General features: G+C 71.6%; 34 protein-coding genes (1 of these 34 cut by a window edge). 17 read left to right on the top strand and 17 right to left on the bottom strand.

What is annotated here, in order from left to right:
• Positions 1 to 278: ATP-binding cassette domain-containing protein (locus ACFWV8_RS22415; RefSeq protein WP_384205006.1), on the bottom strand; the 278-nt coding region annotated here is incomplete at its 3' end.
• A gap of 292 nt (positions 279 to 570) precedes the next feature.
• On the opposite strand from ACFWV8_RS22415, the gene ACFWV8_RS22410 reads away from it, so the two are divergent.
• The 3 genes from ACFWV8_RS22410 to ACFWV8_RS22400 all read left to right on the top strand — a co-directional run bounded on the left by ACFWV8_RS22410 (position 571) and on the right by ACFWV8_RS22400 (position 8,590).
• Positions 571 to 5,931 carry a DUF6531 domain-containing protein gene (locus ACFWV8_RS22410; RefSeq protein ID WP_384205001.1) on the top strand — a complete coding sequence of 1,787 codons (5,361 nt, stop codon included), beginning with the start codon at positions 571 to 573 and terminating at the stop codon, positions 5,929 to 5,931.
• 54 nt (positions 5,932 to 5,985) lie between these two features.
• On the top strand, positions 5,986 to 6,954 hold the full coding sequence (locus ACFWV8_RS22405) for a hypothetical protein (protein WP_384204996.1): 969 nt from the start codon (positions 5,986 to 5,988) through the stop codon (positions 6,952 to 6,954).
• 118 nt (positions 6,955 to 7,072) lie between these two features.
• Positions 7,073 to 8,590 (top strand): CehA/McbA family metallohydrolase, encoded by a 1,518-nt coding sequence (locus ACFWV8_RS22400; protein ID WP_384204992.1) that lies wholly within the window; start codon positions 7,073 to 7,075, stop codon positions 8,588 to 8,590.
• 57 nt (positions 8,591 to 8,647) lie between these two features.
• Here the strand turns inward: ACFWV8_RS22400 and ACFWV8_RS22395 are convergent, their stop codons facing one another.
• Complete coding sequence (locus ACFWV8_RS22395; protein WP_384204989.1) at positions 8,648 to 9,154, bottom strand: carboxymuconolactone decarboxylase family protein; 507 nt, start codon at positions 9,152 to 9,154, stop codon at positions 8,648 to 8,650.
• A gap of 266 nt (positions 9,155 to 9,420) precedes the next feature.
• Between ACFWV8_RS22395 and ACFWV8_RS22390 the strand changes: the two genes are divergently transcribed.
• Positions 9,421 to 12,375, top strand: coding sequence for a BTAD domain-containing putative transcriptional regulator (locus ACFWV8_RS22390; protein WP_384204986.1), 2,955 nt, complete (start codon positions 9,421 to 9,423; stop codon positions 12,373 to 12,375).
• Between the two features lie 312 nt (positions 12,376 to 12,687).
• A complete protein-coding gene (locus tag ACFWV8_RS22385; protein ID WP_329386332.1) occupies positions 12,688 to 12,858 on the top strand; it encodes a sigma-like protein in 171 nt (56 codons plus the stop codon).
• 259 nt (positions 12,859 to 13,117) lie between these two features.
• Here the strand turns inward: ACFWV8_RS22385 and ACFWV8_RS22380 are convergent, their stop codons facing one another.
• The 3 genes from ACFWV8_RS22380 to ACFWV8_RS22370 all read right to left on the bottom strand — a co-directional run bounded on the left by ACFWV8_RS22380 (position 13,118) and on the right by ACFWV8_RS22370 (position 17,329).
• Complete coding sequence (locus ACFWV8_RS22380; RefSeq protein ID WP_384204983.1) at positions 13,118 to 13,633, bottom strand: hypothetical protein; 516 nt, start codon at positions 13,631 to 13,633, stop codon at positions 13,118 to 13,120.
• Between the two features lie 149 nt (positions 13,634 to 13,782).
• Complete coding sequence (locus tag ACFWV8_RS22375) at positions 13,783 to 16,299, bottom strand: PQQ-binding-like beta-propeller repeat protein (protein WP_384204978.1); 2,517 nt, start codon at positions 16,297 to 16,299, stop codon at positions 13,783 to 13,785.
• Between the two features lie 244 nt (positions 16,300 to 16,543).
• Complete coding sequence (locus ACFWV8_RS22370; protein ID WP_384204974.1) at positions 16,544 to 17,329, bottom strand: VOC family protein; 786 nt, start codon at positions 17,327 to 17,329, stop codon at positions 16,544 to 16,546.
• A 338-nt stretch (positions 17,330 to 17,667) separates the two neighbouring features.
• Between ACFWV8_RS22370 and ACFWV8_RS22365 the strand changes: the two genes are divergently transcribed.
• On the top strand, positions 17,668 to 18,315 hold the full coding sequence (locus ACFWV8_RS22365) for a TetR family transcriptional regulator (protein ID WP_329386323.1): 648 nt from the start codon (positions 17,668 to 17,670) through the stop codon (positions 18,313 to 18,315).
• 137 nt (positions 18,316 to 18,452) lie between these two features.
• Here ACFWV8_RS22365 and ACFWV8_RS22360 read toward each other — a convergent pair whose 3' ends face one another.
• On the bottom strand, positions 18,453 to 19,031 hold the full coding sequence (locus ACFWV8_RS22360; RefSeq protein WP_329386321.1) for a TetR family transcriptional regulator: 579 nt from the start codon (positions 19,029 to 19,031) through the stop codon (positions 18,453 to 18,455).
• 125 nt (positions 19,032 to 19,156) lie between these two features.
• Here ACFWV8_RS22360 and ACFWV8_RS22355 point away from each other — a divergent pair, with 125 nt between their 5' ends.
• Entirely contained in the window at positions 19,157 to 19,879 is a 723-nt protein-coding gene (locus ACFWV8_RS22355; protein ID WP_384204964.1) for a pyridoxal 5'-phosphate synthase, read from the top strand.
• A 43-nt stretch (positions 19,880 to 19,922) separates the two neighbouring features.
• Here ACFWV8_RS22355 and ACFWV8_RS22350 read toward each other — a convergent pair whose 3' ends face one another.
• A complete protein-coding gene (locus ACFWV8_RS22350) occupies positions 19,923 to 20,306 on the bottom strand; it encodes a winged helix-turn-helix transcriptional regulator (RefSeq protein WP_384204959.1) in 384 nt (127 codons plus the stop codon).
• Between the two features lie 111 nt (positions 20,307 to 20,417).
• Between ACFWV8_RS22350 and ACFWV8_RS22345 the strand changes: the two genes are divergently transcribed.
• Both ACFWV8_RS22345 and ACFWV8_RS22340 read left to right on the top strand, forming a co-directional pair.
• Positions 20,418 to 20,828 carry a RidA family protein gene (locus ACFWV8_RS22345; RefSeq protein WP_384205044.1) on the top strand — a complete coding sequence of 137 codons (411 nt, stop codon included), beginning with the start codon at positions 20,418 to 20,420 and terminating at the stop codon, positions 20,826 to 20,828.
• Between the two features lie 156 nt (positions 20,829 to 20,984).
• Entirely contained in the window at positions 20,985 to 22,136 is a 1,152-nt protein-coding gene (locus ACFWV8_RS22340; protein WP_384204954.1) for a flavin-containing monooxygenase, read from the top strand.
• On the opposite strand, the gene ACFWV8_RS22335 is transcribed toward ACFWV8_RS22340, so the two are convergent.
• Together ACFWV8_RS22335 and ACFWV8_RS22330 are read right to left on the bottom strand one after the other, a co-directional pair.
• Positions 22,123 to 23,463 carry an MFS transporter gene (locus tag ACFWV8_RS22335; RefSeq protein ID WP_384204950.1) on the bottom strand — a complete coding sequence of 447 codons (1,341 nt, stop codon included), beginning with the start codon at positions 23,461 to 23,463 and terminating at the stop codon, positions 22,123 to 22,125. The two genes, ACFWV8_RS22340 and ACFWV8_RS22335, sit on opposite strands and share 14 nt — an antisense overlap.
• 564 nt (positions 23,464 to 24,027) lie before the next feature.
• The gene (locus ACFWV8_RS22330) at positions 24,028 to 25,332 is read right to left on the bottom strand and encodes an MFS transporter (protein ID WP_384204945.1); all 1,305 of its coding nucleotides are present in this window, start codon (positions 25,330 to 25,332) and stop codon (positions 24,028 to 24,030) included.
• Positions 25,333 to 25,439: 107 nt separating this feature from the next.
• Between ACFWV8_RS22330 and ACFWV8_RS22325 the strand changes: the two genes are divergently transcribed.
• The gene (locus ACFWV8_RS22325; protein ID WP_384205041.1) at positions 25,440 to 26,570 is read left to right on the top strand and encodes a GlxA family transcriptional regulator; all 1,131 of its coding nucleotides are present in this window, start codon (positions 25,440 to 25,442) and stop codon (positions 26,568 to 26,570) included.
• On the opposite strand, the gene ACFWV8_RS22320 is transcribed toward ACFWV8_RS22325, so the two are convergent.
• The 3 genes from ACFWV8_RS22320 to ACFWV8_RS22310 all read right to left on the bottom strand — a co-directional run bounded on the left by ACFWV8_RS22320 (position 26,557) and on the right by ACFWV8_RS22310 (position 28,616).
• Positions 26,557 to 27,120, bottom strand: a complete 564-nt coding sequence (locus ACFWV8_RS22320; protein ID WP_384204941.1) for an ATP-binding protein — start codon at positions 27,118 to 27,120, stop codon at positions 26,557 to 26,559. The genes ACFWV8_RS22325 and ACFWV8_RS22320 overlap by 14 nt on opposite strands.
• Before the next feature lie 474 nt (positions 27,121 to 27,594).
• The gene (locus ACFWV8_RS22315) at positions 27,595 to 28,107 is read right to left on the bottom strand and encodes an EF-hand domain-containing protein (RefSeq protein ID WP_384204934.1); all 513 of its coding nucleotides are present in this window, start codon (positions 28,105 to 28,107) and stop codon (positions 27,595 to 27,597) included.
• A 134-nt stretch (positions 28,108 to 28,241) separates the two neighbouring features.
• Entirely contained in the window at positions 28,242 to 28,616 is a 375-nt protein-coding gene (locus tag ACFWV8_RS22310; protein ID WP_384204930.1) for an STAS domain-containing protein, read from the bottom strand.
• Between the two features lie 278 nt (positions 28,617 to 28,894).
• On the opposite strand from ACFWV8_RS22310, the gene ACFWV8_RS22305 reads away from it, so the two are divergent.
• Positions 28,895 to 29,476: a sigma-70 family RNA polymerase sigma factor gene (locus ACFWV8_RS22305; RefSeq protein ID WP_329386301.1), complete on the top strand. Its 582-nt coding sequence runs from the start codon at positions 28,895 to 28,897 to the stop codon at positions 29,474 to 29,476.
• Entirely contained in the window at positions 29,473 to 31,029 is a 1,557-nt protein-coding gene (locus ACFWV8_RS22300; protein WP_384204922.1) for a maleylpyruvate isomerase N-terminal domain-containing protein, read from the top strand. The genes ACFWV8_RS22305 and ACFWV8_RS22300 overlap by 4 nt, the downstream gene beginning before the upstream one ends.
• Before the next feature lie 49 nt (positions 31,030 to 31,078).
• Here ACFWV8_RS22300 and purU read toward each other — a convergent pair whose 3' ends face one another.
• Positions 31,079 to 31,978, bottom strand: a complete 900-nt coding sequence (purU, locus tag ACFWV8_RS22295) for a formyltetrahydrofolate deformylase (protein ID WP_329386297.1) — start codon at positions 31,976 to 31,978, stop codon at positions 31,079 to 31,081.
• Positions 31,979 to 32,073: 95 nt separating this feature from the next.
• Positions 32,074 to 32,511, bottom strand: a complete 438-nt coding sequence (locus ACFWV8_RS22290; protein ID WP_329386295.1) for a hypothetical protein — start codon at positions 32,509 to 32,511, stop codon at positions 32,074 to 32,076.
• 184 nt (positions 32,512 to 32,695) lie between these two features.
• Between ACFWV8_RS22290 and ACFWV8_RS22285 the strand changes: the two genes are divergently transcribed.
• Complete coding sequence (locus ACFWV8_RS22285; RefSeq protein WP_384204910.1) at positions 32,696 to 33,997, top strand: ABC transporter substrate-binding protein; 1,302 nt, start codon at positions 32,696 to 32,698, stop codon at positions 33,995 to 33,997.
• A gap of 77 nt (positions 33,998 to 34,074) precedes the next feature.
• Here the strand turns inward: ACFWV8_RS22285 and ACFWV8_RS22280 are convergent, their stop codons facing one another.
• Positions 34,075 to 35,781 (bottom strand): hypothetical protein, encoded by a 1,707-nt coding sequence (locus ACFWV8_RS22280; protein WP_384204904.1) that lies wholly within the window; start codon positions 35,779 to 35,781, stop codon positions 34,075 to 34,077.
• A 310-nt stretch (positions 35,782 to 36,091) separates the two neighbouring features.
• Positions 36,092 to 37,474 carry a transcriptional regulator gene (locus tag ACFWV8_RS22275; protein ID WP_384204900.1) on the bottom strand — a complete coding sequence of 461 codons (1,383 nt, stop codon included), beginning with the start codon at positions 37,472 to 37,474 and terminating at the stop codon, positions 36,092 to 36,094.
• 312 nt (positions 37,475 to 37,786) lie between these two features.
• Between ACFWV8_RS22275 and ACFWV8_RS22270 the strand changes: the two genes are divergently transcribed.
• The 4 genes from ACFWV8_RS22270 to ACFWV8_RS22255 all read left to right on the top strand — a co-directional run bounded on the left by ACFWV8_RS22270 (position 37,787) and on the right by ACFWV8_RS22255 (position 42,187).
• Complete coding sequence (locus tag ACFWV8_RS22270; protein WP_384204898.1) at positions 37,787 to 38,485, top strand: bifunctional DNA primase/polymerase; 699 nt, start codon at positions 37,787 to 37,789, stop codon at positions 38,483 to 38,485.
• A gap of 126 nt (positions 38,486 to 38,611) precedes the next feature.
• A complete protein-coding gene (locus ACFWV8_RS22265) occupies positions 38,612 to 39,499 on the top strand; it encodes an ABC transporter ATP-binding protein (RefSeq protein ID WP_384204895.1) in 888 nt (295 codons plus the stop codon).
• 140 nt (positions 39,500 to 39,639) lie between these two features.
• A complete protein-coding gene (locus ACFWV8_RS22260) occupies positions 39,640 to 41,238 on the top strand; it encodes a transporter (RefSeq protein WP_384205035.1) in 1,599 nt (532 codons plus the stop codon).
• Positions 41,239 to 41,776: 538 nt separating this feature from the next.
• Entirely contained in the window at positions 41,777 to 42,187 is a 411-nt protein-coding gene (locus ACFWV8_RS22255) for a PPOX class F420-dependent oxidoreductase (protein ID WP_384204892.1), read from the top strand.
• 36 nt (positions 42,188 to 42,223) lie between these two features.
• On the opposite strand, the gene ACFWV8_RS22250 is transcribed toward ACFWV8_RS22255, so the two are convergent.
• Positions 42,224 to 42,641, bottom strand: the end of a protein-coding gene (locus ACFWV8_RS22250; protein ID WP_384204889.1) for an alpha/beta fold hydrolase. The gene runs 446 nt beyond the window's last position; 418 of the gene's 864 nt are visible here — the last part of the coding sequence; its start codon lies off the right edge, out of view; its stop codon occupies positions 42,224 to 42,226.

Raw genomic sequence — 42,641 nt, 5'->3', positions numbered from 1 at the left:
GTAAGCGCCGCCTCGCTGCCGCCCGTCATCTCCTCGCCGTCGACCATGACCCGCCCGCTGTCGGGACGGTCGAGACCCGCCGCGCACTGGAGGAGGGTCGACTTGCCGGAGCCGGAGGGCCCCATGACGGCGGTGAAAGAACCGGCGGGAAGACTCAGCGACACACCGTCGAGGGCGGTCACGGCGTTCTCGGCCGCCCCGTAGACCTTGGTCACGTTCGCCAGACGAAGAGCTTCGGCGCTCCGGGTCGGGCTGCTCTTGCTCTTGCGACGCATCATGATCGTTCCTTCCGTCGGGCACCCTCTGTGCCACGAGTAAGACGCTACGGACGACGGACTTCGATCACATTGGGCGTACAGCCCGAATCCCGGGTGTCGCTGAATACACCTGCCGCCTGAGGTCACCCCCCGGGGACGGGGTGGGCAGGTCTCGGCGTGCGATGGGACAGGTCCCGGCCAGCCGCGAGGCAGGTTCCGATGTGCGGCCGATGCCCTGTTGACATGCACCGACCTCCCCCTTAGGTTCAATTCACTAAAGCAAATATACGGGGTGGGGTTTGTGGCGTTCTGGATGGCTGCCGCGTCTTTGTGGTGTGTGCTGCAACTGCTGCTGATGTCATGGCCGGCCCGTACGGTCGGCTGGCCGACCGTCCTGCTGGCCTTCGGCGTCGGGGCGTACGGCTGCGGCGTCTTCTCGGTCCTGATCGAGACGGTCGTCACCCGCCAAGTGGCCGCCGCCGACGAGACGTCGATGCGGACGGTCATGGACACCGTCATGTGGACGACGGCCCCGACGGCCGAGGAACTGCTCAAGATCGCACCCCTCGCGCTCGCCGCCTGGGCGCTGCGCGGCCGGGTCCAGTGGGGCCTGACGGACTTCGTGGTGCTGGGCGCCGCGGTGGGCGCGGGGTTCGGCCTGCTTGAGACAGTCCTGCAATTCGCATTCGCACCGGATGTACAGGTTCGCCCCATCGAGTCGGCGGGCGGCTGGTCGGTCGGGACGCGGTTGTTCACGGTGCCCTTCGTCTCCGGCTTTCCCGAGCTGCTGGGGCACTGGCTGCCGGGGGCCATGGGCTCCCTGGAGCTGGGCACCGCCACCGTGACCGTGCCGGTGGACAACCACGTCGTCTGGTCGGCCCTGGGCGGTCTGTCCGTCGGTCTGGTCGTGTGCGGGCACCGCTGGTGGGTACGGGTGGCGGGGCTGCTGCCCCTCCTCGCGGCCATCGGCCTGCACACGGCGGTCAACTACATCGCCGCGATGCGCAACCCGAGCGGGGCGCCGCGCGAGTGGTACGACCGGATCGTCGCGAGCGGGCTCTGGCTGGTACTTGGCTGCCTGGTGGTGGCGGTGGTGTGGGACGTACGTACGCGCCGGGCCGGCCGGTCCCGGGAGCCGGGGGTGTGGCTGAGGACGGAGCGGGAGGGCGCGGCCTCGGGCGCCGGCGGGGGTGCGCCGCTGCTGAACTACGCGTTGCTGCGGGCCCCGTGGACCACGTTCATCGCCCTCCGGTATGCCCGCAGGCGCCGGACCCTCTTCCATGTCACCACCCACCCCCGCGCCCGCCCGGACCACGTCACGGCGCTGCGGGACGAACTCACCACCCTCACGGCCGAGTTGGACGCCACCTCGGACCCGTCGGCCTGGCAGGGCCTCTCCGTACGCGAGGCCTGGCGCCGGCTCCGTGCCCGCGGGGCCGGCCGGCTGCCCTGGTGGGAGAAGGTCCTCCTCGTCCTTGGCCTCCTGCTGCTGATCCCGTCCGCCCTCCTCGCGGCCACCTTCGCCTTCGAGGGCACGGAGGCCCTGGAGGAGTTCTTCACCGAGGGCCAGGGCTGGCGGCTGCTCGTGGGCTGCGGTCTGGCGGCCCTGCTGCTGGCCGCGTTCCGCCTCGTCATGACCTGGCGGTCCCTCCCCCGTATGCGCGCCCTCCCCCCGGCGGAGCCGTACGCCGCCGCGCTGCTGCGGGTGGCGGTGGTCGCGGGCGGCCTGTGCGCGGGCCTGCTCCTGCTGTCGCGCGCGGGCGCGATAGCCGAGTACGACAAGGTCCTGCCCGACCACCTGATCGTCTCGTTCGTCCTGGAGAAGTTCCTGGACGTGGCCCCGGCCCTGATCCTCACCCTCCTGATGTTCGCCCTCCCATTCGCCCTCCCCCTGGGCCTCGCCACGGGCGGCCTGAGCGCCCTGCTCCCAGAGCTCCTGGCAATGGCGGCGGGCCGGGTCCTGGCCCCGGTGGCGGCGCGGGTGGCGGCCCAGGTGGGGGCGCGGCTGGCCGGCCGGGGCGCGCTGGCGTGGGCGCGGAACGCGCTGCGGAGCGGCCGGGGCCGGTTCACCCGTCGTGCGGACGAGGTCAGGCACGGCCGGACGGACCCCGTCGATATGGCGACGGGCCGGATGTTCCTGCCGCTGACGGATGTGGAACTGCCAGGTGTGCTGCCGCTGGTGTTCTCGCGACGGGTGGACTCCGGTTACCGGGGCGGCCGTTGGTTCGGTCCGACGTGGGCGTCGACGGCGGACCAGCGGCTGGAGTTCGACGACGAGGGCGCGGTCTTCTTCACCGAGGACGGCTCGCTCCTCGCGTACCCGCACCCGGTGGCGGGCGGCGGCGCGGTGCTGCCGGAGGAGGTCGCCGGGCGCGCACGGTGGCCGCTCGCGCGGGCCGCCAACGGCTCGTACACCGTCACCGACCCGGAGGCCGGGCAGGTGCGCACCTTCACCGCGCACGGCGACAGCGGCACGGCCCTGCTGCGTACGGTCACCGACCGGCACGGCAACCGGATCGCGTTCACGTACGACGCGGCGGGCGCGCCGGTCGAGATCGCGCACAGCGGCGGTTATGTGCTGCGCCTGACGACGCACGGCGAACGGATCACCGCCCTGTGGCTGGGCGGGCCCGCCGGCGATGTGCGCGTCATGGCGTACGAGTACGGACCGGAGGGCCGGCTGGAGCGGACGTACAACTCCTCCGGCCTCCCCTTGCGTTTCACGTACGACGAGGCGGGCCGGGTGACGTCGTGGACGGACACCAACAACCGCTCGTACGCGTACGTGTACGGCGGCCCCGACGACGACCGGGTGGTGGCGGAAGGCGGCGAGGGCGGCCACTACAGCTTCCGCTTCACGTACGGCGAATCCGACCCAGCCTTCCCCGGCCTCACGCTCACCACCCTCACCGCGCCCGACGGCACCACCACCCGCTACCTGGTCGACGAACGCCGTCTCGTCGTCGGAGAGATCGACGCGAACGGCGCGGTGACGCGCACGTCCTACGACGCGGCCGGCCGGCCCACCGCCGGGACGGACGCGCTGGGCCGCACCACGGAGTTCACGTACGACGGGCACGGCCATCTCACCGGCGTACTGCGCCCGGACGGCAGCTCGATCGCGGCCGAACTCGACGCCGACGGCAGGCCGGTACGGATCACGGACCCGGCGGGGCAGGTGTGGCACCAGACGTTCGACGCGCACGGCAACCCCACCTCGGTCACCGACCCGACGGGCGCCACCACCCGCTGGCTGTACGACGGCCGGGGCGCCCCGCTCGCGATCACCGACCCGCTGGGCGCGACCACGCGCGTGCGGTGCGACGCGGCGGGCCTGCCGGTCGAGACGACGGATCCGCTGGGGGCGACGACGCGGCTGGTGCGTGACGCGTTCGGCCGGGTCGTGTCCGTCACCGACCCGCTGGGCGCGGTCTCGCGCTTCGAGTGGTCCACGGAGGGCCTGCTCCTGCGCCGTACGGCCCCGGACGGCGCGGCGGAGTCGTGGACGTACGACGGCGAGGGCAACCTCGTCACGTACACGGACGCCAACGGCGGCGTCACGCACCACGAGTACACCCACTTCGACCTGCTGACCTCCCGCACCGACCCGGACGGCGCGCGCCACACCTTCACGCACGACGACGCGACCCGACTGACGTCGGTGACCAACCCGCAGGGCCTGACGTGGAGTTACGCGTACGACGCGGCGGGCCACCTGGTGTCGGAGACGGACTTCGACGGCCGTGCGGTCATGTACTCGCTGGACGCGACGGGTCAACTCACCTCGCGCGTCGATCCGTTGGGCGTCCGCACCGACCACCGTTACGACCTGCTGGGCCGGCTCGTCGCGCAGGACGCGGGCGGCGAGGTGACCACGTTCGACTGGACGGCGGGCGGCGACCTGGCACGGGCGACGGGGCCGGACGCCGAACTGCTGCGTACGTACGACCCGGCCGGGCGCCTGCTGACGGAGTCGGTGGACGGGCGCGTGCTGCGTCTGTCGTACGACGCGGCGGGGCGGCTGTCCGAGCGGCGGACCCCGGCGGGCGCGGTCACCGCGTACGCGTACGACGCCGCCGGCAACCGCACCGAACTCACCGCGTCGGGGCGGCCGTTGACGGTGACGCGCGACGCTGCGGGCCGCGAGACCCGGCTCGACTGGGGCGGGGCGCTGTCGCTGACGCAGGCATGGGACCCGGCGGGCCGGCCGCGGTCCCGGTCGTACGCGGGCGCGGACGTCCCCGCGCGCACGTACACCTGGCGCCCGGACGGCCACCTTCTCGCCGCGGGCGACGCGCGCTTCACGCTGGACCCGGCGGGCCGGGTGACCGAGGTGCGGGCGGCGGCGGACTGGTCGGAGTCGTACGCCTACGACTCGGCGGGCAACCCAACGGACGCCGCCTGGCCGACGGACCTGGCGTACCCCGAGTCGACGGGCCCGCGCACCTACACGGGCACACGCGTGGGCACGGCGGGCACGGTCCGGTACGAGTACGACGCGGCGGGCCGCACCACCCTGCGCCAGAAGCCCCGCCTCTCCCGGAAGCCTGCCAACTGGCGCTACATCTGGAACGCGCGTGACGAGCTCGCTGCGGTGACCACGCCGGACGGCACGACGTGGCGCTACACGTACGACGCGCTGGGCCGCCGGGTGTCCAAGCGGCGCCTGGCGCTTGATGGTTCGACGGCGGAAGAGACGCGCTTCACGTACCTGGACGCCACCCTGATCGAGGAGACGTCGACGTCCACGGAGTGGCCGGGCGCCCAGACGCTCACCTGGGACCACGACGACTCGTCCCTGGTCCCGCTGGCCCAGACGACCCGCTACACCCCGGCGGCGGACGCCCCGCAGTCGGAGATCGACACGCGCTTCCACGCGATCGTCACGGACCTGATCGGCACCCCGACCCACCTGATCGACGAATCGGGCACCACGGCCTGGCAGTCCCGCCGAACACTCTGGGGCACCACGACCTGGCCCCCCGACACAACGGCGTACACCCCGCTCCGCTTCCCGGGCCAGTACCACGACCTGGAAACGGGCCACCACTACAACGTCCACCGCCACTACGACCCCGAAACCGCCCACTACCTGACCCCGGACCCTCTGGGCCTGGCCCCGTCCCCGAACCCGACGGCGTATGTTCACAACCCGCTGACGTGGTGCGACCCACTGGGGCTGGCGCCGCGCTACGCGAACCGGCCGGAGCAGTACGGCTGGGGCGGCAGTGTCAGATACGGGCGGCTCGACGCACTCGGACGCCCCACAGGTATCTCCGCGTCGATCCGGAGAGAGATGCTGGACACGGGGACGGAGCCCGGTTCGATGTGGCTGCGCGGTTGGCGAGGCCATGGCAGCCGCTTCAACGAAGCTCGGGGGCATCTGCTCGGACGGTCGCTCGGCGGTCCGGGAACGGGGCCGCTGGCACGCCACAATCTCGTCACACTCACACAACATCCAACCAATCATCCACATATGTACGAAATGATCGAGAAGGAGATCGCCAAGGCGGTGAAAGAAGGAGAGGTGGTTCAATACGATGTCACGCCGATCTATCAGGGACGCAACCCCATACCGATCAGCCTCGAATTCAAAGCATTCGGAAATAAAGGATTCTCTCTCAGTGGATTCTTGGACAATCCGGCCGCGGGTGTACGGACGCCCCGCTTCTGACCATTCTCGATGAGGAATCGAATGACTCGGCACACCCCCCCGCGTCCTCTCGACGTGGAGCAACTCCTTCCCGAAATGGCTGAATTTCGGAGCACCAGCACACGTCTGCATCCACGTCCCGGCGCGCCGACGGTTGAGGAGAGTTCGGTCGGCGGGCCGTTCCTGTGGCCTGCGGGCGAGCCGTGGCCCGTGTGCCGGGAACCTCACAAGCGGCGTACGGGGGAACGACCCGCCGATGTGCGTCGTCGCCGACGGATTCTGGCGGAGGCGTGGGGACGCCCACAGGGAAGCCAGGGGCCGACCGACGAGGAACGCGACATCCTCAAATCACTGCGCCGCGGCCGTCACGCGCCCTGGCTCGGCGATACGGACCCCATTCCCCTGATGGCTCTCGCCCAGCTGTACTCACGAGACGTTCCGGATCTCAAGCCGCCCGCGGGGTGTGATCTCCTCCAGATCCTGTGGTGCCCGTTCAACACCCACGGCGAGGAACGGAACCCGGGTGTTCGTCTCCACTGGCGCGACAGCAGGCGAACAGACGGACCGTGGCTGGACGCACCCGAACCCGAAGTGGTCGGCAGTGAGTCCTACGTTCCCGAACCGTGCGTGACGCACCCCGAGCGGGTGACTGAACATCAGTACGGCGAACTCCTCCCACCGCACCTGCAAGAGCGTCTCGCGGAACGGGAGGATTTCGACGACGACATCGCCGTCCGCTACCAGTACGACCTCTCCATCCCACCGGGCTGGAAAGTAGGTGGATTCGCGTCCTGGCATCTGTCCGGCCCGCCGGATCGCCCCCTTCAGTGCACGTGCGGAGAGCCTTTGGAACTACTCCTCACCATCGACAGCAGCGAGTGGGACGGCGGAACCCGGAGTTGGGTGCCGGTCGAGGACCAGGGAATTGTCGATGATCCCGAGGCGAACCGTCCCACACAGATCACCGTCGGCCGCTCAGGTATCTTGATGTTCTTTGTGTGCCCGGCCGACCATTCCCATCCCCACCGCCTCATTGTGCAGTAGGCGAACAATCCACCTCCCGACCCCTTTCCCTTGTACGGCCGTTCACGACTCAATACCAGGGTTCGAAAGCACCACTCCTGTCCCTCCCGAACCGAACCGACCCTGGGGAGCCGTCCGTATGTGTAACGACCACACGGAACACGCGATGGGCAGACGCGGTCTGCTCGTGACCGGGGCCGCCGCCGCCCTTAAGTTGGGCAGCGTGAGCTTCGCGAACGCCGCGCCCAGCGGAGGCGGCACCGAGACCAGGACCGTCCGCGGCACCCTGCCGACCGGCTCCCCCGACTTCGTCTATCTGCCCGTCGACGTCCCCCGCGGCGTCCGTGAGATCCGCGTCGCGTACACCTACCAGCGGCCGGCCGTCCCCGCCGGTACCCAGGGCAACGCCCTCGACATCGGCATCTTCGACGAGCGCGGCACCGACCTCGGTGGCGAGGGCTTCCGGGGCTGGTCCGGCGGCGCGCGTACGGAGTTCTTCATCCGCGCCGACGAGGCGACCCCCGGCTATCTGCCCGGCCCGGTGCGCTCCGGGAAGTGGCACATCGCGCTGGGCCCGTACACCGTCGCGCCCGAGGGTCTCGCGTACGAGGTCACGATCACCCTCACGTACGGCGAACCCGGCCGCACCGTAAGCCCCGTTCACCCGCCGGAGCGTGCCAAGGGGCGCGGGCGCGCCTGGTACCGGGGCGACTGTCACCTTCACTCCGTGCACTCGGACGGCCGGCGCACCCCCGCCGAGATCGCGGCCGGCGCGCGGGCCGCCGGGCTGGACTTCATCAACACCAGCGAGCACAACACCTCGTCCGCGCACGCCGCGTGGGACGGGCTGTGGGGCGACGACCTGCTCGTCCTCACCGGTGAGGAGATCACCACCCGCAACGGCCACGTCGTGGCCATCGGCATGGACGCGGGCACGTTCGTCGACTGGCGCTACCGCGCCCGCGACAACCGCTTCGGGCACTACGCCCGCGAGGTACGGCGGGCCGGCGGTCTGGTCGTGCCCGCGCACCCGCACGCCACGTGCATCGGGTGCAACTGGAAGTTCGGTTTCGGCGACGCCGACGCGGTCGAGGTGTGGAACGGCCCGTTCACCCCGGACGACGAGGTGGCCCTCGCCTCCTGGGACAACACCCTTGTGTCGTCGGCCCGTTCGGGACGGCCGTGGACCCCGGCGATGGGCAGCAGCGACGCGCACCGCGACCCCGACCCGATCGGCACCCCGCAGACGGTCGTCCTCGCCGACGAGCTGTCCCGCAAGGCGATCCTGGCCGGCATCCGCGCGGGCCGGAGCTACATCGCGGAGTCGTCGGCGGTGTCCCTGGCCTTCGGCGCCTCGGGCGGTCGCGGCCGGCACGCGGGCATCGGTGAGCGGCTGCGGGTGAACGACGACGACCCGGTGACGGTACGTCTGGAGGTCACCGGCGCCCCCGCGGGCAGTTCGGCGCGCATCGTCACCGATCAGGGGACGCTGCACACCGCGGAGTTGGGCGCGTCGGGCGCGGGCACGGTGGAGTGGCGTACGACGGCCGAGTACGCGACGTACGTACGCGCCGAGGTGCGCCGCCCGCCCACGGTCCCGGGCCTGCCCGGCAACTTCGTGGCGCTGACGAACCCGGTTTTCCTGGGCGGCAGTTGAGCCTGAGGTCCGGTCGGCCCCCCGTCCCCGGCGCGCGGGGGCGAGGGGCCGGCGGACTCACTGCCAGGGGGCCGTGAAGGACCGGCCGGCCACCGGCTTGGCGATCAGCGCGATGGGGATGAAGAAGCCGACCTGTCCGATGGCGTTCATCAGCGTCGTGAGCGCCCTGGGCTCGTACTGCTCGGCCGCCAGCGCGTAGAGCTCGTCGGAGACGCGCTCACCGTCCGCGGACGGCTGGAGCACCGCTTCCACGAGCGCCAGCGCGGCACGCTCGGCAGTGTCGAAGTACGGCGAGTCCCGCCAGGACGCCACCGAGGTGATCTGCTCCTCCGACGCCCCGGCCTTCCGCAGGAAACCCGTGTGCAGAACGGTGAGATAGGTGCTGGCCACGATCTGGCCCGCGCGCAGGTGGACCAGGCTGATCGTCCTGCGCGGTACGGAGCCGTTGGCGACGGCCTTGAACAACGCCGCCGACGCCTCCGCGAGTTCGGGGACCAGCTCCGACGGGTCCTCCGCCAGCCGCGGGCCCTTCGGTGCCACCTCGGTGATCGAACGTATCTCCATGACCGTCTCCTCAAGACGTCCCTGCCACCGTCACCGGCGCGTTCGCCGGCGCACTCAGTGGCGCGCACAGTGGCGCTTTCACGGTCCTGACGGACGCCGGTGCGCAGATGTGACCGATGGGCTGTCCGGATCTGGATTTACCCACGGGGGTCGCGTCCTCTACCGTGTCGAGGGCTTGTGCAGACCCCCGCCCAAGGCTGACGCCACCACTCCGGACAAGGCAGACTGTCGGGGGCGATACCGGCAGTCCGGGGGCAGGGGGAGCTATGGACCGTGACAACGGGCCGCGCGTACCGGAGCAGCGAGCTCCGGCCACACCCGCACCCACATCCGACACCGAGCTGCGCTTCGGCGTACTCGGCCCCGTACGCGCCTGGCGCGGCGGCGAACCGCTGCCCTCCGGTTCGCCCCAGCAGCGCGCGCTGCTCGCCGCCCTGCTCCTGCGCGAGGGCCGTACCGCCACCGCCGGTGAGCTGATCGACGCGATCTGGGGCGAGTCCGCCCCCTCGCAGGCGCTCGCCGCCGTCCGGACGTATGCCTCCCGCCTGCGCAAGATCCTCCCCGGTGTCCTGGTCAGCGAGTCCGGCGGCTACGCGCTGCGCACCAGACCGGACGCGCTGGATCTGTCGATGGCTCAGGAGCTGTCGGCCGCCGCCGAGAAGGAGCGGACGGCGGGGAACCGCCAGCAGGCGCGCGTGCTGATCAACAAGGCGCTGGGTCTCTGGGACGGTGAGCCGCTGGCGTCGGTCCCCGGTCCGTACGCCGAGACCGAGCGCGCCCGGCTCGACGAGTGGCGCCTCCAACTCGTCGAGGGCCGCCTGGACATCGACCTGGAACTGGGCAGGCACGCGGAGGCCGTCTCCGAACTCACCGCCCTGACCGCCGCACAGCCGCTGCGCGAGCGCCTGCGCGAACTGCTCATGCTCGCCCTCTACCGCAGCGGCAGGCAGGCCGAGGCACTCGCCGTGTACGCGGACACGCGCCGCCTCCTCGCCGACGAACTCGGTGTGGACCCGCGCCCCGAACTCGCCAGGCTCCAGCACCGCATCCTCCAGGCGGACGCCGAACTGGCCTGCCCGGTGGAGGATGCCGCACCGGTCGCCGCCTTCACCCGGCCCGCCCAACTTCCCGCCACGGTGCCGGACTTCACCGGCCGGGAGCTGTTCGTTCGGGAGCTGGGCAGGCGCCTCGCGAGCGCCGAGGGCTCGGTGATGGCGGTCTCCGCGCTCGCGGGTATCGGCGGCGTGGGCAAGACGACGCTCGCGGTGCATGTCGCGCACGCGGCCCGACCGCAGTTCCCCGACGGCCAGTTGTACGTCGACCTCCAGGGCGCGGGCGCGCGCTTCGCCGAACCGGAGGCGGTGCTCGGCTCGTTCCTGCGGGCGCTCGGCACGCCCGACTCGGCGATCCCCGACTCCCTGGACGAACGCTCCGCGCTGTACCGCTCGGCGCTGGACGGCCGCCGCGTCCTGATCCTGCTCGACAACGCGCGCGACGCCGCGCAGGTACGCCCCTTGCTGCCCGGTACGGAGGGCTGCGCCGCGCTCGTCACCAGCAGGGTCCGGATGGTCGACCTGGAAGGCGCCCATCTGGTCGACCTGGACGTGATGTCGCCGGAGGAGGCGCTTCAGCTCTTCACCCGCATAGTCGGTGAGGAGCGCGTCAACTCCGAGCGTAAGGCGGCGCTGGACGTGGTCGCCGCCTGCGGATTCCTGCCGCTCGCCATCCGGATCGCCGCATCCCGGCTGGCCTCGCGCCGCACCTGGACGGTCTCGGTGCTGGCGGCGAAGCTCGCCGACGAACGCCGGCGGCTGGACGAACTCCAGGCGGGCGACCTGGCGGTGAAGGCGACCTTCGAGCTCGGCTACGGGCAGTTGGAGCCCGCCCAGGCCCGCGCGTTCCGGCTGCTGGGGCTCGCCGACGGGCCGGACATCTCGCTGGCCGCCGCGGCCACCGTGCTTGATCTGCCGCTCCACAAGACCGAGGACCTGCTGGAGTCCCTCGTGGACACCTCGCTGGTCGAGTCGGCCGCGCCGGGACGCTACCGCTACCACGATCTGGTCCGGCTCTACGCGCGTGCCTGCGCGGACCGTGACGAGCAGCCGCCCACCGGGATCGACCTGGCGCTCTCCCGGCTGCTGGACTTCTATCTGGCGACCGTGGCACGGGTGTTCAGCATCGAGCGGCCCGGCGACCGGCTCAAGGACCATCTGGAGCCGACGGCGTACGAGGGTCTGGTCTTCACCGACCGGAACGAGGCACAGGACTGGCTGTACGCGGAGGCGGACTGCCTGCTGGCGTGCGCCCGGCAGGCGGCGGGCGGGGCCAGGCTGCGGGGCGCCGTGGACCTGCTGTGGGCGGCGCAGGACCTCGCCGAGTCGGGCGCCAACTCCAAGTCGTACGAGACGGCGGCCCGTTCGGCGCTCGCGGCGGCGCGCGAGGCGGGCGACGCCCGTACGGAGGGGCGGGCACGGACCTCGATGACCAACGTCCATCTGGTGGCGGGCCGTTACGAGGACGCGGACGAGGAGGCCCAGCAGGCGGCGGCGCTGGCGGAGTCCGTACAGGACCCGGCGCCGGTCTACTGGTCGGACAACGACCGCGGCATCATCGCCTTCAACCAGGGCCGGTTCAAGGACGCCGAGGCCCATCTGTTCAAGGCGATGGAGGGCTCCCGCGCCGACGGCAACCGCCCCGGCGAGGCGAGCGCCTTGTGCAACCTCTCGCGCATCCAGCTCGCCCTCGGCCGTACGTCACGGGCCATCGCGCTGGCCGAGCAGGGCGTCGAGGTCTACGACAGCATCGGGCACACGCTGCGGCTCGCCAACGCCCGCTACGCGCTGGGCGTCGCGCTCACCCACGCCGGGCGCAACCGGGAGGCGCTGGAGCAACTCGCCCAGGCGCTCGACCGGTTCGGGACGAACCGGCAGCGGCTCTGGGAGGGCACCACCCATTTTCGTATCGCCCAGGCCCATCTGGCGGCCCGTCGGACGGCCGCCGCCGCGCAGCACGCCGAACAGGCGCTCGCGATCGGCTGCATCGGCGGCGACAGGACCCGGGCCAACGTCCTGATCACGCTGGGCAAGGCGCTGGAGAATCTGGGGCAGGCGGACCGGGCGCGGGTGTGCTGGCGCGAGGCGCTGGCGCTGCACGAGGGGTCGGGCGCGGTGGAGGCGGAAGAGGTACGGGAGTTGCTCGACGCCCCGCTCAGCGCGGCGTAGGCCGTGTCTTCGACGTAGCGCCCGAACCCCGGCGCGGCCCGCGGCTTTTGGCGCGAGACGGGTTGTTCTGGTGGGGTGTCCGATGACATACGGGGTGCCCGGCCTGGGCGTTCATCGAATGTTTATGCTCGTTCGGCATGCTCCAGTGCATATTCGATCCGTCGCCTCGGGGGGCAGACGGGTCACTTGGGACCACCACTTCCCCAGGGATGTGGGAGGTCTCCCAGGCCTTCTGCCCGGCGACCTCGGGGGAGTATCCGGGCAGAAGGCCGCCTTCGGTTCAAACGCAGGGCAACCCCAAGGGGCGAAAGAATGAGCAGCAACGAGAAGAACGCGGACGAGCCGACGACACAGGGCGACCACCACACGCCCGCACCGCCGAAGGACACCACGACGACGCAGGGCGACCACCACACACCGGCGCCTCCGAAGGACAACGCCACGACGCTGGGTGACCACCACACGCCCGCACCGCCCAAGTAACGGCCGGGCAGGACCGGGTGACGGTCGCGGCGGCGGGGGAGGGGAGCCGCCGCGGCCGTGCTCAGCCGGCAGGGGGCGGCTGAGCCAGGGGCCACCCGGTCCAGGGGGCGCGAGAAGACAGAAGAACGACGGCAGTCGGGACCGTTCAGGGGGCCCCGCCGACCGTCGTTCTTCTGTCTTTTCCCGCTTCTCAGGTCCCGGTTCTCAGGTCCCGGTTCTCAGGTCCCGGTTCTCAAGTCCTGGTTCTCAAGTCCTGGTCTCAGGTGGCGAGGCGGACGACGTTGTCGACCTTGCACTCGCCGCCGGACGCGCCGTCGTCGTTGGACAGGTCCACCGCGGTGACCTCGATGGTCTTCGTGCCGCCCGCGAGGACGTCCGGGATGCTGCCGACGGTGTTGCCGACCGTCGCGCCGGCCGAGTCGGTGAAGTCGACCGTGAACGAGTACGAGTACTCCACGGAACCGCTGTTGTTGGCGGTGACCTCGGCGACGAAGCCGCGGGCGGTGTCGTACTTGCAGCTGTCGATGGTCAGATCGCGGCCGGCGTCGGCCGTGCTGCCGCCCGTCACGGAGCCCCCGGTGGTGGTGGAGCCCGACGAGCCGCTGTCGTAGTCGTCATCGTAATCGTCGTCGTAGTCACTGTCCGAGTGGCTGCCGCCGCTGCTGCCGCTTGAGCTGCTGCTGGAACAGCCGCCGCCGCTGGAGCCGCGTGCGCCGGTCAGCGCGACGATGGCGATACCGAAGACGGCTATCGCGCGGACATGGCGGATCTTCATTTCAACCCCCGTTGAAAATGGTGTGGTTCGTTATGATTGGTGCCCTTTTGTCGAGCACATGTCACCCTAGCAGGATGTGAGCGGGCTCCCTCCACGGGACAAAATCCGGCCGCCCCTGGTTCCCGGGCACAGCGTCGAAATCGGAAGGGTCAGCGATTGCCGCGGCCCGTGGCCGTCCCCTTGATCGCGTCCAGCGCGTACACACAGCGGTCCTTGCTGCACGCGTACACCACTCCCCCGCGTGCCACCGGCGAGCCCGTGATCTCGCCGCCCGTCGCCAGCTTCCAGCGGAGCTGTCCCCCGCCGGCGTCCAGCGTGTAGAGGACATGGTCGGCCGAGCCGAAGTGCAGTCTGCCGTCGGCCACGACGGGCGCACCGACGACCTCGCCGCCCGCCGCGAAGCGCCACTTGGGCGTACCGGCCACCGCGTCGAGCGTGTAGAGCGCGCTGCCGCTGCCCACGTGGACATTCCCGGCCGTGACCAGGACCGGTTCGAGCGACTGGCGGGCCTCGGTGGCGATGCGCCAGCGGTCCTTGCCGGTGGTGGCGTCCAGCGCGTACACCGTGCCGAGATAGTCCGCGAGATACACGCCGCCGCCGGTCACGGCGGGGCCCGGCGCGAAGGCGGGCGGCGAGAGGAAGACCGCGGGCGCCTCGAAGTGCCAGCGCACATGCCCGCTCGCGATGTCGATCGACAGCACCCGGGTGCCGGCGGAGACGTACACGCAGCCGTCCGGCGCGGGCACCAGGCGAATCGGTACGCCACCGCAGGACGCGCCGTCGCCGATGGGGTACGACCACCGCTCGCTGCCGGTACGCGCGTCGAGCGCCCTGAGACGGGCGTTCTGCCATACGTAGACCGTGCCGTCGAAGATCGCGGGCCCGGCCTCCGGTGTCTCGAAGTCGGTCTGGGCGCCGCTGACTTCCCACAGCTTCTCGCCGTTGGACGCCTCCCACGCCTGGACGCCGCCGCCGCGTGTACCGGTGACGACGGTGCCCCGGTCGGTCTTGAGCGAGTACACCCACGCGTCGGTCTGGAGCCGCCAGCGCTCGGTGCCGTCCGTGCCGTCGAGCGCGTACAGCGTGGGGCCGTCGGAGGCGTGGATACGGCCTCCGGCGACGGCCATCGCCCAGGCCACGTCGCGGGTCTTGAACTGCCGGCGACCGCTGCCGACGTCCAGCGCGTGCACCTCGAACGACGTGACGTAGAGCAGATCGCCGTCGACGACGGGGGTGCCCCAGACGTCGTTGGACATCCGGAAGCGCCAGGGCCGCCAGCGGCCGGGGGCGGCGCCGCCGTCGGGGACGGGCGCCGGTGCGGTCATCGGCGGCCCGGCGGGGGCCTGGAGGGCGCTGGTGGGAGGCAGCTCGCCGCCGGGCAGCCCGGCCGTCAGCCCGGCGGGCGGGCGGATCCAGCCGGTGGCCGGTCCCGCGTCGGCGGATGCGGCGCCGGCGCCACGGCGGTCGGCGGCGCGGGGGCCAGGGCCGATCGGGACCGGGGAGCCGGAGAGCCTGACGGGGCCACCGGGGCCAGGTACGGCAGCCGCGGGCACGGGGGCGCCGCCCCGGCCACCGCCCTGCTGCCCCTGGCCGCCGTGCCCCTGGCCTGCGCCCTGACCGCCCTGATTGCCGCCATGCCCGCCCTGGCCGTCGCCGTCGCGGCGCCACGCGGAATCCCAGTCGGGCGAGTTCGCGGGCTGCGGCGGGTGGTGGGACGGCGGCGGCGGTACGGGCGGACGCGCGGCAGCGGCGGCAGCCGCCGCGTTGACGCGCCCGCCGCCCCGCCGTTCCTCGATCATCTCGGTGGCGGACGCGGGCAGCCAGGCCGAGGCCGTACCGCTGTCGTCGCTGCCGGAGGCGAACAGATGCGGCGCGAGCTGCGACTGGAGATCGGCGGGTGACGGGCGCTGGGTGGCGTCCATCTGCATGCACGACTCGATGAGCGAGCGCAGCTCCTCGGGCAGCCCCTCCAGATTCGGCCCTTCGCGCAGCAGCATGAAGACCGTCTCGACGGGGTTGGCGCCGTGGAACGGCGCGTGCCCGGTGGCGGCGAAGACGAGGGTGGAGCCGAGCGAGAAGACGTCGCTGGCGCCCGTGACGCTGCGGGAGTCGCGCGCCTGCTCGGGCGACATGTACGCCGGGGTGCCGACGGCCACGTTGGTCATGGTGAGCCGGGTGTTGGAGACACCGGACGCGATGCCGAAGTCGATGACGCGGGGCCCGTCCTCCACCACCAGCACGTTCGACGGCTTGAGGTCACGGTGGACCAGGCCTTCGCCGTGGATGGACTGGAGCGCCTCGGCGATACCGGCGGCCAGCCAGCGCACGCCCTGCGCGGGCAGCGGCCCGCACCGGTTGACCATCTCTTCGAGCGAGGGCGCGGGCACATAGGCGGTCGCGAGCCACGGCACGGCGGCCCGGGGGTCGGCGTCCACCACGGCGGCCGTGTAGAAGCCGCTGACCGCGCGGGCGGCCTCCACCTCGCGGGTGAACCGGACGCGGAACAGCTGGTCCTCGGCGAGCTCGGTGCGCACCGTCTTGATCGCCACGCGCCGGCCCGAGGCCGATCGCGCGAGATACACGAGACCCATCCCGCCGGCTCCGAGGCGTCCGAGCACCTCGAAGGGCCCGATGCGTCTCGGATCGTGCTGCGTCAGCTGCTCCACTTGCCTGCCACCTCCCCGTACGGGCCACCAAGGTACGGCCCCCTGCCCCCTGATTCTTCCTGTCTGGCGCGTTGGTTGCGAACCCGGGGGCGGATCGGGGTGTCTCACCCCGATTCGGACAGGAAATGAGCGAACGGCCTCCTACGGAGTGAGTATCACGTCCGTATGAGTCGTGACGCGTACCGGCCAAGCCGGGTTGCTTCCGCTTCCCGGCGCGGGAGTTGTCTCACAGAGCGGTCGGGCTCTACGCCGCGGCCGGCTCCGCCAGGACGGCGAAGACCGCGCCCTGGTTGTCCGCGAGGACGGCGATCCGGCCGTACGGGGTGTCGGCGGCGGACTCCCTGATCCGGCCGCCCAGCCGTACGGTCTCGGCGACCGTCTCGTCGCAGTCCGCCACGGAGAAGTAAACGAGGAAATGCCCCGGCATCTCCTTGGGAAATGCCTCGGTGATGACACTTCGCCCGCCGATCGCGCTGTCGGTGCCCGGCTCGGATCCCGCCGGGGACCAGGTGCGGAAGTCGGCCGGTTCGTCCGGGAGATCCTTCCCGAGGAAGCCGAATACCGACTCGTAGAAGAGGTCGACGCTCTCCTTGTCCCTCGTATAGACCTCTGTCCAGCAGAAAGATCCGGGCTCACCCTGCTTTTCGAACCCGGAGTACGCGCCGGGCTGCCAGACGCCGAAGACCGCGCCGCCGGGATCGACACCCTGCGCCATCGTGCCGTACGGTCCCACAGGCATCGGATCCCGCACCATTCCGCCGCCGGCCTCCTTGATTCGCGCACTGAGCGCGGTGGCGTCCGATGTCGCGAAATAGACGCCCCAGGCGGTCGGCATACGCCCGTCCTGCTTCGCGGCGAGAGCGGCCACTCGCTTTCCGTCACTGAAAGCATTCGTGTAGTACCCGTATGCCGCACCGCCGTCCGCGCCGAATGTCCAGCCGAACAGCTCGCCGTAGAAACGCTTGCCCGCCTGGACGTCGGGAAGCGACACATCCACCCAGCAGGGCGTGCCTTCCGCGAATGCGGCCATGAGCCCGGATCCTTCCTGCGCGTGCGCACCGCCCAGGGGTGCACCTTCCGGCCACGCTAATGGCGCATTCCGGCGGGCGCAGGGCGGGACAAATCGAACAATTGACTAATTGTCTCCCCGTGAGGGCTTGTGCGCACCGAGTTGTCCACCACGGTTGTCCACAGGCTGTTGATAACACTATTCCTGGTCACGGGGCTCCGGCCGAACCTCTTCCCGCCCTCTTCCGGCTTCCTTACGGCCCACTTCCGGCCCACTTCCGACCCCCTGCGATCAGCGGCCGGATCCCCATTTGCAGTCGGCCGAATCGCGCTCCGATCACCCCTCGGTAAGCTGACGGCATGACAGGACAAGTACGTACCGTCGACGGCCGTGTGGCCGGTCGGCGCGGCCAGGCGACGCGGCAGAAGCTGCTCGACTGCCTCAGCGAGATGCTCAGCACCTCGCCATATCGGGACGTCAAAGTCATCGACGTGGCCCGGAAGGCAGGCACTTCACCCGCGACCTTCTATCAGTACTTCCCGGACGTCGAGGGCGCTGTCCTTGAGATCGCCGAGGAAATGGCCAAGGAGGGTGCCGGATTGACCGACTTGGTCTCCGGCCGCTCCTGGGCCGGTAAAGCAGGACGCCAGACGGCGGAAGAACTCGTGGAGGGATTCCTCGACTTCTGGCGCAAGAACGACGCGATCCTCAGGGTCATCGATCTCGGCGCCGCCGAGGGCGACAAGCGGTTCTACAAGATCCGCATGAAGATCTTGAGTTCGGTCACCAACTCCCTTACGGATTCCGTGAAGGAGCTCCAGTCCAAAGGCAGGGTCGACAAGGACGTCAACCCCGCCGCGATGGCCGGCTCACTGGTCGTCATGCTCGCCGCCGTGGCCGGGCATCAGAAGGGCTTCCAGACCTGGGGTGTGAAGCAGGCCGAACTGAAGCCGAACCTCTCCCTGTTGGTCCATCTGGGCATCACGGGCAAGAAACCGGCGAAGTAGCCGCGCCCACGGGGCACGGTGCGGGCGTGCCCTTCCCTCCGTCCTGTCACGCCGGCGGCGGATCAGACAACTGATCCCCGCCGGCGCTCCCGTCTCACGGACCTCTCAGGGACGCTCACGGATGCCTCATGGACGTCTCACGGACCGGACGGCAGCACCCGCTCCACGAGGCCGCCGATCAGCCGCTCGGCCTCCTCCTCCGAGAAGACACCGGGCAGCGTGAGCCGCTCCACCACCAGCCAGTTGACGGCCAGATAGATCATCTTGACCGCGTCGGCGTCACCGGGGAGCCCGGACGCCAGATGGTTCCTGACATTCTCCTCGACGTCCTCGGCCACGCGCGCGGTCAGTACGGCACGCAGCTCGGGCCGCCGGGTGGCCTCCAGCCGCAGTTCGAGCAGCGCGAGAAACCCGGTCCGGAACGCGGCGACCCGCTCCACCACCAGCCGTACCAACTCCGCCGTCCGCTCCCGCGTGTTGGGCCCGGCAAGCATTCTCGCCGCGGCGGCGTCGTCCGGGATCAGCCGCTCGTAGATACGGTGGCCGACCTGGTTGAGCAGTTCGTCCCGGCTGGTGAAGTAGTTGGACGCCGTCCCCTTGGGTACGCCGGCCTCGGCGTCGACGGCCCGGAAGGTCAGCCCACGGGCCCCCTCACGGGCGAGCACTTCGATGGCTGCGTCGACGAGCGCGGAACGTCGGGCCAGGTTCTGTCGCATCGGGACCGGTCACACCTTCTCTGTTGACACCACTCCATGTGTAGTACTACACCCTAAGTGGCGGCAGGGCCCGGCCGTCGGTCTTCATCAGGCAGATGCCCCCGCCCGCGCTGTTGAATGGGCCCATGAGCGACGTGAGCGAGGAGCAGCGGGCGTTCCGCGCGGTTCTGCGGGATCTGCGGGTCTGGGAAAGCGGCCTGGCCGGGTTCGACACCGGGGACGTGCCCGATCTGCCGCTGGTGCTGTTCCAGCGGTGGTTCGTCGAGGCGGCCGGGGCCGGGCAGGTCGAGCCGCACGCCATGGCGCTCGCGACCGTCGACGGCGAGGGGCGGCCCGACGTACGCACCCTGCTGCTGCACGACGCCGACGAGCGCGGCTGGCACTTCGCCACGCACGCCACCAGCACGAAGGGCCGGCAGCTCGCGGCCCGCCCGTGGGCGGCGCTCGGGTTCTACTGGCCCGCGCAGGGGCGGCAGGTGCGGGTGCGGGGTGCGGTGAGCGCCGCCGGGGAGGACGAGAGCCGGGCGGATCTGGCCGTACGGTCCACCGGTGCGCTGGCCGCGGCTCTCACCGGGCGCCAGAGTGAAGTGCTGGGCTCAGCCGAGGAGTTGGCGCGCGCCTCGCACGCGGCGTGGCAGCGGGCGCAGGCCGAGCGGGACGCGCCCGTGCCGACGTGGAGGCGGTACGTGCTGGCGGCCGACGAGGTCGAGTTCTTCCAGGGCGACACCGAGCGCAGGCATGTACGGCTGCGCTACCGCCGTACGGCCCCGACCCCGGGCCTGGCCACGGCCCGGGACTCGGCCACGACGGGCGGCGCCGGCTGGTCGCGCGAGCTGCTCTGGCCGTAGACCGCGCCTTTGGCCGTAGACCGCGCCTCGCGGATCCGGCCCCTCAGACGGTTTCGAAGCGGTCGCGGGAGGACTCGATGTGGCCGATGTAGCGGTGGGTCCAGTCGCACATCCGGTCGACGGTCTCCCGCAGGGCGAGGCCGGGCTCGGTGAGGGTGTACTCGACCTTCGGCGGCACCGTGGGGTGCACCGTGCGCTCGACCAGGCCGTTGCGCTCCAGCATGCGCAGGTTCTGGGTGAGCATCTTGTGGCTGATGCCGTCGACCTCCTTCCGCACCTCGCCGAACCGCAGGGTGCCTTCGCCCAGCGCCTCGATGATCAACAGCGCCCACTTGTTGGCGACGTCCGAGAAGATCTCCCGCGCCAGCGAGTCCGCGCGGGAGAGGTCCGCGTCCTCGGGTGTGCCGCTGAGCTGCTTGGTTCCCATCAGGTTCCCCAGTCACCAAAAAGTGCGTTCTTCCATGTCAGCGCTCACTCTCTTACGGTTCCCGAGTAACCGCAAGAGACCGTGCACAGCAACAGAGAGCAGGCAGCAGCCATGGCCGTGAACCTGGTGAACCCCACCGGACTTCCGCAGATCGACTCCTACCACCAGGTGGCCGTCGCCACCGGGTCGAAGCTGGTCTTCCTCGCCGGGCAGGTGGCCTGGGACGCCGACGGGGCCACTGTCGGCGAGGGCGACCTCGCCGCCCAGGTCGAGCAGTGCTACCTCAACGTCGCCACCGCCCTGGCCGGGGCCGGCGCCACCTTCGAGGACGTGGCGAAAGTGACCGTCTACGTCGTCGGCTGGACCCCGGACAAGATGTCCCTGTTCCTGGAGGGAGCCGCCCGCGCGTCCGCGAAGCTCGGCGTCACCCCCGTACTACCGGCGGCCACGCTGGTGGGCGTCGCGGCACTCGACGTACCGGAGCATCTGGTCGAGATCGAGGCGACGGCCGTGCTCGACTGATCTCACAGGGGCCCTGGGCGCGGGCGTCGGATTCACGCCGCTTTCACCGCGGATTCAGCCTCTGCGCGCAGGACTTACCCCGACGTAACCCATTCGTAATCGATTCCCATCTTGACCGAGACCCAACAAGTGCTCGCTCGATTACGCTCAGCTCTCATGGCCAGCGACATCGACCTCACCAACGACCGTCCCGTGTACGTCATCGGCGGCGGCCCAGGCGGTCTCGCCGCCGCCGCGGCGCTTCGCGCGCAGGGCGTACGAGCGGTCGTGCTGGAGAAGTCCGAGGCTGTCGGGACCTCCTGGCGCCGGCACTACGACCGGCTCCATCTCCACACCACCCGCAAGCTGTCCGCGCTGCCTGGCCTCCCGATGCCGCGGTCCTTCGGCCGCTGGGTCTCGCGCGACCAGATGGTCCGCTATCTGGAGAAGTACGCGGAGTTCCACGGTCTGGAGATCGTGACCGGTGTCGAGATCACCGGCATCGAGCGTTCGGCTGACGGCGAGAGCTGGCTGCTGCACGGGACCGGCGGCCGGGAGCTGACCGGGAGCGCCGTCGTCGTCGCCACCGGCTACAGCCACACCCCGCGGGTGCCGTCCTGGCCGGGGGCGGAGGCGTACGGCGGGAAACTGCTGCACGCGAGCGAGTACCGCAACCCCGCCCCGTACAAGGGGAAGGACGTCCTGGTCGTCGGCGTCGGCAACACGGGCGCGGAGATCGCGGTCGACCTGGTGGAGGGCGGCGCGGCGCGCGTACGGCTCGCGATCCGCACGGTCCCGCACATCGTGCGCCGTTCGACACTCGGCTGGCCCGCGCAGCGCACCGGCATGCTGGTCCGGCGGCTGCCGACGCGGCTGGTCGACCGGGCGGGCGAGCTCATGTGCAAGATCGCGGTGCCCGATCTCGCGGCTCAGGGACTGCCGCGCCCCGACACCGGGCTGTACTCGCGGGTGCGCGAGGGCGCCATCCCGGTGCAGGACGTGGGGTTGATCGCGGCGGTGCGGGACGGCCGGGTCGAACCGGTCGCGGCGGTCGAGTCGTTCGACGGCGACAAGGTGGTGCTGGCGGACGGTTCGCGGATCTCGCCGGACGCGGTGATCGCGGCGACGGGCTACCGCCGGGGCCTGGAGGGCCTGGTGGGCCACCTCGGCGTGCTGAACGAGCGAGGGCTTCCCGTGGTGCGGGGCGGGCGGACGTCCGAGCGGGCGCCGGGGCTCTACTTCACGGGCTTCACGAATCCGATCAGCGGGATGCTGCGGGAACTGTCGATGGACGCGGAGCGGATAGCGAAGGCGGTCAAGGGGCGTTGACGACGTCTCTTGTCTCCCCCCTCGTACGGCTCCTGATCAGCAGAGCCATCAGCGCCGCCGCCGCGCACAGGGCGCCCGAGGCGTACCAGACCGTGTTGTACGAGCCGGTGACATCGCGCGCGATGCCGCCCGCGAACGCGACGACCCCGGCGCCGATCTGGTGCGAGGCGAGCACCCAGCCGAAGACGATCGCGCTGTCGGCGCCGTAGTACTCGCGGCACAGGGCGATCGTCGGCGGGACGGTCGCGACCCAGTCCAGGCCGTAGAAGACGATGAAGAACAGCATCGGCGGCCGGACGTCCGGGGCGAGCAGCATCGGCAGGAAGAGCAGGGAGACGCCGCGCAGCGCGTAGTAGACGGCGAGCAGCCGCCGCGCGTCGAAGCGGTCGGTGAACCAGCCCGAGGCGATCGTCCCGATGATGTCGAAGACACCGATCACGGCGAGGAGCGAGGCTGCGGCCGTGACCGGCATGCCGTGGTCGTGCGCGGCGGGGATGAAGTGGGTCTTGATCAGCCCGTTCGTGGAGGCGCCGCAGATCGCGAACGTCCCCGCGAGCAGCCAGAAGGGGCCGGTGCGGGCGGCCTTGAACAGGACGGTGACGGCCCGCCGCGCGGCGCCGGTGACGGGGGGCGGCTTGGGCGTGAACTCCTCGGAGCCGTACGGCGGGAGCCCCACGTCCGCCGGGTGGTCGCGCAGCAGCAGCCAGACGAACGGGACGACGACGAGCGCGGACATCGCGACGGTGATGGAGGCGGGGCGCCAGCCGTGGTTCTGCACGAGCCAGGAGAGCAGCGGCAGGAACACCAACTGCCCGGAGGCGCCGGCCGCGGTGAGGATGCCGGTGACGAGTCCGCGCCGGGCGACGAACCAGCGGTCGGTGACGGTGGCGGCGAAGGCCAGGGCCATCGAGCCGGTGCCGAGGCCGACGAGGACGCCCCAGTAGAGGACCATCTGCCAGGCGGCGGTCATGACGACGGTGAGCGCGGACCCGGTCGCGATGACGGTGAGCGCGACGGCGACGACGCGGCGTATCCCGAACCGGTCCATGAGCGCGGCGGCGAACGGGGCGGTGAGCCCGTACAGGGCGAGATTGACCGAGACGGCGAACCCGATCTCGCCGCGCGACCAGCCGAACTCCGAGTGCAGCGGGTCGATGAGCAGTCCGGGCAGCGAGGCGAAGGCGGCGGCGCCGATGATCGTCACAAAGGTGACGCCGGCGACGAACCAGGCCCGGTGGATACGGGGCCGGGGCCGGGGCCGGCGGTTCGGAGGCGTGGCGGGGCCCTGGGCGGGGGTCTCGGCTGTCTGTGTCACGCCAAGAAGCATCCGCGCCGCAGGCGCCGCGCACGAGCGGCCCGAGGGCCAGCACCCAATAGGATCGGGCCACCGGAAGCCCCGAACGCGGCACGGGTGCCCTCCGGCGCCCGCCGGAAGCGGAGGGGCCGATGACTTGTTGCGGCGTGCGACCGCGGGGCGGCATCGGGCCGGGCGGAACTTTCCGGACACGGCCGGAAAGCAGCACCATCGGCGTTGGCGCGTGCGACCGCACGCCGGACGACGCAAGGACCCTGTCCCAGGCCCGAAGGGCCAGGAGAAAGCCGACGCCCAAGCGTCGTGAACCAGGAAGCGCCGTCCGCCCACAAGGCGGGCGCGCACAGCGGCCGACGTCCCGTTGGCGCGGAGCGCATCCGAAGGGCCGCAGCGCGCACGGCACCGCCAGCCGGACCCGGCCTGGAGGGTGCCCGGGAAGGAGCGTCGTCCGCCCACAGGGCGAAGCTCGCGCCCGCCGCGCAGCGGCAGACGACTCGTTGCGCGTGCGGCCGCGTCGCGGAGGATCGGGCTCGTACTGGGCGCACTTGGGCCACTCCGGCAACGCCGCGAGCGCGCGGGCTAGGGGCTGCCCTTCGCCGGTGACTTCCGCGGGCGGGGGGTCGGCGGTGGGGCGTCCGTCGGTCCTGGTGGGCGGGCGGCGCGGGACAGGTCGCGGATCGGGCGGGACGCGAACAGCGCTCCGCAGACCAGGACGTTCACCACCGCCCCGCCCACCAGCACCTCGTGCGTGCCGACCGCCTCCGCCACCGGGCCCGCCAGCGCGCGGCCGACCGCCAGCATGATCAGGGAGCCCGCCACGTCGTACGCGTGCAGCCGGTTCAGTGCCTCCGGCGGGATCATCGTCTGGACCGTCGTGGACCACATCACCAGCCAGAACGCCAGAGCCACCCCGCCCACGAAGAACCCGGCGGCCAGCAGCGGCAGCGGGACGTCGTACGCCAGCACCAGCAGGTTCGCGGTGACCGCGAGCAGCGCGACCGTCCCCGCGAACAGCGGTCTGGCGGGCCGCAGCCGCAGCGCCAGCAGCCCGCCCGCCACATTGCCCGCGCCGTGGACGGTCATCATCAGACCGAACATGGCCGAGCTGTGCCGCTCGGTGACCACCACCGCCTCCAGCGGGACCATCGGCCCGAGCACCGTGACGCCGTACACCGACCAGATCGCGATCACGCCCCACAGCCAGGACCGGGCCCGGAACTCCCGCCAGCCGCCGATCAGTTCGGTGAGCATCGTGTCGCCGCGCACCGGCTTCATGGTCGCCGTCCGGACCAGGAAGAGGCACAGGCCGCTGATCCCGAACGTGGCCGCGTTCACCGCGAAGATCGTGCCGGGTCCGCCGAAGCCGGCCAGCGCCCCCGCCGCGGCCGGACCCGCCATCGTCGCCAGGGACTCGGTGACCCGCAGCACCGCGTTGCCGCGCTGTACGTCGGGCGAGAGCACGGGCAGCATGCTGGCCACGCCCGGCTGGAAGAGCGCCGCGCCGAGCCCGTTGACCGCGCTCAGCGCGTACACGAGCCAGAGCTGCGGCGCTCCCCCGGCGAAGAGGACCGCCAGGGCCGCCGTCCCGAACAGCCGCGTCACATCGGCGAGAACCATCATCCGGCGCGGGGTGAACCGGTCCGCGAGCACCCCGCCGAAGAGTACGAATCCGGCGAAGCAGACCATCCACGCACCGAGCGCGAAACTGACGGACGACGCCCCGTGTCCGGCGTCGAGCAGCCCGGCGGCGAGCGCGACAGGCACCATGCCGTCGCCGAAGCGCGCCACTGTCCTGGCCAGGAAGAACAGCCGGAAGTTACGGTTCCACAGCGGCGTCCCGGCCGGGCCGGGAATGGCGGGGTCCCTCGGGCGCTTAACAGTCACAGGGCTGACAGATATCAAGTACTGGTCTGGACCTCCAGGGGTTTCCGTATGACGGACGACACCGTATGACGGACGACACAGACCAACGGCACGGGAGGGGCGGGACGATGACGGAGAGCGGTTCGGGGAACGGGAACAGCCCCGGCAGCGGCGGCGACCGGCCGCGCCACCGCGTCGTGGTCCTCGCCCTCGACGGGGTCCTCCCCTTCGAACTGGGCATCCCCCAGCGGATCTTCGGCCGCGCCAAGAGCCCCGACGGCGCCCCGCTGTACGACGTGATCACCTGCTCGGTCCGCCCGCCGGGCCCGGTCCGTACGGACGCGGACTTCGACATCCTCGTGACCAGCGGCCCCGAGGCCATCGCCACCGCCGACACGGTGCTGGTCCCCGCCTCGTACGAACTCGGCCCGGTCCACGAGGAGGGCAGGCTCACCGACGAACTCAGCGCCGCCTTCTCGTACTTGCGCCCCGGCACCCGCATGGTCTCCATCTGCACCGGCAGTTACGTGCTCGCCGCCGCCGGATTCCTCGACGGGCGGCCCGCCTCCACCCACTGGTCGTCGGCCGCGCACTTCCAGCGGACCTTCCCCCGGATCAAGGTCGACGCGGACGTGCTCTTCATCGACGACGGCGACGTCCTGACCTCGGCCGGGGTCGCCGCCGGGATCGATCTGTGTCTGCACATCGTGCGCCGCGACCACGGCACGGCGATCGCCAACGACGTGGCGCGGCGTACGGTCGTACCCCCGCACCGGGACGGCGGCCAGGCCCAGTACATCCAACGCCCGGTCCCGGAAGCCCAGTTGGCGACCACCACCAAGGCGAGGGCCTGGGCGCTCGCCCGGCTCCACGAGCCGATCCAGCTGCGGGACATGGCGGAGCAGGAGTCGATGTCCGTGCGTACGTTCACGCGCCGCTTCCGTGAGGAGGCGGGGATCAGCCCCGGACAGTGGCTGGTCCTGCAACGGGTCGAGCGGGCGCGGTATCTGCTGGAGTCGACGGACCTCTCCGTCGACCAGATCGCGAAGGACGCGGGATTCGGTACTGCGCAGTCCATGCGCCAGCATCTCCAGGCGGCGCTCGGTGTCGCGCCGACCGTCTACCGCCGGACCTTCCGCGCCGTCCCCGGACAGCGGACGCCGACGATCGACGGCACCCGGAACGGCAACGGCGCCCGGAACGGCGACAACTCCCGGAACGGCAGCGGGGCGGCGGCTGCGGCGCTCAGGCCTGTGTGACGGCCTTCGACGAGCCGTCGGCGGGGCGGTCCACGTCCACGGGCCGCCCGGTCGTCACCGGCAACTCAACCGCGTACCGCCCGATCCCGCCGTTCCGCCCCGGTGCCCGCACGGCCACCGACGGCTCGTACTCCGCGCTCCCGTCCGGCTCACAGCGGTCCACCTCGCACCAGATGCGCTTGCCCGAGCCCTCCGGCTGCCACCCCCACCGGTCGGCGAGCCCGTCGACCAGCTCCAGGCCCCGCCCGTTGGTGTCCCCGCCCTGCGCGTGGCGCGGATGGGGCGGTCGCGCGCTGGTGTCGGCGACCTCGACCCGTACGGTCCCGGCCTCGGCGGCCCCCGAGCCGAACAGCATCCGCAGCACGGCCGGACAGCCCGTGTGCACCACCGCGTTGGTGACGAGCTCGGAGATCAGCAGGATCAGCGTCTCCGCCAGCGGCTCGTCGTCGTTCATTCCGGAACCGATGAGCCGCGAACGCGCCCATCGACGGGCCCGGCCGACCTCCGCCGGATCGGCCCCGACCTCCAACTGCACCTGAAGTACCTGCACCGCTCACACCATCCGAACCGGCGGGCACATCGCCTCGCGCCTCGACAAGGTCCACGACAAGGTCACAGAACGTGATTCCCTTGTGGGACAGCATGGTTGACGTACAGTCACCGCAACAAGCGCTTCGGGCATATTCCAACGCGAAGGAGTACGCGTGAGGCATACTGTGCGACGCGCTCTGCGGGAAGTCGAACAACGACGCATCGGGCGCCTTCGAACGGCGCGATCGGCAGGCATTCGCCGGTCCGGCGTCGCCGTACCGGCCACACCGAATCCGTCTCGTCCCACCGAAACTCGCACCCGAGCGAGCGTACCGGAGCCTGCCGCCGACTCCGGCCCGTGACGGGTCGCCGTAAGGACACAACCCGGTATCGACATGTGCGCGCACTGTCTCGTCACGCATGGTGACGCTCTCCGGTGCGGCCCGGCCGCGGCTCCTCCGCAGCTCCGGGCGGCCGGCCCGGTGCCCCCGTTTTAGGGCTCCGGCGTGACGTAGTACTCGGCGAACGCCGTCAGGATCTCCTCCTCGGAGATCCGGCCGTCACCGTCCGCGTCCAGCGCCCGCGCGACCTCCCCCGCCCTCGCCTGCTCCGTGCCGAGCACGAGCAGCACGCGCTCGGCCGCGGCGGGCGTGACACCGCCGCCGTCCTCGTCCGCGATGGCGATCACCGCGTGCAGAAAGGGCCGGGCGATCTCGGCGAAGCGCTTGGGGCTGTCGCGCAGCCTCTTCGCGGCGCCGGTGATGAATTCCTGCCGGGTGACCCGCTGGTCACCGTCGACGTCGGCGATACCCGCCATGCCCTGCCAGAAGGCCTCGGCCCCGTTGTAGAGGTTCTGCCCCTTCTCGGATCGTGCGGTGACGCCGAACTCCGCGAGCAGTGCCGCTGCCGCTCCGCTGAAATCCTCGCGGTCGATGTAGCCGTTGCCGTCCTGGTCGAAGGCGGCGAATCGGGAGGCGATCTTGCCCTCGTACTCTGCGCTGTCCATGACTGGGAGCGTACGACGCCGGGGGGCCACCGTGTGGTGGCTTCACGTCTGTCCGCTGGACATGAACGGTGCCGGGCCCGTGCGCCGGGGCCACGTCTGACCTGTGCCTTGGCGGTGCCCGCCCCCTGCCCGGCCTATGCCGACAGGGGCTGCGCTTCCTCGTCGACGGCCTCGGAGACGTCCGAGTAGACGTCGAAGAGACGGCGCACACCGAGAGCCGCGAGGACGCGGTTGACGTGCGAGCCCTCCTCCGCGCCGTGCGCGGGCAGGATGAGATGGAGCCGGCCCTGGCAGGAACGCATCAACTTGCGGGAGGCGATGAGCACACCGACGCCGCTGGAGTCGCAGAAGAACACTCCGGACAGGTCCAGCACCAGCTCACGGCGGCCGGCGGCGACCGCGTCGTGGACGTGCTGGCGGACCACGGGCGAGGTCACGAGATCCAGTTCTCCGGTGATGCGCAGCACGGTCCACAGACCGTGCTCGTCCTTGTCCACCTTGAGCGTCACGCCTGGACCTTCCCTCGTACGGTTCCGGGGACCCCACAGTGGATTCCCGGATTCCGGACCTTCACCGGAGACCGTCCTTCTTCTTCGCGGCTGCCCCTCCGACCTCTGATGAAACACAACGGACACCGGCCGGGGAAATTCCTTATCATCTCGGACGGCCTTCGGGGGCGCACTTGACGCAAAGGGGCGCACTTCGATGACACTGGCCAGTACATTCGAAATGGCGGGGTCAGCTCACGGAGTCGGACGACGGAGCGGTCACAGGGGCTGGGGGTCTCATGGCAAAGGACACACCGTCCCGCTGGGACCGCCGGATGCGGCAGCGGCTCGCGCGGGGTGAGGCCGCCGCGCTCGGCGAGCTCTACGACCGCTTCGCCTCGCTCGTGCACAGCCTCGCCCACCGGGTGCTCGACGACGACGAGGCCGCCGACCGGATCACCCGCGAGGTCTTCGGTTACGTGTGGGAGCACCCCGACGCCTTCGACCCCAAGCAGGGCTCGATGCGGTCCTGGATCGCCACGCTCACCCGCCACCAGGCGGTGCACCGGCTGCGTGAGCTGGAGACCGCCGCCCGTCAGGCCAGCGGCGAGGGCACCGCGGAAGAGCTGGAACAGAAGATCCGCGAGGCGTCGGCCGCCGCACGCGCCGACTACATCGTCACCTCCATGCCGGCGTCGCTGCGCGCCGCGCTGGACCTCGCGTACTTCCAGCGCCGTGACTACCGGCAGACCGCCGCTGACCTCGGGGTCACCGAGGACGAGGCGCGGCGCCGACTGCGGCTCGGTCTGCAACTGCTCTCGTCGGCGAACACCCGGCCCCTGGAGGGCTCGTCACCGCCCGGCAACGGACGGTCGCTGTGAGCGGGCCGCTCGACGGCGGCCGGGGCCGGGGCAATCCCGACGACCCCGACGACGTGCGCGGCATCCCGCGCATACCAGGCCAGCGCGCCGCCGCGGACGACCTGGAGCCGCCCGCGGCGGACGTACTGCGCCGGGCCGTCGAGGGTGCCGCGCGCGCCGCGCAGGCGGCGAAGGAGAGCCGCGAACGGGAAGAGCCCGATGGGACGAACGAGCCGGATGAGGCCAACGAGGCACACGCGGCGGACGATGCCGACGCGGACGACACAGGCGACGCGGCGGACCACACAGGCGACGTGGCGGCGGACGAGGGGACCGGCGGCGTTACGGGCTCGGCCCCCGGCAGACCGCGCGAGCCGGCCCATCCGCCGGATCCGGCCCGGGAGCGGGACATGACCGGCGGCCGGGGCCCGCAGGGTTCACCGCCGCCCTGGCAAGCCACGGAGCCCGCCGAGCCGCCGCCCTCGCACTCCGTACTGAAATCCCTGCTCGGCGCGTGGGCCCTGGCGGCCTGCTCGCCCGAGGAGACGACTCACGTCGAGAACCACCTCACCGAGTGCGCGCCGTGCGCCGACGAGGCCCTCAAACTCCGTGACGCCGTCGGCCTGTTGCAGACCGACCGCACGCTGGATCTCCCTCCGCTGCTCCGCTCCCGGGTGCTGGAGACCTGCCTCGACCGCCGGGCCGCCCGTATCCCCGTGCCGGTGTGGGCCACCCCGTACGACGCGGAGACCGCCCGGCTCGACGCGCTGCTGCGCGACTTCGGCGACGCGGAGTGGCACGCGCCGCTCCAGCTCAGATGGTTCGAGAAGGAGGAGCCCGTCGCGCGCAGGGCCACGGTCGCCGGGGTCATCGGACATCTGATGACCGTCGACGGGCTGGTGGCTTCGGCGCTGGGCCTTGAGGATCCGCTGGGCCCGTCGGCACCGCGGTCGCCGACCGACCGGACCGAGGCGTTCTGGCGTACTGCGCATCCGCCGCCCACCCGCACGATCCACGAGCCGTGGCGCGACCAGAGCCACGAACTGCTCAGAACGGTGTCCTTCGCCGGGCGCGGGGTGGCCGAACTCTCCGTCTCGTACGGCGAGTTCGCCCTGCCGTTGCGCGACGCGCTGATCGACCGGGCCTTCGAGTGCTGGATCCACGGATCGGACATCGCCGTGGCGGTGGACTACCCGTATCCGCCGCCGAGCGGCCCGCACTTGCGCGTGATGATCGACCTCGCCGCACAGCTGATCCCGTCCGCCCTCGCGGCCCGCCGCCGGGCGGGCCTGGCGTCACCGGCGCGTCAGCCGACCGTGCCGGGCTCGCCGGGGCGGTCCCTGCATCTGGAGGTCGAGGGCGCGGGCGGCGGGGACTGGTACATCGCGCTCGACTCACCGGCCGCGGTCGGCACCGCAGAGCACGCGGTGGCCCAAGTGGCGCTGGACGGCGTCGAGTTCTGCCGGCTGGTGGCGGGCCATCTCTCGCCCGATGAGGCGGCGGCCGGGCAGGACGGCGACCGCGAGGCGATCCGCGACGTCCTGTCGGCGGCGGCCTCGCTGAGCCGGCTCTAGGCCGTCCGCCCAACAGGCCCTGGGGCCTCCGCCGTACTCACGCCTGCGGCTACGCGAAGATCACCGTGCGGGTGCCGTTGAGCAGGATGCGGTGTTCGGCGTGCCATTTGACCGCGCGGGCCAGCGCCTGGCACTCCACGTCGCGGCCGATCGCCACCAGCTGCTCCGGGGTGACCTCGTGGCCGACGCGCTCGACCTCCTGCTCGATGATCGGGCCCTCGTCGAGGTCGGCGGTCACATAGTGCGCGGTGGCACCGATCAGCTTCACACCCCGGGCGTGCGCCTGGTGGTACGGCTTCGCGCCCTTGAAGCTCGGCAGGAAGGAGTGGTGGATGTTGATGATCCGGCCGTTCAGCTGCTTGCACAGATCCTCGGAGACGACCTGCATGTAGCGGGCGAGGACGACCAGCTCGACGTCCTCGGCGCGGACCAGCTCCAGCAGCTGGGCCTCGGCCGCCGCCTTTGTGTCCTTGGTCACAGGGATGTGGTGGAAGGGGATGTCGTACGAGGCGACCAGCTCGGCGAAATCGGTGTGGTTGGAGACGACGCCGGCGATGTCCACGGGCAGCGCGCCGGTCCGCGACCGGAAGAGCAGGTCGTTCAGGCAGTGGCCGAACTTGCTGACCATCAGGATGATCCGCATCCGGTCCCCGGCGTGGTGGAGCTCCCAGTCCATCCGGAAGGAGTCGCCCACGGCGGCGAAGCTCGCGCGCAGCTTCTCCACGGTCACCGGCGTCTCGGCCGAGAAGTGGACCCGCATGAAGAAGAGACCGCTGTCACGGTCGCCGAACTGCTGACTGTCCTCGATGTTGCATCCGGTCATGAACAGAAAGCTGGAAACGGCGTGCACAATGCCCTGTTTGTCCGGGCACGAGAGCGTCAGGACGTACTGGTCGGACAGGGCGGCGGGCCGGTCGGACCCGGCATCGGACTGCTGCGCGGCACTCATGAACCCTGAGGATTCCACACGGGACCGGCACCCGCACGGCCCACCGGAAACCACCGGGCCGAGACCACCGCGCGCACCACGTGCGCCCCCGGGCCTCAGGCGGACTGCGTCAGGATCCGCAGCACGTCCAGCGAGCGCGGCACCGTGTCCGGGTCCTCGCCGTCGTTCACGGCGAGCCTGACGTGCGCCTCACGCGCCGCCCGTACGGCCTCCGGCCAGCCGTGATGCTCCAGATACACCGCGATCGGGGCGTCCGGCCCCACCTGGTGCATGATCCGCAGCACCCGCAGGACGGCGACGTCGACCAGCGCGGCCTCGCCGGAGTCACGGAAGATCGTCCCGACGTATTTCTCCGCCGACCAGTTGTCCAGCCAGGTGTCCTCGACCAGCCGGTACACGGCGTCGGTGACGTCGCCGTACCCCTCGCGGCCGGCCAGCCAGTACTCCTGGTGGAAGACGGGATCGGAAAGCATGTGCAGCGCCGAGCGCACGTTGCTGCGCCAGCGCCACCAAGGAATGTCATTGAGCGGCATGCCGCCCATGGTGGAGGAGCGACGGCCACGACGGGAAGAGTTATCCGAACCTTGCTGCACAGCAGCAGATCGTACGGTCACTCCGGTGGTGATGATATTCGCCCCCTGTAATTCACCTCGTGGTCATGTGTGGTTGAACAAGCCCCACCTGGAAGTTACCCACAGGCCGGAAGTGTGCGGATACATGACCGGTAGGCAGCAGCGCCCGTCCTTCCCTCACAACTTCCGCCGGAATCCCGTGGTCCGCGCCTTGTGCACGGTGGCGGCCGGGGCGTCGGTGGTCACCGGATGTGGCGTGCTCCCTGGTGACCCGGGGGGCTCCAGGGAGCCCGTCACAGTCATGACCTGGGCGCCCGAGGGCACCGGCGCGACGAACATGCCCGGCATGCCCGCCATGGCCAAGGCGTACGCGCGGTGGGTCAACGAGGCGGGCGGCATCGACGGCCACGAGCTGCGCGTGCTGACCTGCAACGAGCGCAACACCTCGGCGGGCGCCGCCGACTGCGCGCGTCTGGCATCCGACAAGGACGTGACGGCCGTCGTCGGCTCGTACAGCCAGCACGGCAACGCCTTCATGGCGCCCCTGGAGGCGGCCGGCATCCCCTACCTCGGCGGCTACGGCATAACCGAGCGCGAATTCAGCAGCTTCGTCTCCTACCCGGTCAACGGCGGCCAGGCCGCGCTCCTGGCCGGGAACGGGCTCCAGCTGGGCGGGGAGTGCGGCCGGGTCTCCATCGTGCGGCCCGACACGATCACCGGTGACGCGATGCCGGAGCTGCTCAACTCGGGCCTCAGCAACGAGAAGGACAAGGACGACGGGGACGACGAGAAGGCGACGGACGTCCGCGCCGCCGAGGACGCCACCGACTACACCGCCTCGGCCGAGAAGGCCCGCGAGAACGCGGCCGACGGCTGCGTCACGGCGGTGCTCGGCGACCGTACGGAAACGTTCTTCGACTCCTACCGGCGCCTGCCCGACGACGGCGGCAACGTCCGCATCTCCTCGGTGCTCGGCAGCGTCGGCCAGCCGCTGGTGGACCGCACGGGCGGCTCGAAGGGCCTCTTCGAGGGCGCGTACGTCACGGGCTGGTACCCGCAGGCCTCCGACCCGGCCTGGGAGCCGATGCGCGACGTGCTCCAGAAGCACGCCTTCGGCGACGCGAGCATCGACACTTCGGATCCGGGCGTCCAGACCACCTGGATCGCCTACACCGCGCTCAAGTCGGTCATCGAGTCGATCGACCGCGACACGATCTCCTCGGCGACGCTCGCACACGCGCTGGACACGGGCGCGAAGGTCGACACGGGCGGGCTCACACCCCCGCTGCGCTGGCGCTACGAGGACATGCTCGGCCTCCCGGGCTTCCCCCGCATCGTGAACAGCGAGGTCACCTTCCAGGTGGTCCGCGACGGCCAACTGGTGGCCCTGAAGGACGGCTTCGTGGACGTCCGGGGCACCCTGAGCGACGCGGACACGAGGGCGTAAGCCGCCCGCGGGTCCCCGTACGCCGGACCGGCGCGAGCCTGTCCGGCGTCTGCCTGTCCGGCGGCGGGCGCGCGCTGTCACAGTTCCGTCGGGGCGCGTTCCGTGAGGCCGTACTTGGACGCGATGCCGTTCCAGAGGCCCGATGCCTTCTGCTTGGCCGCCGTCGCCTCGCCGCTCGCGCGGTTGCCCTCGGCCGCCGCCTTTGTGGTGCGGGCCTTGCCGCCGCGGCAGCCCTTCTTCGTCTTCGCCTCGGTCGCCCATGTCGCGTAGTGGTCGTCCGCCGAGGCGGAGGCCTGCCAGGCATTGGTCAGCGAGTTCGAGAGCCGGGCGTGCTGCGGCAGTTTGTCGAGGGTCAGTTCCTTGAGGCGGGAGACCAGGTCGCGGCGCTGGTCGGCCGCGTCCTGGAGGTCGGTGACCGCCTGGTCCAGGTTCTTGCAGCTCTTGATGGAGTCGACCGCGCTGATCACCGCCGCCCGGCTGTCGTTGCTCTCGGCGAGGAGCTTGTCGAGCTCCTCGGCCTGGGGCTTGGCCGGGTCCTCCTCGGCCGGGTCGCCGCCCTGGCCCGAGGGCGAGGACTCCGACGACACGGTCTGGTTCTTGTCCTGCTTCTCGGAGTCGTCGCCGCTCATCAGCCAGCCGGCGCCGAGGCCGAGCACGGCGCAGCCGACGACCACGGCGGCGATCAGCGGGACCGGTGAGGACTTGCGGCGCCCGGCGGCCCGGCCCTGCGGGCCCGAGGGCTCGTGCGGGGCGCCCTGCTGCGCGTACGGGGGCGGGGTAGCGCCGTAGCCCTGCTGTCCGTGGGGCTGCTGTCCGTGGGGCTGCTGGGTGCGGGCCTGTCCGCCGCGCCTGCGGCCGGTGCCCGCGCCGGGGTCGATCTGCGGCAGTTGCTGGGTCTCGTCCGGCACGGCGCCGCCCCCGCCGGGGGTCTCCGTACGGAAGAGGCTGTCGAACTCGGCGGGCGGCTGGCGGTCGCCGGGGGCGCCGGGCCGGACGCCGTACGGGGCGCCCTGGGGCGCGGCCGGGATCTCGTTCGGGTCCCCCGCGGGGACGGGCGCGATGAACTGCGTGGCGTCCGCGTCCGAGGTGGCCTGCGCGGGCGGGCCCGGCTGGACGGTGCCGAGGTACTGGGTGGACTCGGCCGGGCGCTCGGGCGGCAGCCCGCCCGGGGTCCGGCCCTGCTGGTACGACGGCACCGGCGGTATGTACTGCGTGGCGTCGGCGGGCCCGGCCGCGGCGGGCACCGGCGGTATGTACTGCGTCGCGTCCGCGCTGCCGCCGGGGGGCGCCTCGGCGGGCAGCGGCTGCGCGCCGTACACACCGGCCATCGGCGGCCCGTAGGACTGCGGCGGCTCCTGGTGCGGCGGCAGCGCCTGCGGCAGGGGCCCCGGGTGGGCGGGCGGCAGGGGCTGCTGGTGCTGCTGCGGCTGGTACGACTGCTGCTGAGGCGGCTCGTAGTGCTGCTGGAGCGACTCGGGCTGCTGCGGGTAGCCGTAACCCCCGTCCGCGCCCCCGCCTCCGCCTCCGTACGCCCCGTAGGCGCCCGGGTCCTGCTGCGGAGGCAGGTGCCCCTCCAGCTCCGGCTGCGACTGTGGCGCACCCGGCCCCCAGGGCTGCCCCCACGGCTGCCCGCCCGCCGGGGCCGTCTGGTCGGCCGGGGCGGACTGGTCCGCCGGGGCCCCGGGGATCAAGGGGGGACCGCCGTCGGCGGGCAGCACGATGCCTTCGTGCGCGGGCCGAGAAGCAGGCAACTGCGACTCGTCCCTTTGTCCGCTTTGCGTCACCGGGACTCCTAGTGTGGACCTACGGAATCGTCAGTTCACGCTACCGGGTGTTTCAGCGGCCCTGCCACGCGCCTGGAACCAGTCACCAACCGCCTGTTCAAGACACCTTCCGACGATGCGGGTCAATCGGACACCCGCGTCCCGCCGGCCCCGTGACCGGTCTCATCCCCGCATCCGCCCCGGTCACGGAGCCGCACTCGGGTCACACCCCGCCCCACCGGTCACCGCGCCAACTCCGCGCCGTGGCCGCACGACCACCGACCGCAGCACCACCGCCCCTGCCCCCGGTGGAAGTTGTAGCAAAGCCGTGTCACGCGGCCTGCGTCTCCAGCCGGGCGCTGAACTCCCGTACGGCGGGCTCCGATCCGTACGGCTCCAACCGCTGCTGGAGATCGTCCAGATACTCCGCTCCCCTGCTGGAGCGCAGCGTGCCGAGCAGCTCCGCCGCGCGCATGCCCGTACGGCACGCCTCCTCCACCTCGCGCTGCTGCACCTGCGCCGTGGCCAGCAGGACGAGGCCGATCGCCCGCCGCCTCGACCGGGTCTCGGGATGACCTGTCAGCGAGTCGGAGGCGTGGCGCGCCGCCGCCTCGGGCTCCCCCAGATCGCGGTAGCAGTGGGCCAACTCGTCGGCCAGATAGGCGTGGTCGAAGTGCGCGATCCACGCCGGGTCGTCGTCCTGCTCCGGATCCGCCTGCTCCAGCGCGGTGAGCGCCCGGCCCGCGACCGCGTGGCACTGGCTCGCGTCGCCCAGCAGCGCGTGCCCCCGCGCCTCGGCGGCCAGGAACATGGCCTGCGCCCTCGGGGTGACGTGCCCGCGCGCGCCCTCCTGCGCGGCCCGCGCCAACTGGGCGATCTCGCGCGGGTTTCCGAGCTGGGCCGCGAGATGGCTCATCGACGCGGCCAGCACATATCCGCCGTATCCCCGGTCCCCCGCGGCCTGCGCGAGCCGCAGCGCCTGGATGTAGTACCGCTGGGCGAGCCCCGGCTGGCCGGTGTCCACCGCCATGTACCCCGCGAGTTCGGTGAGCCGGGCGACATCGGCGAAGAGCCTGCGGCCGACCGATTCCCGGTACGACCCCGAGAGCAGGCCCGACACCACGCTGTTCAGATAGTGCACGACGACCGGGCGGACATGGCCGCTGCCGAAGCGGTGGTCCAGGTCGACCAGCGCCTCGGTCATGGCGGCGACCGCCGCGACGTCCGAATCCCCCACCCGCGCACCGGTGCTGCGGGCCACGGACGCGTCCGCGCCCGTGATCAGCCAGTCCCTGCTCGGCTCGACGAGGGCGGAGGAGGCCACCGCCGATCCGGAGAGGAAGTCGCGCCGGCCCACGTCGCTGCGCCACAACTCGCAGACCTGCTCGATCGCGCCGACGACCGTCGGCGAGAACTGGAGGCCGATGCCGGAGGCGAGATTCTTGCCGTTGGCCATCCCCAGCTCGTCGATGGTGACCGTACGCCCCAGCTTGCGGCCCAGCGCCTCGGCGATGATCCCCGGGGCCCGCCCGCGCGGCTGCTGCCCGCGCAGCCAGCGCGCCACGGACGTCTTGTCGTAGCGGAGATCGAGACCACGCTCGGTCCCGACCATGTTGACCCGCCGGGCGAGACCGGCGTTGGAACAGGCGGCTTCCTGGATGAGTGTTTGCAACCGTTCGTTCGGCTGACGGGCGACGAGAGGCCTGGCTGCCAATGGATACCCCCTGTGGCCGCAGTGATCGACAGAGTGATCACTGCCCGGCAGATCTGCCGTGAATGCGTGCGATGGTCGAAATCAGCAATCTTCGGTAACTTCTCGGAAACGCCGCCCGCTTGGCGTCGAGGTGTGCGTGACCCAACCTCGGGCCTCCCAAAGGGCAACCCCCGGTCACCAATTGTGGTTACCCATCCACGCGGCGCAACCTCTTACGCGCCCCCGTCCATGCCTCAGTGCGCCCCGCGTGCAGGATCGATGCTCCTGCGCGACGGTCGCCGGCGCCCGTAACCCCAGGTCCGGGCGGGAGTTGTGCTCTCCGTGGACAAGACCATCGGAGTGACGGGCGTCGCGGACGCCGCGCAGATCCCCAAGCAGCGGGGCGACCTGCTGATGGACACCGCCGTACGGTACGCGGAGGAACGGCACTGGGACGTGTTCCCCGGCACCTGGCTGGAGGCGGTCGGCGGCAGGGAACGGTGCTCGTGCGACCGCGCCGACTGCCCGGCCCCCGGGGCGCATCCCACGCGGCCGGACTGGGCGGCCCAGGCGACGGGCAGCGGGGTCGCCGCGCGCCGGCTCTGGTCGAAACAGCCCGGCGCGTCGATCCTGCTGCCGACGGGCCGTACGTTCGACGCCCTGGACGTGCCGGAGTCGGCGGGGTTCCTGGCGCTCGCGCGGATGGAGCGGATGCGGATGACGCTCGGCCCGGTCACCTGCACCCCGGACCGCCGGATGGTCTTCTTCGTCCTGCCGGGCGGCTCGCTGAAGGTGGGCGGCCTCGTGAAGAAGCTGGGCTGGTCGGCGTCGGCGATCGATCTGGTGCCCCTGGGCGAGGCGCGGTACGTGGCGGCGCCGCCCACGCGCGTCGGCGGCTCCGGCGCGGTGCAGTGGGCCCGGCGGCCGACTCCGGCCAACCGCTGGCTGCCGGACGTGGAGGAGCTGATCAGCCCGCTGGCGTACGCGTGCGGCCGGGACGCGGCGGCGGCCAGGGCCGGTCGTCCGGCCTGATCCCCTCCGTCCCTGAGATCTGTCCCTGAGTTTGTCCCTGAGTTTGTCCCTGAGGGGCCGCAGGGGGGCGGTCTTATGGTGGGTCTTCTCGACACCACGAAAAGGAACACCGAAGGGCAGTGCGGCATGCCGGAACAGGTACCGGACCGAGCGGCGGAGCGGACAGGGCGGACGGAGCGGGTGGTGCCGCCGGCCGCGGGGGCGGAAGGCGGGGCGGGCGGGGCGCGTACGGCGGGCGCGGCGACGCCGCCTCCCGCCGTACGCGTGGAGGGGCTGTGGAAGCGCTTCGGCGAGCAGGTCGCCGTCGCCGGGATCGATCTCGATCTGCCCGCCGGCCAGTTCGTGGGTCTCGTCGGCCCGAACGGCGCGGGCAAGACGACCACGCTCTCCATGGTGACCGGCCTGCTGCGGCCGGACATGGGCCGGGTCCAGGTCGCCGGGCACGACGTCTGGGGCGACCCGGCGGCGGTCAAGGCGCGGATCGGGGTACTGCCCGAGGGGCTGCGGCTCTTCGAGCGGCTGTCCGGGCGCGAACTCCTCGGATACACCGGCCGGCTGCGGGGGCTGCCCGGTGACGAGGTCGACAAGCGCGCCACGCAGCTCCTGGGCGTACTGGACCTGGCGGACTCGCAGCACAAGCTCGTCGTGGACTACTCGACCGGTATGCGCAAGAAGATCGGGCTGGCGGCGGCGTTGCTGCACAACCCCGAAGTCCTCTTCCTGGACGAGCCGTTCGAGGGCGTCGACCCGGTGTCGGCTCAGACGATCCGCGGCGTGCTGGAGCGCTACACCGAGTCCGGCGCGACCGTCGTCTTCTCCAGCCATGTGATGGAGCTGGTCGAGTCGCTGTGCGACTGGGTCGCGGTGATGGCCGCAGGGCGTATCCGCGCGCAGGGGACCCTCGCGGAGGTACGGGGCGACGCGCCGTCGCTCCAGAACGCGTTCCTCGAACTGGTCGGCGCGCAGGGCCGGGGCACCGGCGAGTCCCTGGACTGGCTGGGCGGTGCCCGGTGAGCGCCGCCGCCGCTGACAGCGCGGGGCTGTCGGAAGCGGCGGGTCCTGCCGGGTCGGCCGCGCCTGCCGGATCAGCGGGTCCGGCCGGATCAGCCGGATCAGCCGGTCCCGTCGGTTCCGGTACGACGCCGGTCGTCACCCTGGGGACCCGCGCGCTCGCGCCCGTCTTCGTACGGCTGAAGCTGTCGCTGCTGCGCAACGGGCTGCGCCAGTCATCGGGCCGTACCGCCGCGTACGTCGTCTCCGTCGTCTTCGCCCTCCTCATCGCCGCAGGCCAGTTGCTCGGCCTGATCCTGCTGCGCGGGAACGACGGCGCGGCCACCCTCGTCGTCGTACTGACCGCGCTGGTGGCCCTGGGCTGGGCGATGCTGCCGCTGTTCTTCCCCAGCGGCGACGAGACGCTCGACCCGAGCCGGCTCGTGATGCTGCCGCTGCGGCCTCAGTCGCTGATCGGCGCGCTGCTGGCCGCGTCCCTGGTCGGGATCGGCCCGCTGTTCACGCTCTGCCTGGTGCTCGGCTCGGCGATCGCCGTCGGGCACGGCGCGGGCGCGGTGGCGGTGTCTGTGTTCGCCGTACCGCTGGCCCTGCTGGTGTGCGTGGCGCTGTCGCGCGCCGTGGCAGCGGCGAACATCCGGCTGCTGACGTCACGTAAGGGGCGGGATCTGGCGGTGCTGAGCGGTCTGGTGATCGCCGTCGGTATCCAGTTCGTCAACTTCGGTGTCCAGCGGCTCAACGAGGCGGGCGGGCTGTCGGCGCTCGACCCGGTGGCGGACGTCCTGCGGTGGGTGCCGCCCGCGTCGGCGATCGGCGCGGTGGACTCGGTGAGCGAGGGCGCTTACGGGCTTGCCGTGCCCCAACTGCTGCTGTCGCTCGCCGCGTTCGCCGCGCTCCTGTACTGGTGGCGCCGCTCGCTGGTGAAGCTGATGACCGCCCCGGACGGCTCGACGATCGCGGCGTCCTCCGGCCCGGCCCGCAAGGAGTCGGCGTCCGGGCCGCTCAGCAGGCTGCTGCCCGCGGGGCGTACGGGCACGGTGATGCAGCGCAGCCTGCGGTACGTGTGGCGCGACCCCAAGACCAAGGCGGCGTGGGTCACTTCGCTGGCGGTCGGCCTGATCGTGCCGCTGGTGAACGCCCTCCAGGGCAACGGCTCGATCTATCTGGCCTGCTTCGCGGCGGGGATGCTCGGGGTCCAGATGTACAACCAGTTCGGGCAGGACACCTCCGCGTTCTGGATGGTGGCCCTGACGATTTCCTCGACGCGCGACGCGTATCTGGAACTACGGGCACGGGCCTTCGCCCTGCTGGTGATCACGCTGCCGTACTCGGCACTGGTGACGATCCTGACGGCCGGGCTGCTCGGCGACTGGCAGGCGCTGCCGGAGGCACTGGGGCTGTCCTTCGCGCTGCTCGGCGCGATGATGGCGACGGGGGCGGTGGCGTCGGCGCGGTTCCCGTACTCGATCCCCCAGGACAGCGCGTACAAGAACGTCGCCCCCGGCCAGGCGGGGCTCGCGTGGATCTCCATCCTCGGCGGCATGCTGGGCGGCGCGCTGCTGTGCGCACCGGTGATCGGCCTCTCGATCGCCCTGCACGCGTCGGGCGCGAACGGCTGGACATGGCTGGTGCTTCCGGTGGGCACGGCGTACGGCACGCTGATCGCCTGGTCGGGAGTCCGCCTGGCGGCACCCCGCACGGCATCGACGCTGCCGGAGATCCTGACGGCGGTGAGCAAGGGCTGAGGACGTTCTCGCCGGGGTCCTGTCCGGCGAACCCGCGCGGATGAGCCTCGGCACCTGGGGCGTGCCTTCCAAGTCCCGCCGTCCGCCTGCGAGGCGGGGCCTGCGGCGGCTGGTGCGGTGCGTCGCAAGGCGGCGGATCGGCGTTGTGGATGGGCTCGGCCGTACGTGGACGAGTCCGACAACGCGGCGGGGTGCCGCCGGTCGCGGCAGCGGCTGATGTCACTGCCGCTTCCGGAACCGCGAAGACCCACCCGCCTGAACCCGGGCCGTGTCTTCAAAGTCCCGCTTGGCCCGCGACGCCGGTACGGCGCGCTTCCGTGCGCGCGCCAGGCGCCGTGTGCGGGGCTGGACTTGGCGGGCACGACGCGGGGCGTGCCCGCCAAGTCGCCCCACCGACAGGCGGGCGGGGTCTGCGGGACCGGTGCGTGCGACCGCGCGGCCGGTGACGGCCAGGGGCGACCCCGCGGCACCGCCCAGGGTCGTACCGCCGAGTCGACCGGGCCCGCGAAGATCCGCGGACAGGACCTAAGCTCGCCGCATGACTGTGATGCTCAGCGCCGCCGCCCGGAAGCTCCTCGACGGCCGTAACCCCGCCGTCCTGTCCACCGTCAACCCGGACGGCAGCCCGCAGTCCTCCGTGGTCTGGGTCGGTACCGACGGGGACGATCTGGTCATCTCCTCGCAGGCCGGGCGGCGCAAGGTGACGAACCTGGCCGGTGAACCCCGGGTCAGCCTCAGTGTGTTCGACCCGGCCGACTCGCAGATCTACGTCGAGGTACGCGGCACGGCCACCGTCACCGAGGACGCCGGCAGGCGGACGGCCGTCGCGCTCGCCGAGAAGTACGAGGGGCCCGGCGCCGGGCGGGAGTATCTGGACCTCCCGCCCGAGGCCGCGCGCGTCACGATCCGGATCACCCCGCAACGGCTCACCGGCAGCGCGGCGGTCTGAGCCGAAACGATTCAGACCTGCCGCCGAAGAAACGCGCTACGGCGTCAACGCACCGTCCAGGAACGGCTCTATCGCCGCGCGCCAGGCCTCCGGCTGGTCGTAGTGCACGAGATGCCCGGCGTCGTCCACCTCCGCGTACTCCCCGCGCGGCAGGACCCGCACCATCTCCTGCGCCTCCGCGCGGCCCAACTCGCCGTCCAGGCCCCGCACGACCAGCGTGGGGCAGCGGACCTGCGCCAGCTCCTCCCAGTGCGCGTCGTAGACCCACGTGGCGCGTGAGGTGAGCATCTGGCGGCGGGAGAAGACCGGCCACCAGCCGTCGGCGCGCTCGGTCATCACCTCGGCGAAGAACTCGCCGCGGCCCGGATTCGGCCCCTCCAGCCAGGGGTCGTCCTCACCGAACCACTTCCGTACGTCGGCGAGCGTCTTGAACGGAAGGGGCCAGGCGCGGAAC

This window comes from Streptomyces sp. NPDC058665, assembly GCF_042714995.1.
Classification (GTDB): domain Bacteria; phylum Actinomycetota; class Actinomycetes; order Streptomycetales; family Streptomycetaceae; genus Streptomyces.
Note: the sequence above shows the minus strand (reverse complement) of the source record. Positions and strands in the feature narration are given on the sequence as shown.

Excerpts from the sequence above, each read along its gene's own strand:
- ACFWV8_RS22410 (WP_384205001.1), top strand. The coding sequence starts at position 571 with ATGGCTGCCGCGTCTTTGTGGTGTGTGCTGCAACTGCTGCTGATGTCA.
- ACFWV8_RS22400 (WP_384204992.1), top strand. The coding sequence starts at position 7,073 with ATGTGTAACGACCACACGGAACACGCGATGGGCAGACGCGGTCTGCTC.
- ACFWV8_RS22395 (WP_384204989.1), bottom strand. The coding sequence starts at position 9,154 with ATGGAGATACGTTCGATCACCGAGGTGGCACCGAAGGGCCCGCGGCTG.
- ACFWV8_RS22390 (WP_384204986.1), top strand. The coding sequence starts at position 9,421 with ATGGACCGTGACAACGGGCCGCGCGTACCGGAGCAGCGAGCTCCGGCC.
- ACFWV8_RS22385 (WP_329386332.1), top strand. The coding sequence starts at position 12,688 with ATGAGCAGCAACGAGAAGAACGCGGACGAGCCGACGACACAGGGCGAC.
- ACFWV8_RS22380 (WP_384204983.1), bottom strand. The coding sequence starts at position 13,633 with ATGAAGATCCGCCATGTCCGCGCGATAGCCGTCTTCGGTATCGCCATC.
- ACFWV8_RS22370 (WP_384204974.1), bottom strand. The coding sequence starts at position 17,329 with ATGGCCGCATTCGCGGAAGGCACGCCCTGCTGGGTGGATGTGTCGCTT.
- ACFWV8_RS22365 (WP_329386323.1), top strand. The coding sequence starts at position 17,668 with ATGACAGGACAAGTACGTACCGTCGACGGCCGTGTGGCCGGTCGGCGC.
- ACFWV8_RS22360 (WP_329386321.1), bottom strand. The coding sequence starts at position 19,031 with ATGCGACAGAACCTGGCCCGACGTTCCGCGCTCGTCGACGCAGCCATC.
- ACFWV8_RS22355 (WP_384204964.1), top strand. The coding sequence starts at position 19,157 with ATGAGCGACGTGAGCGAGGAGCAGCGGGCGTTCCGCGCGGTTCTGCGG.
- ACFWV8_RS22350 (WP_384204959.1), bottom strand. The coding sequence starts at position 20,306 with ATGGGAACCAAGCAGCTCAGCGGCACACCCGAGGACGCGGACCTCTCC.
- ACFWV8_RS22345 (WP_384205044.1), top strand. The coding sequence starts at position 20,418 with ATGGCCGTGAACCTGGTGAACCCCACCGGACTTCCGCAGATCGACTCC.
- ACFWV8_RS22340 (WP_384204954.1), top strand. The coding sequence starts at position 20,985 with ATGGCCAGCGACATCGACCTCACCAACGACCGTCCCGTGTACGTCATC.
- ACFWV8_RS22335 (WP_384204950.1), bottom strand. The coding sequence starts at position 23,463 with ATGCTTCTTGGCGTGACACAGACAGCCGAGACCCCCGCCCAGGGCCCC.
- ACFWV8_RS22325 (WP_384205041.1), top strand. The coding sequence starts at position 25,440 with ATGACGGAGAGCGGTTCGGGGAACGGGAACAGCCCCGGCAGCGGCGGC.
- ACFWV8_RS22315 (WP_384204934.1), bottom strand. The coding sequence starts at position 28,107 with ATGGACAGCGCAGAGTACGAGGGCAAGATCGCCTCCCGATTCGCCGCC.
- ACFWV8_RS22305 (WP_329386301.1), top strand. The coding sequence starts at position 28,895 with ATGGCAAAGGACACACCGTCCCGCTGGGACCGCCGGATGCGGCAGCGG.
- purU (WP_329386297.1), bottom strand. The coding sequence starts at position 31,978 with ATGAGTGCCGCGCAGCAGTCCGATGCCGGGTCCGACCGGCCCGCCGCC.
- ACFWV8_RS22290 (WP_329386295.1), bottom strand. The coding sequence starts at position 32,511 with ATGCCGCTCAATGACATTCCTTGGTGGCGCTGGCGCAGCAACGTGCGC.
- ACFWV8_RS22285 (WP_384204910.1), top strand. The coding sequence starts at position 32,696 with ATGACCGGTAGGCAGCAGCGCCCGTCCTTCCCTCACAACTTCCGCCGG.
- ACFWV8_RS22265 (WP_384204895.1), top strand. The coding sequence starts at position 38,612 with ATGCCGGAACAGGTACCGGACCGAGCGGCGGAGCGGACAGGGCGGACG.
- ACFWV8_RS22255 (WP_384204892.1), top strand. The coding sequence starts at position 41,777 with ATGACTGTGATGCTCAGCGCCGCCGCCCGGAAGCTCCTCGACGGCCGT.